The sequence below is a fragment of the Pseudomonas sp. LARHCG127 genome (assembly GCF_052871455.1).
Map to the genome: position 1 here is coordinate 1 of NZ_JBIXJT010000006.1, position 56,273 is coordinate 56,273.

At 62.3% G+C, this 56,273-nt stretch carries 53 protein-coding genes (1 of these 53 running past the window's edge); 22 read left to right on the top strand and 31 right to left on the bottom strand.

Annotated elements, in window-relative coordinates; genetic code table 11:
- Nucleotides 1-430: 430 nt before the first annotated feature.
- The 7 genes from ACIPQ1_RS11770 to msuE all read right to left on the bottom strand — a co-directional run bounded on the left by ACIPQ1_RS11770 (nt 431) and on the right by msuE (nt 7,681).
- Nucleotides 431-1,756: an ABC transporter substrate-binding protein gene (locus ACIPQ1_RS11770; RefSeq protein WP_411384890.1), complete on the bottom strand. Its 1,326-nt coding sequence runs from the start codon at nt 1,754-1,756 to the stop codon at nt 431-433.
- Nucleotides 1,757-1,828: 72 nt separating this feature from the next.
- Nucleotides 1,829-2,896, bottom strand: a complete 1,068-nt coding sequence (locus ACIPQ1_RS11775) for a branched-chain amino acid ABC transporter permease (protein ID WP_446534133.1) — start codon at nt 2,894-2,896, stop codon at nt 1,829-1,831.
- An 11-nt stretch (nt 2,897-2,907) separates the two neighbouring features.
- The gene (locus ACIPQ1_RS11780; RefSeq protein ID WP_446534134.1) at nt 2,908-3,789 is read right to left on the bottom strand and encodes a branched-chain amino acid ABC transporter permease; all 882 of its coding nucleotides are present in this window, start codon (nt 3,787-3,789) and stop codon (nt 2,908-2,910) included.
- 219 nt (nt 3,790-4,008) lie between these two features.
- On the bottom strand, nt 4,009-4,791 hold the full coding sequence (locus ACIPQ1_RS11785) for an ABC transporter ATP-binding protein (RefSeq protein WP_446534135.1): 783 nt from the start codon (nt 4,789-4,791) through the stop codon (nt 4,009-4,011).
- A gap of 14 nt (nt 4,792-4,805) precedes the next feature.
- Entirely contained in the window at nt 4,806-5,966 is a 1,161-nt protein-coding gene (locus ACIPQ1_RS11790; protein WP_446534136.1) for an AMP-binding protein, read from the bottom strand.
- A 14-nt stretch (nt 5,967-5,980) separates the two neighbouring features.
- Nucleotides 5,981-7,078 carry a dimethylsulfone monooxygenase SfnG gene (gene sfnG, locus ACIPQ1_RS11795; RefSeq protein ID WP_411384894.1) on the bottom strand — a complete coding sequence of 366 codons (1,098 nt, stop codon included), beginning with the start codon at nt 7,076-7,078 and terminating at the stop codon, nt 5,981-5,983.
- Nucleotides 7,079-7,117: 39 nt separating this feature from the next.
- Nucleotides 7,118-7,681, bottom strand: a complete 564-nt coding sequence (gene msuE / locus ACIPQ1_RS11800) for an FMN reductase (protein ID WP_446534137.1) — start codon at nt 7,679-7,681, stop codon at nt 7,118-7,120.
- Between the two features lie 373 nt (nt 7,682-8,054).
- Here msuE and ACIPQ1_RS11805 point away from each other — a divergent pair, with 373 nt between their 5' ends.
- From ACIPQ1_RS11805 to ACIPQ1_RS11815, 3 genes are all read left to right on the top strand, one after another.
- Nucleotides 8,055-9,299, top strand: coding sequence for an acyl-CoA dehydrogenase family protein (locus ACIPQ1_RS11805; RefSeq protein ID WP_446534138.1), 1,245 nt, complete (start codon nt 8,055-8,057; stop codon nt 9,297-9,299).
- A gap of 342 nt (nt 9,300-9,641) precedes the next feature.
- Nucleotides 9,642-10,367, top strand: coding sequence for a CPBP family intramembrane glutamic endopeptidase (locus tag ACIPQ1_RS11810; RefSeq protein WP_446534139.1), 726 nt, complete (start codon nt 9,642-9,644; stop codon nt 10,365-10,367).
- 65 nt (nt 10,368-10,432) lie between these two features.
- The gene (locus tag ACIPQ1_RS11815; protein WP_446534140.1) at nt 10,433-10,810 is read left to right on the top strand and encodes a hypothetical protein; all 378 of its coding nucleotides are present in this window, start codon (nt 10,433-10,435) and stop codon (nt 10,808-10,810) included.
- 175 nt (nt 10,811-10,985) lie between these two features.
- Here the strand turns inward: ACIPQ1_RS11815 and ACIPQ1_RS11820 are convergent, their stop codons facing one another.
- From ACIPQ1_RS11820 to ACIPQ1_RS11835, 4 genes are all read right to left on the bottom strand, one after another.
- The gene (locus tag ACIPQ1_RS11820) at nt 10,986-11,681 is read right to left on the bottom strand and encodes a tRNA (adenine(22)-N(1))-methyltransferase (protein WP_411384898.1); all 696 of its coding nucleotides are present in this window, start codon (nt 11,679-11,681) and stop codon (nt 10,986-10,988) included.
- Nucleotides 11,682-11,696: 15 nt separating this feature from the next.
- Nucleotides 11,697-12,623: a Gfo/Idh/MocA family protein gene (locus tag ACIPQ1_RS11825; RefSeq protein WP_446534141.1), complete on the bottom strand. Its 927-nt coding sequence runs from the start codon at nt 12,621-12,623 to the stop codon at nt 11,697-11,699.
- A gap of 117 nt (nt 12,624-12,740) precedes the next feature.
- Nucleotides 12,741-13,535, bottom strand: coding sequence for a DeoR/GlpR family DNA-binding transcription regulator (locus tag ACIPQ1_RS11830; RefSeq protein ID WP_446534142.1), 795 nt, complete (start codon nt 13,533-13,535; stop codon nt 12,741-12,743).
- A 100-nt stretch (nt 13,536-13,635) separates the two neighbouring features.
- Nucleotides 13,636-14,643 carry an aldo/keto reductase gene (locus ACIPQ1_RS11835; RefSeq protein WP_446534143.1) on the bottom strand — a complete coding sequence of 336 codons (1,008 nt, stop codon included), beginning with the start codon at nt 14,641-14,643 and terminating at the stop codon, nt 13,636-13,638.
- Between the two features lie 93 nt (nt 14,644-14,736).
- Here ACIPQ1_RS11835 and ACIPQ1_RS11840 point away from each other — a divergent pair, with 93 nt between their 5' ends.
- A complete protein-coding gene (locus ACIPQ1_RS11840) occupies nt 14,737-15,639 on the top strand; it encodes a LysR family transcriptional regulator (RefSeq protein ID WP_411384902.1) in 903 nt (300 codons plus the stop codon).
- Nucleotides 15,640-15,746: 107 nt separating this feature from the next.
- On the opposite strand, the gene ACIPQ1_RS11845 is transcribed toward ACIPQ1_RS11840, so the two are convergent.
- The gene (locus ACIPQ1_RS11845; RefSeq protein WP_077506487.1) at nt 15,747-16,088 is read right to left on the bottom strand and encodes a hypothetical protein; all 342 of its coding nucleotides are present in this window, start codon (nt 16,086-16,088) and stop codon (nt 15,747-15,749) included.
- A gap of 152 nt (nt 16,089-16,240) precedes the next feature.
- On the opposite strand from ACIPQ1_RS11845, the gene ACIPQ1_RS11850 reads away from it, so the two are divergent.
- Complete coding sequence (locus ACIPQ1_RS11850; RefSeq protein WP_411384903.1) at nt 16,241-16,477, top strand: hypothetical protein; 237 nt, start codon at nt 16,241-16,243, stop codon at nt 16,475-16,477.
- 43 nt (nt 16,478-16,520) lie between these two features.
- On the opposite strand, the gene ACIPQ1_RS11855 is transcribed toward ACIPQ1_RS11850, so the two are convergent.
- Nucleotides 16,521-17,456 carry a hypothetical protein gene (locus ACIPQ1_RS11855; RefSeq protein WP_446534144.1) on the bottom strand — a complete coding sequence of 312 codons (936 nt, stop codon included), beginning with the start codon at nt 17,454-17,456 and terminating at the stop codon, nt 16,521-16,523.
- A gap of 112 nt (nt 17,457-17,568) precedes the next feature.
- On the opposite strand from ACIPQ1_RS11855, the gene ACIPQ1_RS11860 reads away from it, so the two are divergent.
- Nucleotides 17,569-18,054, top strand: a complete 486-nt coding sequence (locus ACIPQ1_RS11860; RefSeq protein ID WP_446534145.1) for a thiol-disulfide oxidoreductase DCC family protein — start codon at nt 17,569-17,571, stop codon at nt 18,052-18,054.
- 204 nt (nt 18,055-18,258) lie between these two features.
- Here ACIPQ1_RS11860 and ACIPQ1_RS11865 read toward each other — a convergent pair whose 3' ends face one another.
- On the bottom strand, nt 18,259-19,446 hold the full coding sequence (locus ACIPQ1_RS11865; protein WP_446534146.1) for a XylR family transcriptional regulator: 1,188 nt from the start codon (nt 19,444-19,446) through the stop codon (nt 18,259-18,261).
- Between the two features lie 155 nt (nt 19,447-19,601).
- On the opposite strand from ACIPQ1_RS11865, the gene xylA reads away from it, so the two are divergent.
- The 4 genes from xylA (at nt 19,602) to ACIPQ1_RS11885 (ending at nt 24,940) form a co-directional block, all read left to right on the top strand.
- On the top strand, nt 19,602-20,918 hold the full coding sequence (xylA, locus tag ACIPQ1_RS11870) for a xylose isomerase (RefSeq protein ID WP_446534147.1): 1,317 nt from the start codon (nt 19,602-19,604) through the stop codon (nt 20,916-20,918).
- A gap of 145 nt (nt 20,919-21,063) precedes the next feature.
- A complete protein-coding gene (xylF, locus tag ACIPQ1_RS11875; protein WP_053119915.1) occupies nt 21,064-22,065 on the top strand; it encodes a D-xylose ABC transporter substrate-binding protein in 1,002 nt (333 codons plus the stop codon).
- A gap of 181 nt (nt 22,066-22,246) precedes the next feature.
- The gene (xylG, locus tag ACIPQ1_RS11880) at nt 22,247-23,803 is read left to right on the top strand and encodes a D-xylose ABC transporter ATP-binding protein (protein ID WP_446534148.1); all 1,557 of its coding nucleotides are present in this window, start codon (nt 22,247-22,249) and stop codon (nt 23,801-23,803) included.
- On the top strand, nt 23,804-24,940 hold the full coding sequence (locus ACIPQ1_RS11885; RefSeq protein ID WP_446534149.1) for a sugar ABC transporter permease: 1,137 nt from the start codon (nt 23,804-23,806) through the stop codon (nt 24,938-24,940). It begins immediately after the preceding gene.
- Between the two features lie 9 nt (nt 24,941-24,949).
- Here ACIPQ1_RS11885 and ACIPQ1_RS11890 read toward each other — a convergent pair whose 3' ends face one another.
- Nucleotides 24,950-25,558: a LysE family translocator gene (locus ACIPQ1_RS11890; RefSeq protein ID WP_446534150.1), complete on the bottom strand. Its 609-nt coding sequence runs from the start codon at nt 25,556-25,558 to the stop codon at nt 24,950-24,952.
- Between the two features lie 126 nt (nt 25,559-25,684).
- Between ACIPQ1_RS11890 and ACIPQ1_RS11895 the strand changes: the two genes are divergently transcribed.
- Both ACIPQ1_RS11895 and ACIPQ1_RS11900 read left to right on the top strand, forming a co-directional pair.
- Nucleotides 25,685-26,590 (top strand): LysR substrate-binding domain-containing protein, encoded by a 906-nt coding sequence (locus ACIPQ1_RS11895; protein WP_446534151.1) that lies wholly within the window; start codon nt 25,685-25,687, stop codon nt 26,588-26,590.
- A 554-nt stretch (nt 26,591-27,144) separates the two neighbouring features.
- The gene (locus ACIPQ1_RS11900) at nt 27,145-27,426 is read left to right on the top strand and encodes a fructose-bisphosphate aldolase (protein ID WP_446534152.1); all 282 of its coding nucleotides are present in this window, start codon (nt 27,145-27,147) and stop codon (nt 27,424-27,426) included.
- A gap of 272 nt (nt 27,427-27,698) precedes the next feature.
- Here the strand turns inward: ACIPQ1_RS11900 and uxuA are convergent, their stop codons facing one another.
- From uxuA to ACIPQ1_RS11930, 6 genes are all read right to left on the bottom strand, one after another.
- Nucleotides 27,699-28,886 (bottom strand): mannonate dehydratase, encoded by a 1,188-nt coding sequence (gene uxuA / locus ACIPQ1_RS11905; RefSeq protein ID WP_446534153.1) that lies wholly within the window; start codon nt 28,884-28,886, stop codon nt 27,699-27,701.
- 17 nt (nt 28,887-28,903) lie between these two features.
- Nucleotides 28,904-30,361 carry a mannitol dehydrogenase family protein gene (locus tag ACIPQ1_RS11910; RefSeq protein WP_446534154.1) on the bottom strand — a complete coding sequence of 486 codons (1,458 nt, stop codon included), beginning with the start codon at nt 30,359-30,361 and terminating at the stop codon, nt 28,904-28,906.
- A gap of 17 nt (nt 30,362-30,378) precedes the next feature.
- A complete protein-coding gene (locus ACIPQ1_RS11915) occupies nt 30,379-31,671 on the bottom strand; it encodes an MFS transporter (RefSeq protein ID WP_411384915.1) in 1,293 nt (430 codons plus the stop codon).
- Between the two features lie 78 nt (nt 31,672-31,749).
- Nucleotides 31,750-32,781 carry a Zn-dependent oxidoreductase gene (locus tag ACIPQ1_RS11920; protein WP_446534155.1) on the bottom strand — a complete coding sequence of 344 codons (1,032 nt, stop codon included), beginning with the start codon at nt 32,779-32,781 and terminating at the stop codon, nt 31,750-31,752.
- 56 nt (nt 32,782-32,837) lie between these two features.
- Nucleotides 32,838-34,049, bottom strand: a complete 1,212-nt coding sequence (gene manD, locus ACIPQ1_RS11925; RefSeq protein WP_186631641.1) for a D-mannonate dehydratase ManD — start codon at nt 34,047-34,049, stop codon at nt 32,838-32,840.
- 4 nt (nt 34,050-34,053) lie between these two features.
- Nucleotides 34,054-35,055, bottom strand: a complete 1,002-nt coding sequence (locus tag ACIPQ1_RS11930) for a sugar kinase (RefSeq protein WP_446534156.1) — start codon at nt 35,053-35,055, stop codon at nt 34,054-34,056.
- Between the two features lie 154 nt (nt 35,056-35,209).
- Here ACIPQ1_RS11930 and kdgR point away from each other — a divergent pair, with 154 nt between their 5' ends.
- A complete protein-coding gene (gene kdgR / locus ACIPQ1_RS11935; protein ID WP_250964369.1) occupies nt 35,210-35,992 on the top strand; it encodes a DNA-binding transcriptional regulator KdgR in 783 nt (260 codons plus the stop codon).
- A 387-nt stretch (nt 35,993-36,379) separates the two neighbouring features.
- Here kdgR and ACIPQ1_RS11940 read toward each other — a convergent pair whose 3' ends face one another.
- The gene (locus ACIPQ1_RS11940) at nt 36,380-37,927 is read right to left on the bottom strand and encodes a carbohydrate porin (protein WP_411384918.1); all 1,548 of its coding nucleotides are present in this window, start codon (nt 37,925-37,927) and stop codon (nt 36,380-36,382) included.
- A 170-nt stretch (nt 37,928-38,097) separates the two neighbouring features.
- On the opposite strand from ACIPQ1_RS11940, the gene ACIPQ1_RS11945 reads away from it, so the two are divergent.
- The 6 genes from ACIPQ1_RS11945 to ACIPQ1_RS11970 all read left to right on the top strand — a co-directional run bounded on the left by ACIPQ1_RS11945 (nt 38,098) and on the right by ACIPQ1_RS11970 (nt 44,931).
- Complete coding sequence (locus ACIPQ1_RS11945) at nt 38,098-39,372, top strand: ABC transporter substrate-binding protein (protein WP_250964371.1); 1,275 nt, start codon at nt 38,098-38,100, stop codon at nt 39,370-39,372.
- 21 nt (nt 39,373-39,393) lie between these two features.
- Entirely contained in the window at nt 39,394-40,356 is a 963-nt protein-coding gene (locus ACIPQ1_RS11950; protein ID WP_446534157.1) for a carbohydrate ABC transporter permease, read from the top strand.
- A complete protein-coding gene (locus tag ACIPQ1_RS11955; RefSeq protein WP_446534158.1) occupies nt 40,353-41,195 on the top strand; it encodes a carbohydrate ABC transporter permease in 843 nt (280 codons plus the stop codon). The genes ACIPQ1_RS11950 and ACIPQ1_RS11955 overlap by 4 nt, the downstream gene beginning before the upstream one ends.
- A 29-nt stretch (nt 41,196-41,224) precedes the next feature.
- The gene (locus tag ACIPQ1_RS11960; RefSeq protein WP_446534159.1) at nt 41,225-42,364 is read left to right on the top strand and encodes an ABC transporter ATP-binding protein; all 1,140 of its coding nucleotides are present in this window, start codon (nt 41,225-41,227) and stop codon (nt 42,362-42,364) included.
- Nucleotides 42,361-43,863 (top strand): glycoside hydrolase family 32 protein, encoded by a 1,503-nt coding sequence (locus ACIPQ1_RS11965; RefSeq protein ID WP_446534160.1) that lies wholly within the window; start codon nt 42,361-42,363, stop codon nt 43,861-43,863. Before ACIPQ1_RS11960 ends, ACIPQ1_RS11965 begins: the two co-directional genes overlap by 4 nt.
- Nucleotides 43,864-43,938: 75 nt before the next feature.
- On the top strand, nt 43,939-44,931 hold the full coding sequence (locus ACIPQ1_RS11970; protein ID WP_446534161.1) for a LacI family DNA-binding transcriptional regulator: 993 nt from the start codon (nt 43,939-43,941) through the stop codon (nt 44,929-44,931).
- 178 nt (nt 44,932-45,109) lie between these two features.
- Here the strand turns inward: ACIPQ1_RS11970 and ACIPQ1_RS11975 are convergent, their stop codons facing one another.
- Nucleotides 45,110-45,715 (bottom strand): TetR/AcrR family transcriptional regulator, encoded by a 606-nt coding sequence (locus ACIPQ1_RS11975; protein ID WP_250964376.1) that lies wholly within the window; start codon nt 45,713-45,715, stop codon nt 45,110-45,112.
- Between the two features lie 167 nt (nt 45,716-45,882).
- Between ACIPQ1_RS11975 and ACIPQ1_RS11980 the strand changes: the two genes are divergently transcribed.
- From ACIPQ1_RS11980 to ACIPQ1_RS11990, 3 genes are all read left to right on the top strand, one after another.
- On the top strand, nt 45,883-46,977 hold the full coding sequence (locus tag ACIPQ1_RS11980; protein ID WP_446534162.1) for an alkene reductase: 1,095 nt from the start codon (nt 45,883-45,885) through the stop codon (nt 46,975-46,977).
- A gap of 69 nt (nt 46,978-47,046) precedes the next feature.
- Nucleotides 47,047-47,835 carry an SDR family NAD(P)-dependent oxidoreductase gene (locus ACIPQ1_RS11985; protein ID WP_250964378.1) on the top strand — a complete coding sequence of 263 codons (789 nt, stop codon included), beginning with the start codon at nt 47,047-47,049 and terminating at the stop codon, nt 47,833-47,835.
- 88 nt (nt 47,836-47,923) lie between these two features.
- On the top strand, nt 47,924-48,940 hold the full coding sequence (locus tag ACIPQ1_RS11990; protein ID WP_446534163.1) for an NADP-dependent oxidoreductase: 1,017 nt from the start codon (nt 47,924-47,926) through the stop codon (nt 48,938-48,940).
- Nucleotides 48,941-48,960: 20 nt separating this feature from the next.
- Here ACIPQ1_RS11990 and ACIPQ1_RS11995 read toward each other — a convergent pair whose 3' ends face one another.
- The 8 genes from ACIPQ1_RS11995 to ACIPQ1_RS12030 all read right to left on the bottom strand — a co-directional run.
- A complete protein-coding gene (locus ACIPQ1_RS11995; protein ID WP_446534164.1) occupies nt 48,961-50,571 on the bottom strand; it encodes a gamma-glutamyltransferase family protein in 1,611 nt (536 codons plus the stop codon).
- A 43-nt stretch (nt 50,572-50,614) separates the two neighbouring features.
- The gene (locus ACIPQ1_RS12000) at nt 50,615-51,394 is read right to left on the bottom strand and encodes an amino acid ABC transporter ATP-binding protein (protein ID WP_446534165.1); all 780 of its coding nucleotides are present in this window, start codon (nt 51,392-51,394) and stop codon (nt 50,615-50,617) included.
- A 2-nt stretch (nt 51,395-51,396) separates the two neighbouring features.
- Nucleotides 51,397-52,173 (bottom strand): amino acid ABC transporter permease, encoded by a 777-nt coding sequence (locus ACIPQ1_RS12005; RefSeq protein WP_446534166.1) that lies wholly within the window; start codon nt 52,171-52,173, stop codon nt 51,397-51,399.
- 12 nt (nt 52,174-52,185) lie between these two features.
- Nucleotides 52,186-52,992, bottom strand: coding sequence for an ABC transporter substrate-binding protein (locus ACIPQ1_RS12010; RefSeq protein ID WP_207962209.1), 807 nt, complete (start codon nt 52,990-52,992; stop codon nt 52,186-52,188).
- A 79-nt stretch (nt 52,993-53,071) separates the two neighbouring features.
- Nucleotides 53,072-53,740, bottom strand: coding sequence for a GntR family transcriptional regulator (locus ACIPQ1_RS12015; protein WP_446534167.1), 669 nt, complete (start codon nt 53,738-53,740; stop codon nt 53,072-53,074).
- A 227-nt stretch (nt 53,741-53,967) separates the two neighbouring features.
- Nucleotides 53,968-54,909 carry a helix-turn-helix domain-containing protein gene (locus ACIPQ1_RS12020; RefSeq protein WP_250964385.1) on the bottom strand — a complete coding sequence of 314 codons (942 nt, stop codon included), beginning with the start codon at nt 54,907-54,909 and terminating at the stop codon, nt 53,968-53,970.
- 186 nt (nt 54,910-55,095) lie between these two features.
- A complete protein-coding gene (locus ACIPQ1_RS12025; protein WP_446534168.1) occupies nt 55,096-55,860 on the bottom strand; it encodes a 2-keto-4-pentenoate hydratase in 765 nt (254 codons plus the stop codon).
- Nucleotides 55,857-56,273, bottom strand: partial view of a bifunctional 3-(3-hydroxy-phenyl)propionate/3-hydroxycinnamic acid hydroxylase gene (locus ACIPQ1_RS12030; protein ID WP_446534169.1) — the end only. It continues 1,191 nt past the right edge of the window; the window shows 417 of its 1,608 coding nt (coding positions 1,192-1,608); its start codon lies beyond the right edge, outside the window; it ends in the stop codon at nt 55,857-55,859. The genes ACIPQ1_RS12025 and ACIPQ1_RS12030 overlap by 4 nt, the downstream gene beginning before the upstream one ends.

Here is a 56,273-nt window from a genome sequence, read left to right on the forward strand (position 1 = left end):
CCATTGAGGCGGATGACATCCATCTGATACACCGCGGTGACTGGCTTGAGGGCCGCTGCGCAGCCCAGCGGGAGCAAGCTCCCTCGCCACAAAAAAGCGATTCGGTGGCGTGTCAATTTTGTAGAGCTCCACTCGCCACACCGCAAAAGTCCACACCGCTCGAACGCCTGGCCGCACCTTGTGGCGAGGGAGCTTGCTCCCGCTGGGTGCGAAGCGCCCCCATTGAGGCGGATGACATCCATCTGATACACCGCGGTGACTGGCTTGAGGGCCGCTGCGCAGCCCAGCGGGAGCAAGCTCCCTCGCCACAAAAAGCGTTTCGGTGGCGTGTCAATTTTGTAGAGCTCCGCTCGCCACACCGCAAAAATCCACACCGCTCGAACGCCTGGCCGCATCTCGTGGCGAGGGAGCGACCGGTCGCTGCGATGCCTCAGGATTCCTTGCTGCAATCACGCGGGGTAATGCCTTTTTCCCGGGCGTACTGGTGCGAAGAGGCTTCGATGATCGGCCGCAACAAGGCGCGGTCGGCCTGCACCCAGTCACTGATCAGCTTCCACTGGCCACCGTCCCATTGCTGGAAACGCACCGCACCACCGCCCTCATGGTCCGCGCACGACAACTGCAACGGCTGCACCAGCCCCAACGCCCCCAGTTCCTTGAGTCGGGCGTCGTCGAGTTTGAGATGCTCGAAGCCCCAACGCACCTGCTCACCCGTCAGGGGTTGCTGGCCGAATTTCTGCTGGGCAATGCGCAGCGCTTCTACGTTGAGAATGCCGTTGACCACGCCGAGGTTGTAATACACGGTGCCGAAACGCTTGGGATCGGCCAGGTCGCCATGGCCGGCGTCCACCACCTGCTGCTTGATGCCCTGCAACACCGGGAAATCGGTGCCCGAAGGGTGCGTGGTGATGGCGATGAAGCCCTTGGCCGCGGCACCGGCCGGCGCGGCGTCATCTTCGGAGTTGCTCCAGATATTGCCGATGATGTGGTCGGCCGGGAACCCGACTTTCTGCGCGGTTTTCAGCGCCACCGGGTTCATCACCCCCCAACCGCGCAGGATCACCCAATCGGGTTTTTCCCGACGGATATTCAGCCACTGCGATTGTTGTTCGTTGCCCGGGTGCGGCACCTCCAGCAAGGTCAGCGCAAAGCCGTACTTGTCGGCCAGGGTTTGCAGGACCTCGTTGGTTTCCTTGCCATAGGGCGAACCGTGATACAGGGTGACGATCTTCAAGCCCTTGAGCTTGTCCAACCCGCCGGCGCGCTGGCCGATGTAGTTGATGATCGCCGAGACCTCGGAGTACGGATTCAATTGCAATGGGAAGACGTAGGGAAACACGCTGCCATCGGTGGAGTCCGTGCGACCGTGGTTGATGGTGATCAGTGGCAGCTTGTCGGCGGTCGAGCGCTCCAGCGTGGCGTAGGCAATGCCCACCGACAGCGGGTTGGTGGCCGCCGCTGGCGCACCGTTCAAGCCTTTCTTCAGCCGTTCGTAGCACTCGACGCCTTTTTCCACCACGTATTCGGTCTCGCACTCGCTCCAGGTCAGCTTGACGCCGTTCACGCCGCCATTGGCGTTGACGTACTTGAGATAGTCGATGAAACCACCGAAAAAACCGCTGCCGCCAGCCGCATAAGGGCCGACGCGATAGCTTTGCAGCGGGAAGTATTGTTCGTTGTCCGCTTGGACGGTAAAGGCCGTGGCGGTGAGGCTCAAGGCCAGTGCCAGGCTGCTGGCGAATGATCGTTTGAACATCGGGATTTCCTTGTTATGGAGCCATAAATAAGCCAACAAAATGGAACTGCAAACCCGCGTTGTGCGGTTCGCTCAGTAGCGCAACGGCCACAGCCGTGCGCGCTGGCGAAATCTCTGCCAAAGACGCGCGAGGCCCTCTGGCTCTTTGATCAGGAACAGGATGATCAGGGCGCCGAATATCATTTTCTGCAGGTTCTCCACCTGGCCGGCGTCCACCAGCCCAACGGGCAGCAGCGATACCAGGTTCGAGAGCAGCACCGGAAACAGCACGATGAAGGCCGCGCCGAGGAAGTTGCCCAGCAGGCTGCCGAGGCCGCCGATAATGATGATGAACAGGATCTGGAACGACCGATTGAGGTCGAATCCGTGGGGCTCTACCGTCCCCAGGTAAGCGAAAGCCCAGAGCGCGCCGGCCACCCCGAGGAAAAAGCCGCTGATGGCGAACGCCAGCAGCTTGGTTTTCGCCAACGCAATGCCGATGACCGCAGCGGCGGTGTCCATGTCGCGCACTGCCATCCAGTTGCGCCCCAACTCACTGCGTACCAGGTTCTTGCCCAGCCAGAACAGCGCCACCACCACGGTCAGGGTCAACAGATAGCGGCCAACGGGCGCATCGAGGTTCACCCCTAACACATCCAGGCGCGGCGCGCTGATGACGCCCGAGGCGCTGTTATTGGAAAACCAACTGAACCGGGTCAGCGCCCAGGTCACGAAGAACTGCGCCGCCAGGGTCGAGACCAGCAGGTAGAAGCCTTTGATACGCAGGCTCGGCAGGCCGAACAGCACCGCCACCAGTGCCGCCATCAACCCGCCCAGGGCAATGCTGGCCAGCAACGGCAAGCCAGCGACCCGTATTTCCAGGTTGTAGGTGGCAAAGGCTCCCACCGCCATGAACGCCGCTGAACCGAGGGACAGCTGCCCGGCATAACCGGTGAGCAGATTGAGCCCCAACCCGGCCAGGGACAGCACCAGGAACGGAATCAGGATCGCGCTGAGCCAATAGTCATTGCCCAACCAGGGCACCCCGACGAAGGCAAACAGCAGCAATGCGGCCAGCCCGTGACGGTCCTGGCGCAGGGCGAAGACCCGACGGTCCTGGGCATAACGTGTGCTGAACTGGCCTGCTTCCCGATAGAACATAGATGCGCCCCCTAAACCCGTTCGATGGCCCGTTCGCCAAACAACCCCGCCGGCCGCACCAACAGGAACAGCAGCGCCAGCACGTAGGGAAACCAGTTCTCGATGCCGCTGCCGATGAAGGGCCCGAGGTAAACCTCCGCCAGTTTCTCCGAGGCACCGATGATCAAGCCGCCGACAATCGCCCCGCTGATGGAGGTGAAGCCACCGATGATCAGCACCGGCAAGGCCTTGAGCACCACCAGCGAGAGCGAGAACTGCACGCCCAGGCGCGCGCCCCAGAGCAGGCCGGCGACCAGCCCGACAAACCCCGCCACCGACCACACCACCACCCAGACCCGCTGCAAACGAATGCCCACGGCCAGCGCCGCCAAGGGATCATCGGCCACCGCTCGCAGCGACAACCCGAGGCGAGTCTTGTTGAACAGCCAGGACAACAGCAGCACCAGGGACGCTGCCGTCAACGCGGCAAAAATGTCGAACTGCGACAACAACATCCCGCCCAGTTCCAGCGGTTCATCGCTGATGCCCAAGTCCAGGCCGTGCACCTGGGCGCCCCACAGCGCCTGGGCGAAGCCCTCGATGACGTAGGACAAGCCAAGGGTGGCCATGAAGAGTGTGATCGGCGACCGGTTGACCAAGGGCCGCAGCACCACCCGCTCCACCGCCACGGCGATCAGCACCATGGCCGCCAAGCTGATGAGAAACGCCAGCCAGAACGGCACACCCCGCTCCAGCAGGCTGACGAAGGTCAGCGCCGAGAACAGCACCATCGCGCCCTGGGCGAAATTGAACACCCCGGAGGCCTTGTAGATCAGCACGAAACCGATGGCCACCAAGGCATACATCACCCCCGCCAACAACCCGCCAATCAGCACTTCAAAGAAAAATTCCATCGCTGTTCCTAATGCTGTCCAGTCAATACAAACGAGGATCCTGTAGCCAAGGATTGCTCCCGCTGGGCTGCGCGGTAGGAGCTGTCGAGCCGAGCGAGGCTGCGATCTTTTCCCAGACACTTGAGTCTCAAGCGAAAGATCAAAAGATCAAAAGATCAAAAGATCGCAGGCTTCGCCAGCTCCTACAGAGCCCAGCGGGAAGGCATCAAATATCCGGTATCAGTGGCGAGTGCCCAGGTAGGCCGAAATGACCTCGGGGTTCTGCCGTACGTCTTCGGGCGAGCCGTCGCCGATCTTGCGACCGTAGTCGAGCACCACCACGTGGTCGCTGATGTCCATGACCACGCCGATGTCGTGCTCGATCAGCACCACCGTCGTACCCAGCTCACGGTTGATGTCGACGATAAAGCGGCTCATCTGTCGCTTCTCGTCGGCGTTCATCCCGGCCATGGGTTCATCCAGCAGCAACAGCCGAGGCTCCGCCGCCAGTGCGCGGGCCAGCTCCACTCGTTTCTGCAAGCCATAGGGCAGCGTGCCCACCAGGACGTCGCGCCAAGGCTGCAAATGCAGGAACGCGATGACCCGTTCGGCCGCTTCGCGCTGATGATCATCCTCGGCCCGGGCGCGACCGATGCGCAGTGCCTGCTCGATCCAGGTGCTGCGGCGCTTGAGGTTGCGCCCGGTGAGCACGTTGTCGAGCACGCTCATGCCCTTGAACAGCGCGATGTTCTGGAATGTCCGGGCGACGCCGCGGACCGCCACATCGTGGGGACGCATCCGGCGCCGCTCCTGCCGATCAAAACGAATGTGCCCGTCCTGGGCCTGGTACACGCCGCTGATGACATTCAGCAGCGAACTCTTGCCGGCGCCGTTGGGGCCGATCAAGGCGCAGATTTCACCGGTGGCGACGCGAAAGCTGATGTCCGTGATCGCTTTGACACCTTTGAATGACAGTGAAATATGTTCCAGCTCCAGCAAATGCGTAATGGCCGTCTGGGTCATTGGGGCGTCTCCTCTCAGGCCAGTCGGGACTGGAGGCCGGTCCAGTTATCGGTGGTTTTGTGTACAAGATGCGTCGGCGCTTCCCAATGGGCCGCATCGCCCCACTGGCGAACCCGGATACCCAATGCCTGGAAAAACGCCTGGGTGTTCGGCGGCAATGCATCGCCCACCAACAGCGGCGCGCGGGTCCGGGAAAAGCCCAGCACATCGCGCAGAGGCCGACGCACCAGCCAATCCCCCACATGCCGTTGCAACGGCCCCGGCTGCGCTGCCAGCGCCCAGTCCACCAGCCTGCGCGCCCCACTGCCCGGCGCGGGCAAACGTTCCAGCGCGTAGCGGTGCAAACGTTCGTAGGTTTCCCGCGTCCCGGCCACCAGCGTCGGCCCCAGCTCACGCCGATCGCGATCGCGGGTCGCCAGGTTCTCGGGAAAGTTCAGGCGAAAACCGGCGATCAACCAGGGCGCCAGCAGATAGCGAGCTTGCCCACCCGAGGCGAACGCCCGGGCGGCCAATGCCTCCTCCTGCCGCCCCAGCCCTTCGCGGGTCACCAACCGCTGCCCCTCCTGCAACAGCTCGGCGTGGCTGACGCGTTGCTCCTCAATCGCCTGGCCAGCCCCGCGATAAAAGACAAAGGCCGTTTGCAACAATCGCCCTTGCGGCACCCCGTTATCGATCGGTCGCTCGGCAAGTAACGCGGCGTAATCCGACGCCTGCGCAAATGGCGTCGAATCCGACAGGCCACGTTTGTCGAGATAGACCAAGATCCGCACGGCCACCTGCGCCGAACGCAGCCGCAGCATGTCCTCCACGCCTTCGACCAGGACGAAATCCGGTTGCAATGTAGTGAGCCGTTGCACCTGTTCGGCCGCTGCTTCCAGCGGGTCGAACAAGCTCGCCACGCCGCCCAGCCATTGCGCGGCCAATGCGGCAAGCAGCGCCTGGGGCCTGGGTCGGCTGATGATCGTCAGGGTCTCGCCCGCCGCAAAACCGCGAGCTTGCAGGGCACTCGCCAAACGGCGCACCTCGTCGACCACCTGCGCCCAGGTCCTTTCCTGCCAGACACCCAGGTGCTTATGGCGCAGCGCGACATCGGTGCCATGCTCTAGCGCCTGTCGCTGCAACCACTGGGGCAAGCTGGCCGGGACCGCGTCGGGTGTGTCGGTGAACGTGCCCATGCTGCCTCCCGCGCCTAGGCGACCGCCGCCGTTTTGGCCGTCACTTTGCGTTGCTCCAACTCACGCACCAACGGCAGGACCTTACGGCCGAAATACTCGACTTCTTCCTGGAAGTGCAAGAACCCGGCGAGCACCAGATCCACACCCACGGCCTTTAGCGCGACGATGCGTTCGGCGATCTGCTGAGGGGTACCGATCAAGTTGGTCTTGAAGCCATCGTTGTACTGCACCAGGTCTTCGAAACTGGACTTGGCCCAGTTGCCTTCGCCCTCCGGGCTGGACTTGCCGGCCTGTTTCGCCGCGTCGCCAAAGGCATTGACGGCCTCGGGATCGGCCTGGTCGATGATTTGGGCAAGGACCGCCCGCGCCTCTTCTTCCGTGTCACGGGCAATGACAAAGGCATTCACGCCGACCTTGACCTTGTGGTGGTTGGCCGCGGCTTTTGCCTGGAGATCATCGATCTGCGCCTTGACGCCTTCCACGGTATTGCCGTTGGTGAAGTACCAGTCCGATACCCGGGCGGCCATGTCCCGAGCCGCACGTGAGCTGCCGCCCTGGAAAATTTCTGGGTGCTGCTGCAGGGGTTTTGGCTTGAGGGTGTAGTCGTGGAAGCGGTAGAAGTCACCGCGCAGCGTGAAATTATCAGTGGTCCAGATGCCCTTGAGGGCGGTGATGAATTCTTCGGAACGGCGATAGCGCTCGTCGTGCTCCAGCCACGGCTCGCCAATGGCCGTGAACTCGCCCTTGAACCAGCCCGACACGACGTTGACCGCCACTCGGCCACCCGTCAGGTGATCGATGGTTGCGATCTGCTTGGCCAACACCGACGGCGTCCACGGCCCCGGCAACACCGCGGCGATGACTTTCAGGCGCGTGGTGGCGGCCAGCAAGGCATGGCTGAACGCCACGGACTCGTGCTGGTATTCGGCGCCGTAGCCGGCGGTAAAGCGTACCTGGGACAAGGCGTAGTCGAAGCCGGCCGCTTCAGCGATCTGGGCCAGCTTGCGGTTGTAGTCGATGCCCCAGTCGGTGCGTTGTTCGATTTTGCTGACCACCAGTCCGCCGCTGACGTTGGGCACCCAGTAGGCAAATTTGATCGTGTCCTGGCTCATTGCATGTACTCCACGGCTCGTTTTGAAAGGAAAAAGGGATCAGGCGGCACTGGCGTTGCGTCGGACGCTCGGGACCAGGCTCAGCAGCGCCGATTCGACGGCGCGCTCGATACGGTCCAGCACCTGTGGGCTGGAAATGCGGTATTGGCTGAAATCGGTTTCGCTGGCATAGACGCCCACCGGCAAGCTGAGGGCTTGGAAGAAACCGAACAGCGGCCGCAACTGGTGATCGATGATCAAGGCATGGCGATCCGAGCCCCCTGTCGCGGCGAGCAGCACCGGTACGTTCTTGAGGGCTTCGTGATGGACAAAATCGAACAGGTGCTTGAACAAGCCGGTGTACGAGGCTCGATAGACCGGGCTGGCGGCGATCAGCAGATCGGCCGACTCGATGGCGTGCAGGTCGTCCTGTACCGCGGCCGGCAATGCCTCGCGACGTAACACCCCGGCAAACTGCGGACCGACCTTGGCCAGTTCGATCAAGCGCATCTCGACCGGCAGTTGCTGTGCGAGCCTGTCCACTATCGCCTGGAGCAGGACCAGCGTGCGTGACGGGTGTTGCACGCTGCCTGACACCGCCACCACTTTGAATTGCTTGCTCATCACTTACCCCATGCCTGGAGACGCCACCTCAGCGTCTGCACAGGGTGTAGAGCAGCAACCGTGCCACGTTTATATATCTTTAATAATCAAGGTATTAGAAGTACCGCCTAATCACTTCACTGCCGCTCGACGGGCAAGCTGTTGTTCCACTGTTGCCTGGTGAACACCTGCGTTTCGATGCCTGTCGCGACAACTGTTGCCGGGCATACAGTTGCGCAACAGATTGTCCGCAGCCAGGACAGCCCTATCACCGACGAGCGTCGTACAGACCCGTATTCATGGGCGTCGCGGGTCGGGCATGGACCGTGCAATGACTGTTGGCACCGGCAGGTTTCCCCTGCCCGCCTACTCGCCATCAAGAAGGAACATCAACATGACCGCACAGCAACAACACCTGCCGCCAATCCTTTCCACCGGCACCGACTACGAGCCCTTGGCCGAACGTTTCCGGCCGATCTTTGCGCGCATCCAGGCCGGCGCCCTGGAGCGCGAGCAGACCCGCAGCCTGCCCTTTGAACAGGTGAAATGGCTGAAGGAAGCTGGCTTTGGCGCCATCCGTGTACCGCTCGAACATGGCGGTGCCGGGGCCTCGTTGCCGCAGCTGTTGCAACTGCTGATCGAACTGGCCGAAGCCGATTCCAACCTGCCCCAGGCCCTGCGCGGGCACTTTGCATTTGTCGAGGACCGCCTCAATGCCCATGCCAGCAGCCCGCAGGACATATGGTTCAAACGCTTCGTCGAGGGTGAGTTGGTGGGCAACGCCTGGACGGAAGTCGGCGCGGTAAAAATCGGCGAAGTCGTCACCCGGGTTTCCCGCCAGGGTGATCAATGGGTGGTCAATGGCGCCAAGTACTACAGCACCGGCAGTATTTTCGCCGACTGGATCGACGTGTATGCCCAGCGTGACGACAACGGTGCCGACGTGATTGCCGCCGTGCGCGTGCACCAGCCGGGCGTCAAGCAAAGCGATGACTGGGACGGCTTTGGCCAACGCACCACCGGCAGCGGGACATCGCGGTTCGAGAACGCATTGGTCGAGGCGGAAAACCTCATCGACTTCTCCACCCGTTTCAAATACCAGACCGCGTTTTATCAACTGGTCTTGCTCGCCGTGCTGACCGGCGCCGGCCGTGCCGCGGTCCATGACATCACCGAGCAAGTGCGCAAACGCACCCGGGTCTTCAGCACCGGCAATGCCAGCGAAGTGAGCCAGGACGTACAAGTGCAGCAAGTGGTCGGCCGGGCCTCGGCCCAGGTCTATGCCGCCGAAGCCACTGCCCTGCGAGCCGCAAGCGCCTCTCAACGCGCCTATGAAAGCCACTTCAGCCAGAACGCCGAGACCGAACGCACCGCCAACATTGCCGCCGAGTTGGAGTCCGCCCAGGCCCAGGTGGTGATCTCCGACCTGGTGCTACGCGCCACCAGCGACCTGTTCAATGCCCTCGGCGCTTCGGCCACCAGCACCAGCAAGGCCCTCGACCGCCACTGGCGCAACGCCCGTACCGCCGCTTCGCACAATCCGTTGATCTACAAGGAGCGGATTATTGGGGATTGGGAAATCAATGGGACGGAACCGCCGTATGTCTGGCAGATTGGTGGGGGGGCGAAGCAGGTCTGAGTGCTTGGGGTCGGTGTGTAAAACCGTCATGGGGTAACGGCGGCTTAGACCGCGCTCCTCCAGTGGGAGCGGGCTTGCTCGCGAAGGCGGTGTGTCAGTTTGCAGTGATGTTGGATGTGCTGGCCTCTCGCGAGCAGGCTCGCTCCCACAGTGGTTCTGTGTTGTACATGAGTTTCGTGTCTGCTGAAGATCCAGTGTGGGAGCGAGCCTGCTCGCGATGGCGGTGGTTCAGGTGTATCCACCAAGTCCAATTGCCGACTTTTTCACAAAGCCAATAGGAACTCATCCCAGCCGATCAAAACACTGGCATCATGCCTTTTTCCTTGCACTCATGGAGTGACTGTGACGAATCTAAGTGCCGCCCCTGAGTTTGCACCCGCTTCCACTCTATCGCCCTACCGCTTCTTTCCCCGGCTCGGGATGTTTGTGCTGGCCACCGTGGTCGTCTTCCTTGCGGCGATGCCCGAGGTCCTTTTTGTTCCCGCAGACATGCAGGCCTATCTGACGTTCACGACCACCTCCGGTATCACCGCGCTCCTTCTCTTCGCCCTTTTCGCCTTGCAATATCGCGCCGATTTACGTTCACAGTGGCGCGGTCGCTCCATCCGCAAACCCCTGCAATGGGGAGCGATGGGCACCATCGGGGCCTACCTGCTTTTCGGGGTCGCCGTCCTCGTACTCGGGTTGCCGCGTGAAGTGTTCATGGCCGAGCTTCTGGACGGGCTCAACAATTGGCAGGCCACGATCAAGATCGCCTCGCTGATCGTGCTGCCGCCCATCGCCGAAGAATTATTCTTCCGCCACTACATGCTCCGGCTGTTTCCCTACGAGAACAGCCGTGCCTGGACATGGGTCGCGATCATCGTGACGTCGGCCATCTTCGCCGGCATGCACATCCAATACGGAAACTGGCTGACGGTCGTGCTGATCTTCGCCTGTGGCGGCGTATTCGCCGTAGCCAGAGTGGCCAGCGGTGGCCTGCTGGTGCCGGTGCTCCTGCATTCGCTGGCCGAGATTGTCGCACTGACCACGGACAAGTCGTTCTCATTGATGGGGCTTTACGGTTGAGTCAGGCGAAGGCGCCATGCCGCGCTATGATTTTGCGAACACCAGCACTTCAAACAAGGGCAACGATGAACACTCACGCAACATGCCTCGGACTGCTTGCCCTGACGCTTCCCTTGCTGTGCGAGCCCGTCCAGGCCTCCACATGGCAGATCTGTGAGATGGAGCTGCACGTCGTCGAGGTGCTGAAACGACCCTATCCGCAGCTTCAGGCGCAGGTGGTGAAAGTCAGGCCGAAATCCGCCTCGGTGGAGTGTCCTCAGCCAGGCTCGTTGCTCACCTTCACCCCGGAAACCCCGGACTACCAAGCTACGCTCCCCCGCCGCCAATGGCCCGGGAAAGGGCAGTCGGTACGGGTGGACTACCGCTACCTGGACGGTGTCTGTAAAGGCGACGGCAACTCATATGCGTGTCGTATCAAACATTACCCGGTGGTGGGTCGATAAGCGGGCGGGCGGCGACCGGGGCTTTGTTCAATTCGGTGAAATGACAGATGGCCTCATCGCGAGCAGGCTCGCTCCCACAGGGAAGTGTGGATGGTCACAGCATCCCGATTCACCACAAAACCCCTTGTGGGAGCGAGCCTGCTCGCGATGACGTCGGCACATCCAACCCCAAGGCTCAGGCCAACAGCTCAGTGATCCACCGAACCTGCCGGGCGATGTCCTGCTGCTTCTCTTCAGGCACAGCCTGCCGTGCCTTGGCGAAACTGGCCAGGGTCTTGTGCTTCTGGCGCAGCAGGCGCTGCCACTTGGCCAGGAAGACCGGGGTTCGGGTTTGCAACTGCAGCGGGCCGAAATACAGCTCCTCGGCGGTGTACGCCACCGGCCCGGCGCGCTCGGCCACGATGATCTCGTAGTAGAAGCGGTTTTCCCGCAGCAATTCCTCGCAGAGGATGCGGTAGCCGTTTTCCATCAGCCATTGGCGCAGCGGTTGTTCGCCGCCGTTGGGTTGCAGGATCAGGCGCTCCCGACCGCTCAACCGCGCTTTGCCACTGTCCAGGATGTCGCGGATCGTCTCGCCACCCATGCCGCAGAGGCTGATCGCCGTAATTCCGTCCTCCGGCTCGATTGCCGCCAGGCCGTTGGCCAGGCGCACGCTGATCCGCTGCTCCAGGCCATTTTCGACCACCGTGCGTTCGGCGGCGCGCAATGGCGTTGTTGCCACCTCACCGGCCACCGCCGTCGCGATGACGCCACGGCGCAGCAAGGCCACCGGCAGGTAAGCGTGATCCGAGCCGATATCGGCCAGGTGCGCGCCCGCCGGCATGTGCGCCGCCACGCGCTCCAGGCGCATGGACAATGTGTGTTCGTTCAACTGCAATTCCCTGGGTTAATCGTAGAACGGCTCGACCGCCGTCCGACTGCCGACAAAGAAGCTGTCGGCGACCAAGCGCAGTGGCTGCAGGTCCATGTCGATGGCTTTGTCGTTGATCAGTTGTTGAAAATGCCGGTACACCGCCGCGTACTCGCCCTCCTCGGATACCGCCTGGGGCACGCCGTCGATGCTCAACAGGGCACCGCCGTTGTCCAGGCGCAACACGCCTTCGGCGCAGCGAATCTCGATGCTCCAGAGCTCGTCATGACCATGGTCGAAGTCGAACTCCGCACGGATATCGAGGTGACGCGCGTCGGCCATCTTGATGCTGGCGGCAATTGGCGACTGGCAGTTGTCCGGCACGCGCAACTCGGCCGATTCCACGAACAACGGCAGTGCCAGCAGATGGGTCGCGATCGACAAGGCATTGATGCCCGGATCGAACACGCCCAGGCCGCCGGGTTGCCAGATCCACGCCTGGCCCGGGTGCCACTTGCGCACGTCTTCCTTCCAATCGATCTGCACGCTCTGCAAGGTGCGGTTGGCCAGCCAGTCACGGGCGGCTTCGATGCCTGGTGCATAACGGGAATGCCAGGCGAACAGGCCGCTGACGCCTTGCTCGCGAACCTGCTCCACCAAGGCCATGGCTTCACCCAACGTGGCGCACGGCGGCTTTTCCACCAGGACGTGCTTGCCAGCCGCCAGCGCCTGTTGCACCAGGGCGAATCGACCTTGCGGCGGCGTGCAGAACGCAATCGCATCGATCTGCGGACCGTTTTCCAGCAGCTCGCCCAGGGAGCGGAAGTTCTCCACCCCGGCGCAAGGCTGTCCTTGCGTGGCGACCGCCACCAATTGGAACGCGGGGTTGGCGTGGATGGCTGGAACGTGTTGATCCTGGGCAATCTTGCCGTAGCCCACCAGGCCGAGACGAATCGGTTGCATCGATGACTCCTGATTTTTGTACTTGTGATCGGCCAGCAAACTAGACGCAAATCGCCTGGCGGACAATGGGGGTCGTGCAGTATCTATTCGATTGCCCCGCCCAGTTGGGCAAATACTTCAGGCCCGTCGCTGTGCACAGTCCGCCGTCACGACGTTGGTCACCCGGCCGAAGAAGGGTTCGAGTCGCTCACGCGGCGCGTCGTGCTCCACCACCAGGGCGGCGACTTCCTCGCAGGCGGCCACCTGGTAGTGGGCAACGCTGGACAGCTTTTCATTGGTCACTGCCGCGATCACCTGCCCACTGGCCGCGACCACTGCGCGCTTGAATTCCGCGTCATCCAGGCCGAACGCCGTAACGCCATTGTCGGGATCGATGGCGCAGGCGCCGAGGAAACACAGGTCAAAACTGAACTGGCGCAATTGCTGGACAGCCGTCAACCCGATCACACCACCGGCGACTGGGTTCAAGCGGCCGCCCAGCAGGATGACTTCGGCCCGGGGCAGTTTCATCAACTGGACCGCAATCAACGGCGAGTTGGTGGTGAGGGTCAATGGCAGGTACGGATCGATGGCGCAGGCAATCGCCAGGTTGGTCGACCCGGCGTCGATGAACACGTGCTGGCCCGCGCGCAACAGTGCAGCGGCGGCTTGGCCGAGGCTGCCCTTGCGCGCCGGGTCTTTGCGCACGCGCGCCTCCATCGACCCTTCGGCCGCGGGCACGAGGATCGCGCCACCATAAACGCGCTTGCACACCCCCGCCGCTGCCAACGCGCCAAGGTCACGCCGGATCGAGTGCTCGGAGACCTTGAATTCGCTGGCCAAGTCAGCCGCGATCACCCGGCCATACCGGGCGAGACGCTGGCTGATCAATTGCTGGCGTTCACCAGGGAACGCTTCGTGAGGAGTAGTCATGACATTACAACCTGCGTAAACGAGCACTAATGATCACAAACGAGCAAATAGTGCCGGTTATGCGGCGAGGCGTCAAACCCGAGCGCTCACGCGGTAAACGTCAAGCGCCCCCAGGGACATTGGTGCCCATGCCCAATGGCAGGAAGGGCTGAATCTCGTCGATTTCCTCGGCGCTGAGGCGCAGCTGTGAACCGGCAATCAACCCATCGACCTGGCCGGGCCGACGGGCACCGACGATGGCGCCGGTCACCACCGGTTTGCGCAGCACCCAGGCGATGGCGACTGCCGCCGCACTGACGCCGTGCCGTTCGCCGATACCAGCCAAGACCTCCACCAGCGCCAGGTTCGCGCTCAAGCGAGGCTCCTGGAAGTCCGCGCTTCGCGCCTTGCGCCAATCGTCGTCGGGCAATTGGGCGATGCGTTCGCGGGTCATGCTGCCGGAAAGTAGTCCCGATTGAAGGGTGGAATAGGCCAGGACACCCAATCCCGCCTGCTCGCAAAATGGCAGGACGTCGCCCTCGATGTCTCGCATCAAGGCCGAATAAGGCGGCTGGAGCGAGACGATCTCGGTCACCGCCTGGGCCCGCTTGAGTTGCGCGACATCGAAATTGGAGACGCCGATCGCACGAATCTTTCCCTGTTCGCGGGCGGTGGCCAACGCCGAAAGCGCCTCCTCGATCCCTTCACTGCTGCCGTCGGCAGGAAAGGCCGGCCAGTGGATCTGATAAAGGTCGATGGTTTCGACTTGCAGTCGACGCAAACTTGCCTCGACCTCGGCGAGCAGCGATTGAGGCGCCAGCGAGTGCGAGATCTCCTTGGTGGCCGGGTCCCAGACCAGACTGCCCTTGGTGAACACCAACGGACGCCGCGAAGCCGGTACCCGACGCAACAACTGCCCGACCAGTTGCTCGGCATGGCCCAAGCCATAAACCGCCGCCGTGTCGATCCAGTTCACCCCGCGCTCGACGGCATATTCAAGGGCGCCGAGGCTGTCCTCGTCATCCTGCGCGCCCCAACTGTATGCCCAGCCGGTGCCGGCGATGGCCCAGGTTCCCAGGCCAATGGGGGAAATCATGAAATCCGATGATCCAAGACGATTCTTTTGCATAGCGCGCTCTCCACAGATGATGTGGGCCAGTATCCGCGAGGGATCTCATGACGATAAGATGGGTAATCGTATTTGAACTACTGAACATTATTCATGAGTCAGCACCCCGATCTGTCCGAACTGGATGCCTTCGCCGCCGTTGCTCGCCATCGCAGCTTTCGCAAGGCCGCCGACGAGCGTGGCGTTTCGGCTTCTGCATTGAGTCACGCGATGCGTGCACTGGAAGCACGCCTGGGTGTCAGGCTGCTCAACCGCACCACGCGCAGCGTGACCCCGACCGAGGCCGGCCACCAGCTGTTGGCAACGCTGGCCCCTACCCTGCAGCAGGTTGCCGATGCCCTGGCGCAGTTGACCTCGCTGCAGGACGTGCCCGCCGGCAAGCTTCGCCTCAACGTGGCGCGTCCGGCGGCGCGCGCGGTCTTTGCCAAGGTGCTCGGGCCATTCGTGGCCCGGTACCCGCGCATTCAACTGGACCTGGTCACCGATGATGGCCTGGCCGATATCGTCAGCGGCGGGTTTGACGCTGGTGTGCGCTTTGGCGAAAGCCTGGCCGGCGACATGATCGCCGTTCCTGTCGGGCCCCCTCAATCGTTCGTGACTGTAGCCGCGCCAACCTATCTGGCCGCGAAGGGGATCGTCCAGGCGCCACGGGACTTGCTCGACCATGCCTGCATCGCCCGGCGTTTTCCCAGCGGCAAGCTCTACGCCTGGGAGTATCAGGCCGAGGGGCAACCGATCCGGTTGTCCGTCACCGGCCCACTCATCCTTGAAGACGATGCGCTGATGATCCAGGCGGCAAAAGATGGCGCCGGGATTGCCTACGTGTACGAGGAGCTGGCGCGCGATGACCTGCGCAACGGGCATCTCACGGAACTGCTTGCGCAATGGAAAGCGCCGCCAAGCCGGTTTTTTCTCTACTACCCCAGCCGACGCCATGTGCCGCCGGCCCTGAAAGCGCTCATCGAATTCATCCGGGCGCAAGATTGGCTAACCTGAAACCGCCAGGCAAAAAAAAGCCCCGCGACCGAGGACGGTGCGGGGCAAAGGGAATTGGTTGGTTGCGGCCAACCAAAGGAGCACGGTGAAAAACGTTTACGGGCCGGTCAGATGCATTCCTGGGCGGCGCGTTCAAAACTTGAAGGCAAGAGGTTGGAAGCCAGCAGGTGGCGCTCGTAGATGAACACCTTGCCGCCGCTGCCGGCCTTGTAGGCTTCCAGCACGTTGTCCGCCGACACTTTGCTCGGCACCACGATGCGGTAGCTGCGCTGGGTCTGCGAGACCATCGGGTTCAAGGCATTGCCCTGCAACTTCGGTACGACGCACTCGGCGTATTGGGCCGGCGTCTTGCTGGTCTGCAAGGTCAGCGTCGGGTCATTCGGTGCCGAGGCACAACCGGCCAGCAACAACGGGGAGAACGCCAGGGGAAGCAAAAATAAACGGCGCATGGGTTGGGGTCCTGAAAATAAAAATACGGGGCTGCGTGTTCGATGGCGCTGATTTTCCAATGATTGCCGGCAAAGCAGAACTTGCATTTGGTAATGGTCACTATTACTCCTAGCAATAGTTGCAAGCCGAGAAAGATTGATGAGGTCTATCCATGAGAACGTTTGATCTGATCCGCGACGCGGTATTGCCCGACTTTCGTGAGCGGGTGGCGGACTATCTGGTCCAGTACGAAAGCGTGCTGTTGAGCAATACAGAAGCCGACCCGGAGCTCAAGCGGGCCACGGCCCATCAACTGCGCGGTTATCTGCGCGGGTTGAACACGACGCGAGTATTGGGCATGGCGGATTGGGAGGAACTGGATCGGCGGGTGGTGGATACGTGGCTTTAGCGCCCGGCCAATGACAGGCTGGCCTTCGTGGAATGTGCTCGATTCATTGTGGCGAGGGAGCTTGCTCCCGCTGGGCTGCGCAGTAGCCCCCTGCCGGCTGCGGCCCAACACTGGCTTGCGCCCTGTCCACCAGCCGTTGCACCCATGCGGCATCCTGGTCATTGACCACCCCATAGCGGTTCGGCGGTAAAAAATTCCAGTGATGAGCGGCCTCGTCCAGGCGCTTGAGTTCATCGGCAGACAGCCAGTACGGCGTACTCATCAAAGGCATCAACGCACCGTCGAAACGCCGACCCAGCGGCAGGTTCGTACCGGGGGCGAAAGCGATCGCCAGTTCCTGACGGGGTTGCAGCAGCTTGTCCGGCGCCGGCATTTGCCCTACCCGTCCGTAACTGAAGTTGCCCGAAAACTCCTCCTTGAGCACCAGCCAATGCCCCGCCGCGGTCCGGGCCAGGATCCATTGCGACACACCGCTGTCCTGCATGTACTTCACTTTGCCGTCGGACCATTGCATGAGGGTGTTGCAATCCGGGTCATAGTCGTTGGACCACAGGCAGAGGCCGGAAACCAGGGTATGGTGTTCGAGCTCGACCAGCCCTTGATCGGGCATCGACGCCCAATAACGCTTGGTCGGGTCGCGCGTATCACGCCAGACGTTGTGCACGATCCACGCCGCCATGAACAGCAAGGTGACGAACACAAGCCAGCCAAAGGAGGCCCCGATGATCCGGTCAAGGTCAACGCCTGGGGCGGATAACCCCTGATAGACCAGCAGCCCCAGCAGAAACACGATACCCGGCAACACCGGGCCCAGGCACAACGGCGGCACCAGCACCACGACCCAGCTGAAGCGATGCATCGTCGCACGCTCGCGCGCCCAGGCCAGTTCCTGAGCCAGCATCGGTGCCCGCTTCCGTGGGCCGATGCCAGGATCGGGGGTCTGGAAGCGGGTGAACAGGTTGTAGATGTCATCGCTCATGGATCGGATCATGCCTTTGAAATCATCATGGTCGAGTGCCCCTTCGGGACGCCCTTTGACGCTGGAACAGGCGTATTATCCGGGTAACCAAGCGCCGTGTAGACCCCCGATCATGCCCATCTCCCAGACCCGCCCTTCACCCGCGCCCTTGCTCAAGCCAGGCGAGACAGTGGTCCTGTTCGACGGTGTTTGTAAACTTTGCAATGGCTGGGCGAAGTTCCTGATCCGCCATGACCACGCCCGACGCGTGCGGTTGGCCTCCGTCCAGTCGCCTGAAGGACAAGCCTTGCTGGCCTGGGCGGGCTTGCCCTTGCAGCAGTTCGACACCATGGCCGTGGTTCGCGACCAAGATTACTGGGTGCGCTCGGAGGCGATTCTTGAAGTGGTTGCCCTACTGCCCTGGGTTTGGCGTCCGGTGCAACTGCTGCGTTACGTCCCCCGCGTATTTCGGGATTGGGCCTACGATCGCATTGCCCTGAATCGGTATCGGCTGTTTGGCAAGTACGACGTGTGCCTTTTGCCGGATCCGGATCATGAGCGGCGTTTCTTGAAGGCGCCCGCGCCTGGGGCCCGGCCGGTGGAACGGGTTGATAGTTAGCCAGCAATAAGCAGGCTGTCCCTTTGTGGCGAGGGAGCTTGCTCCCGCTGGGCTGCGCAGCAGACCCATGTCGTCAACTCAATTAGTCTGACACACCAGGGTGCCTGGTTTCAGGGCCGCTTCGCGCCCCAGCGGGAGCAAGCTCCCTCGCCACAAGAGCGGTTCGGTGGTGGGTCAGTTCATCAAGAGCGGTTTGGCAGAGGGTCAGTGAGCGGCCGCATTTGCCCCCTGCTGATATTCCCGCGGCGTGCAGCCGAATTCGCGGCGAAACACGGTGTGCAGGTATTGCGCCGATTTGAAGCCGCAGTTTTGGGCAATGTCGGCAATCGGCGCGTCGGTGTTTTCCAGTCCGTTGGCGGCGGCGGCCAGTTTGAAGCGCAGGATTTCGTCGTGGACGCTGCAGGCCCGTTCCTTGCGAAAATGCGCCTCCAGCGATGAGCGCGATATCCCGACATAAGCCGCCACTTGGGCGGTCTTGATGCCCTGGCAGGCGTATTGGCGGATGAAGAGCAGGGCCTGCATGACATAAGGATTGCCCAACGGTTGATGCAGGCTCGACACCTGCACATTGATCGCATCAGGCGGGACCAGGATCTGCGTGCCCGTGGACGGCATGCCGTGCAGCATCTGGTGGAGCAGGCGCGCGGCGGTGCGGCCCATGGTTTCGGTGCCCTGGATCACCGAACTCAGCGGCACCCGTGTCAGGCTGCGGGTAAGCGGGTCGTTGTCGATGCCGATCAACGCCACTTGCTCCGGCACGGCGATGCCGGCGGTCAGGCAGGCTTGCAGCAGTTGTCGGGCGCGGGCGTCGCTGACGGCGATGATACCGATGGGTTTGGGCAGGCTTTGCAGCCAGGCGATCTGCTGTTCGACGGCGCTGTCCCAGAGCGGTGCGCTGGTGCCCATGCCGCGATAGACCTGGGCGTGCAGGCCATCGCGCTGCAGCAGCCGGCGAAAGGCTTTTTCCCTCTCCTGGGCCCAGCGATTGGCTTGTGCCTCGGGCAGGCTGAAACAGGCGAAGCGGGTCAGCCCGGCCTCGATCAGGTGCTCGTAGGCCAACCTCATCAACGCATCATTGTCAGTGGCGACGTAGGGAATGCCCTTCGGGTAGGCGCGCTCATCCTGATAGGAACCGCCCACCGCCACCACCGGCAGCTTGATCCCGGCCAGCGCCTCGCCGATCATCGGGTCGTCGAAGTCGGCAATGATGCCGTCGCCCTGCCAGCGCTCGATGCCTTTCAAGCGGCAGAGAAAATCCTCCTCGAGAAACAAGTCCCAGGACGCGCGCGTGCTGCTCAGGTAGTTGCCGATGCCGCTGATGATGCCGCGGTCGTAGATCTTGCTGCCATTGAACAGCAACGCAATGCGGTGAACGGGCGGGACGGTTTTCATTGGTTTAACCCTGTGCCGATCGACACAGACTAGGCGCGCACACGGCGAATCTCAATACTCAAAATCGAACTGCCCATTGGTGATTTTCATAATCAGCAGCCACGGGGCCGGCGTTAGTATCGGGACACCGCCAAGAATAAAAAGGAAACCTGCACATGCCCTACTTCCCCGGTGTCGACAAGATTCGCTACGAGGGCCCCGCCAGCGATTCGCCGCTGGCCTTCCGTCACTACGACGCCAACAAACTGGTGCTCGGCAAACCCATGCGCGAGCACCTGCGCATGGCGGTCTGCTACTGGCATACCTTCGTCTGGCCTGGGTCGGATGTGTTTGGTGCCGGCACGTTCAAGCGTCCGTGGCAGCACGCTGGGGATCCCATGGAAGTGGCCATCGGCAAGGCCGAAGCGGCTTTCGAATTCTTCTCCAAGCTGGGCATCGACTATTACTGCTTCCACGACACCGATGTCGCCCCGGAAGGCAATTCGCTCAAGGAGTACCGCAACCACTTCGCCCAGATGATCGACCACCTGGAACGCCATCAGGAACAAACCGGGATCAAGCTGCTGTGGGGCACCGCCAACTGCTTCAGTAACCCGCGTTTTGCCGCCGGCGCCGCCAGCAACCCGGATCCGCGAGTGTTCGCCTGCGCCGCCGCCCAAGTGTTCAGCGCCATGAATGCCACCCAGCGCCTCAAAGGCTCCAACTACGTGCTATGGGGCGGTCGTGAAGGCTACGAAACCCTGCTCAATACCGACTTGAAACGCGAGCGCGAACAGCTGGGCCGCTTCATGCGCATGGTGGTCGAGCACAAGCACAAGATCGGCTTCAAGGGCGACCTGCTGATCGAACCCAAGCCCCAGGAGCCGACCAAGCACCAGTACGATTACGACAGCGCCACGGTGTTCGGCTTCCTGCAGCAGTTCGACCTGGAAAACGAGATCAAGGTCAACATCGAAGCCAACCACGCCACCCTGGCCGGTCACAGTTTCCACCACGAGATCGCCACGGCCGTCTCCCTGGGGATTTTCGGGAGCATCGACGCCAACCGCGGCGACCCGCAAAACGGCTGGGACACCGACCAGTTCCCCAACAGCGTCGAGGAAATGACCCTGGCCACCTATGAAATCCTCAAGGCCGGTGGCTTCGGCAATGGCGGGTTCAATTTCGATTCCAAGGTCCGGCGCCAGAGCCTGGACGAAATCGATCTGTTCCACGGCCACGTCGGCGCCATGGACGTGCTCGCCCTCGCCCTGGAACGCGCGGCGGCCATGGTGCAGAACGACCAGTTGCAACAGTTCAAGGACCAGCGCTACGCCGGCTGGCGGCAACCGTTTGGCAAAGCGGTCCTGGCCGGTGACTTCAGCCTGGAATCGCTGGCCGAGCACGCCTTTACCAACGACCTGGATCCCCAGGCCGTCAGCGGCCGGCAGGAGATGCTCGAGAACGTGGTCAACCGGTTTATCTACCCCTGACCAGGGCAAAAGTCGGGGCACAGCGGCTGTTACATTCTCGCGACAAATCTGTGCCCACGACGCCCTGCAACGCTCTACAGTTCTACCCGGTATCACGCTCATCGTCAGGCAGTGTCTTTCAAACAACAATAAAAGGACGCACCACATGAAAAGATTCAAACGTACCCTGCTCGCCGGCGCCCTCGCCCTGCTCTCGCTTCCGGTCATGGCCGATGCGACCCATCCGAAAATCGGTTTCTCCATCGATGACCTGCGCCTGGAACGCTGGTCGCGGGATCGCGACTATTTCGTCGCGGCGGCGGAAAAACTCGACGCCAAGGTCTTCGTCCAGTCCGCCGATGCCAACGAGCAGAAGCAGATCTCGCAGATTGAAAACCTGATCTCCCGTGGCGTCGATGTGATCGTCATCGTGCCGTTCAACGCCACCGTGCTGACTAACGCCGTCGCCGAAGCCAAGAAGGCCGGGATCAAAGTCGTCTCCTACGACCGACTGATCCTCAATGCCGATATCGACGCCTACATTTCCTTCGATAACGAAAAGGTCGGCGAGATGCAGGCCAGCGGCGTGCTGAAAGCCGCGCCCAAGGGCAACTACTTCCTGCTCGGTGGCGCGCCCACGGACAACAACGCCAAGGTCCTGCGCGAAGGCCAGATGAAAGTGCTGCAACCGGCCATCGACAAGGGTGACATCAAGATTGTCGGCCAACAGTGGGTGAAGGAATGGAACCCCACCGAAGCCTTGAGCATCGTGGAAAACGCCCTGACCCGGAACAACAACAAGATCGATGGCATCGTTGCCTCCAACGACGCCACCGCCGGCGGCGCCATCCAGGCCCTGGCCGCGCAGAAAATGGCCGGCAAGGTGCCGATCTCGGGCCAGGACGCCGATCTCGCGGCAGTCAAGCGCGTGATCGATGGCACCCAGACCATGACCGTCTACAAGCCGCTGAAGCTGATCGCCTCCGAAGCCGCCAAGCTCTCGGTGCAACTGGCCCGCAACGAGAAACCGACCTTCAGCTCGCAGTACGACAATGGCAGCAAGAAAGTCGACACCATCCTGCTCACCCCGACGCCGTTGACCAAGGACAACATCGACCTGCTGGAAAAGGACGGGTTCTACACCAAGGCGCAGATCGCCGGGCAGTGACCTGACCAGGCAATCAAGCAAAGACCTGTGGGAGCGAGCTTGCTCGCGATTGACGGTAGCCCATCCAATATCGATGCCAGCTGAACCACCGCTATCGCGAGCAAGCTCGCTCCCACAGGTCACTTGGCTTGACTGCCTGGTCCACTGTCTATGTGTAAGCCCTTTTTCATGAGCCCTTGCCATGTCCGACTACCTGCTGCAAATGAACGGCATCGTCAAAACCTTTGGCGGTGTCAAAGCCCTGAACGGCATCGACATCAAGGTCCGGTCCGGGGAATGCGTTGGCCTGTGCGGTGAAAACGGCGCGGGCAAATCCACCCTGATGAAAGTGCTGTCGGCGGTCTATCCCTACGGCACTTGGGAAGGCGAGATCATTTGGGACGGCCAGCCGCTCAAGGCGCAGTCCATCAGCGAGACCGAAGCCGCCGGGATCGTCATCATTCATCAGGAACTGACCCTGGTCCCCGACCTGTCGGTAGCCGAAAACATCTTCATGGGCCACGAGCTGACACTGCCCGGCGGGCGCATGAACTACCCGGCGATGATCCACCGCGCCGAGGCCCTGATGCGCGAACTCAAGGTGCCGGACATGAACGTCTCGCTACCGGTTTCCCAGTACGGCGGTGGCTACCAGCAGTTGGTGGAAATCGCCAAGGCGCTGAACAAGCAGGCGCGACTGCTGATCCTCGACGAGCCCTCTTCAGCCTTGACTCGCTCGGAAATCGAGGTGCTGCTGGACATCATCCGCGACCTCAAGGCCAAGGGCGTGGCCTGTGTGTACATCTCCCACAAGCTCGATGAAGTGGCCGCCGTGTGCGACACCATCTCGGTGATACGCGACGGCAAACACATCGCCACCACCGCCATGGCGGACATGGACATTCCCAAGATCATCACCCAGATGGTCGGGCGGGAAATGAGCAACCTCTACCCCACTGAACCCCATGAGATCGGCGAGGTGATTTTCGAGGCGCGCCACGTCACCTGCTACGACGTCGATAACCCCAAGCGCAAACGGGTCGACGACATTTCATTCGTCCTCAAGCGCGGGGAGATTCTCGGCATCGCCGGGCTGGTCGGCGCCGGTCGCACGGAACTGGTCTCTGCGCTGTTCGGCGCCTACCCCGGCCGCTACGAAGGCGAAGTCTGGCTGGGCGGCCAACCCATCGACACGCGCACGCCGCTCAAGTCGATCCGCGCCGGCCTGTGCATGGTCCCTGAAGACCGCAAGCGCCAAGGCATCATTCCTGACCTGGGGGTGGGTCAGAACATCACCCTGGCGGTGCTGGACAACTACGCGAAACTGACCCGCATCGACGCCGAAGCCGAACTGGGCAGCATCGACAAGGAAATCGCGCGCATGCACCTCAAGACCGCGAGCCCGTTCCTGCCGATCACCAGCCTCTCCGGCGGTAACCAGCAAAAAGCCGTGCTGGCCAAGATGCTGCTGACCAAACCCCGGGTGCTGATTCTCGATGAGCCCACCCGTGGCGTGGACGTCGGCGCCAAATACGAGATCTACAAATTGATGGGCGCGCTGGCAGCCGAAGGCGTGTCGATCATCATGGTGTCCTCGGAGCTCGCCGAAGTCCTGGGGGTTTCCGACCGCGTCCTGGTGATCGGCGAAGGCCAGTTGCGCGGCGACTTCATCAACCACGAACTCACCCAGGAACAGGTGCTCGCCGCCGCGCTCAGCCACCCCGATGGCCATAACAATAATGATCGGAAGTCCGCGTAGATGAATCAGGTCAAACAGCTGTTTTCCCGCTACAAAATGCTCGCGCTGGTGATCGCCGTGGCGCTGATCTGGCTGTTCTTCAGCTGGCAGACCGACGGTGGGTTCCTGACCCCGCGCAACCTGTCCAACCTGCTGCGGCAGATGTCCATCACCGGGATCCTGGCCTGCGGCATGGTGCTGGTGATCATCAGCGGCGAGATCGATTTGTCGGTGGGCTCGTTGCTTGGGCTATTGGGTGGGCTGGCGGCGATCCTCGATGTGGTCTATCACATCCCGCTGCTGGCGAACCTGAGCCTGGTGGCTTTGTGCGGCTTGGTGATCGGCTTGGGCAACGGCTACATGACCGCCTACCTGCGCATCCCGTCGTTCATTGTCGGGCTGGGTGGCATGCTCGCGTTTCGCGGCATCCTGCTGGGCGTGACGGGCGGCACCACCATTGCCCCGGTGTCACCAGAGCTGGTCTATGTCGGCCAGGGTTATTTGCCGCACACGGTCGGGACCGGGCTCGGCATCCTGCTGTTCGCCCTGACCCTGTTCCTCACCTGGAAACAGCGGCGCAACCGCGCCCTCCATGGCCTGGCGGCCCACTCCTTGATGCGTGATGGGTTGCGCGTGGCATTGATCGGCGCGGTGCTGGCCGGGTTCGTCTACACCCTCAACAGCTACGACGGCATTCCGGTGCCGGTGCTGCTCCTGCTGATCCTGCTGGGGGTGTTCAGCTACGTCACCAGCCAGACCGTGTTCGGCCGCCGCGTCTACTCGGTGGGCAGCAACATGGAAGCCACGCGCCTGTCCGGCATCAACGTGCAAGCGGTGAAGCTGTGGATCTTCGGCATCATGGGCGTGATGTGCGCCCTCGCCGGCGTGGTCAACACCGCCCGCCTGGCCGCCGGCTCACCCTCGGCCGGCAACATGGGCGAACTCGACGCCATCGCCGCCTGCTTCATCGGCGGCACCTCCATGCGCGGCGGTTCCGGCACGGTCTACGGCGCTCTCCTCGGTGCGCTGGTGATCACCAGCCTGGACAATGGCATGTCCATGCTCGACGTCGACAGTTATTGGCAGATGATCGTCAAAGGCAGCATTCTGGTGCTGGCGGTGTGGGTGGATGTGAGTACGCGCACTGGGCGGCGGTGATGGGCTCCGTCATTTGCTGGCAGACGCCATCAACACACCAAAGCCCAGGAACGTGATGCCCGACAATTTGCCGACAACCCTGGCGCCCTGGCTTGTGGAGAGCCAGCCTCTTGCGGCTTGGGCTGTCAGGGCATAACCGGAATGCACCAGTAGGACAAGCACACTGTAAGACGACACCAGCAAGAAGAACTGGCTGTAATAGTCACCCGCCGGCTTGATGAACTGGGGAAAGACCGCCAGGAAGAAGAAACCCGCCTTGGGGTTGAGCAACTGGATCGACAGCGCCTCGACGAATCGCCGCCATGGACGCAGCGACGTGGCGTTGAGTTCGGGAATAAAGCGCTGGGTACGCCACATCTTGATCCCCAGGTACAACAAGTACAGCGCCCCAACGTATTTCAAGAGTGTGAAGGCCGCCGCCGAGGCCGCCAGGATCAACCCCAGGCTACTGGCGCAAATACCCGCCACGATAAAAGCGCCGGACGCGATCCCGACAATGCCCGGCAGCGCACCGCGCCAGCCATGACGCAAGGCATTGGACAGCGTCAGCACCACGCCGGGGCCGGGGCTGAGCACCGTCAGGGTCGCCAGGATCAGAAAAACTCCGTAGTCGGCCATGCATCACTCCACATTGAAGGCGAATTGCTGTGGCCTTCAGGGTGGCGTGGCAGCGGGACGCTGACAAACGCTTTAATTGCGCCGCCTATGTGACTAAATTAGACACATGATCGCCAACCTCCCCCGTTGAACGCCGTCCGCGCCTTCGCCGCTGCCGCTCGCCACCAGAGCTTCAGTCGCGCCGCCGAAGAGCTGCACGTCAGCCACAGCGCCGTCAGCCGTCACGTCAAGTTGCTCGAAGAGCGCCTGGGCGTTTTGCTGTTCGAACGTCGAACCCGGCAATCCTTGCTCACCCCGGCGGGTCGAATTTTCTACGAACAGGTCAGCGAGGCCCTGACGCAAATCGCCAACGCCGCAACCGCGCTGACGCGCAATGCGGCCCAGCGCAAAGTGACCATCAACGTGCGCCCTTCCTTCGCGGTGCGCTGGCTCATCCCTCGGCTGCCGGACTTCATGGCGCGCCACCCGGATATCAAGCCCGAGGTCGTCACCAGCACCCGGTCTCCAGATCCCTCAAGGGAATCGTTCGACGTGGTCATTCGGCGCGGAGATGCTGGCTGGTCGGCCGAGGTGCAGCCCACCCTGTTACTGGAAGACGACCTGCTGCTGGTTGCCGCCCCGTCGTTGCTGCAAAACGTACCGTTGGAAAGCGTCCACGACCTGGCCCGGCACACCTTGTTATCGGGCAGGACACGCAGCAACGATTGGCAGGATTGGGTGGAGCACGTCGGGATCGATCCATTGAACAACCCGCCGACCCTGCAATTCGATCACATGCACCTGGTGCTGCAGGCGGCCGTCGATGGCCTGGGCGTGGCGTTGTGCCCGGCTTCGCTGCTGGGTCGGGATTTGTCCAACGGGCGCTTGGCCTGCCCACTGCCGGCGTTGCGCATGTCGCTGGCTCGTTATTACTACGGTGTTTCCGGGAGTGCGGTGGCTGAGACGCAGGTTTTTGTTGATTGGTTGCTAACCCATTGTGGGAGCGAGCTTGCTCGCGATAGCGCCCTGTCAGCCGACATCGATGTTGACTGATCGAATGCCATCGCGAGCAAGCTCGCTCCCACAGGGGAATTGCGTTAGCCGGGAGACGCCTTATGCGCTTTGGAGCGCGCCCAACGGCGGTCCGAAAATCTCGTAGGAAATTACTTCCCGTGGCGAGGGAGCTTGCTCCCGCTGGGGCGCGAAGCGGCCCCGAACCAGGTGCCTCTTTTCGCCAGGTACACCGCAGGCACCGGTTTTGCGACTGCTGCGCAGTCGAGCGGGAGCAAGCTCCCTCGCCACAGGGGGAGCGGGCGTCCTACAGGTCGGTTGTGGGTGCCGGGATCGGCTTCTATAGTTGGGGCGTCGCTGGCTTTGGCCGGTGGCTGGGTTTCGCAGCCCGATAGATACGCTGGCAACCAGGCATCATAAAAGTAACAATGGGCGCGTTTGGCGTTCAACGTCACTTATGGTGGCTGTGTGTGGGAGATCTTCGGGTCTGCCGAGTTCCTCGTATCCTCGGTCTGCGAACCCACATGCAGCTACCACCCGTTCGTTTCGCAGCGAATTGCAGTAGCTATCTTTCTTGATATGAGGAATGAATAACTATGCGCCAGAATACTTTGGATCAACGCTTCACCCCCCTGACCCAAACCGCCACCACCCACCCCGTCCTGCTGATCGACACCCAAGCCCCACTCCCCGAACTCCATGCCTGTGCCAGCGAGCGCCTGCACGCCACGCTCGACTACCTGACCTTGGTGGCTTGCAGCAGCCTGCGTGATTCAGCGGCCAGCGACCTCAACACCATCACCAATGTCGCGCGGATCCTGGTGCAGGATGTCGCGGATGTGTTCGGCGTGATCGAGCGGCGCGGGCTCGAAGGCTGAGCCATTGTGGGAGCGAGCTTGCTCGCGATGGCGGTGGGTCAGTCCACATCGATACAACTGATCCGACGCTATCGCGAGCAAGCTCGCTCCCACAGGGTATTGCGGTAGCCCGAGCATTTCTCAGGAGTTTACCTCCCGTGGCGAGGGAGCTTGCTCCCGCTGGGTTGCGTAGCGACCCCAAACCGCCTGAATGCGATCGACCTGATGCACCGAGGTGCCGGGTTTTAGGGCTGCTGCGCAGCCCAGCGGGAGCAAGCTCCCTCGCCACAGGATTAGTGTGCTGCTCGGTCCAGCTGCCGGCGCACGGCCAGTTCAACCCCGCGGATTTCCGCCAGGCCTTTAAGGCGGCCGATCAGGGAGTAGCCGGGGTTGCTTTTGCGGTGCTGGTCGTCGAGCAGTTGATGCCCATGGTCCGGGCGCAACGGCAAGCGCGGGCCGCCTTCGCGTTCACGTCGGCGCTCTTCGGCCACCAAGGCACTGATGACCCCGACCATGTCGACGTCGCCGTCCAGGTGATGAGCCTCATGGAAGCTGCGTGGGTCGCTTTCCCGGCGGGTTGAGCGCAGGTGGGTGAAGTAAATGCGCGGCGCAAAGTGCTTGGCCATCGCCACCAAGTCGTTGTCTTCACGCACGCCATAGGAGCCGGTGCAGAACGTCAGGCCATTGGCCGGGCTGGGCGCGGCGTCCAGCAGCCATTGGGCGTCTTCGGCGGTGGACAGGATCCGGGGCAAGCCGAGCAATGCCCGGGGCGGGTCGTCCGGGTGGATCGCCATGCGCACGCCCACCTCCTCGGCAACCGGGATCACCGCGCGCAGGAAACACCCCAGGTGTTCGCGCAACGTGGCCTCGTCGATGTCGGCGTAGGTGCGCAGCAAGTCACGGAAGTTATCCAGGCTGTAGTGTTCCTCGGCGCCAGGCAAGCCTGCAATCAGGGTGTTGACCAGGGTTTCGCGCCGGGCTGGCGTCAGCTGTTCGAAATAGGCCTTGGCCTGCTGGATATCCTCGGCGCTGTATTCGGCCTGCGCCCCCGGGCGCTGGAGGATGTACAGGTCGAAGGCGGCAAACGCGGTCTGATCGAAACGCAAGGCCCAGCCGCCATCCGCCAGCTCAAAGGACAAGTCGGTACGGGTCCAGTCCAGCACCGGCATGAAGTTGTAGCAGACGATATCGATGCCGCAGCTCGCCAGGTTGCGCACGCTTTGCTGGTAGTTGGCGATGTACTCGTCGCGTCGCCCGCAGCCGCGCTTGATGTCTTCGTGCACCGGAATGCTTTCCACCACCGACCAGCTCAAGCCGGCCGTTTCGATCATCTGCTTGCGCGCCGCGATGGCGTCCACCGGCCACACTTGGCCATTGGGGATTTCGTGCAGCGCGGTGACGATTCCGGTCGCACCGGTCTGGCGAATGTCCGCCAGGGAGATCGGGTCCTTGGGGCCAAACCAACGCCATGTCTGTTCCATGTTTCTTCTCCTTTTTATCAGTTGGATGCGGCAAGGGTGTGCAACAGGCTATCCACGCCATCGCGCGTCAAGGCGTCGTAGGCGCGGTGCACGGCGTCGCGAAATGCCGGGCGAGCCGAGAGCGGCGGCGGGAAGACTTCCTGCAGATCGAGAACGGCACTCACCCGCGAGGCGCCCTCGAAGCGTCCCGCAAGATCGGCAAAGGTTGCGCTCAGCGGGTCGTCAACCACGTGGGCCGGACGACCGGGCAACGGCTGCGTGCAGTAGTGGATCCATGCCGCGATGCCCAGGGCGGTGCAGTCGATGCCGCGGCCCTGGTCCAGCAACTGCTGTGCGCCGAGTAGCCAGCGTTGCGGCAGTTTCTGCGAGCCGTCCATGGCGATCTGGCGCAAGCGATGTTGCAGGCTGTCGTTAGCAAAGCGCGCCCGCAGATCTTCGGCATATTTCATGAGGTCAATACCGGCAGGCATGTCCAAAGTGGGCACCGCTTCCTCCATCATGTAGCGCTCGATGAGGCGCGCCAGCCGCCCATCGTTGACGGCCTCGAAGACCAATTCATGACCCGCCAATAAACCCACGTAGGCCAGCAATGAATGGCTGCCATTGAGCATGCGCAGCTTCATCGTTTCAAACGGACGCACATCCTCCACCATCTGCACGCCTTCCACTTCCCAGTCCGGGCGGCCGAGGGGAAAGTGGTCCTCGACCACCCATTGACTGAAGCTTTCGCTGACCACTGCCGCACGGTCGTGACAGTCGAGTTGCTGTTCCAGCCGGCGGAAGGATTCGTCGTCCATGGCCGGTACGATGCGGTCGACCATGCAACTGGGAAAGGCCACCTGTTGCTCGATCCACTGCGCCAGCGCCTCATCCTGCAACGCCGCCAATGCGCTCACCGCCTGGCGGGTGCGCTGGCCGTTGTCGGGCATGTTGTCACAGCACAACACCGTGAAGGCCGGGACGCCTGCGGCGCGACGGCGACGCAGGGCTTCCAGGACAATGCCGGGGGCCGAGCGCGGCGTGTGTGGATGGGCGATGTCATGGGCAATCGTCGGGTCTTCGCGGCGCAACTGCCCGGATGACGGGCTCAGGCAGTAGCCTTTTTCGGTGACGGTGAGCGTGACAATCCGCGTTTGCGGCGCGGCCATGCGTTGCAGCAACTGCTCCAGTTCCTGGCCGCCCTCGCCCACGAACAAGGCCTGGCGCAACACCCCGATCTCGCGCAGCGTCACCTGCTCGCGGTCGCGGTACTCGGCCACGTGGTAGCGACCGTCCTGTGTGCGCAACTGCTCGACCAAAATGCGATTGGAGCGCAGGTTGGCGCTGCACACGCCCCAATCGCTTTCGCCATGGCGATTGAGGTGGCGTTGCAGGTAGACCGCCTGGTGCGCGCGATGAAACGCCCCCAGGCCCAAGTGCACGATACCGATCTGCGTTGCAGTGCCGGTGCTAGGTACACGGTTCACAACAGGCATCGACTCACTCCTTCTGTTCAGGAACGGCCCAAGGCCGAAGCGGCTTGCGGGCTTTGCGCCGCCGCGTGGCCGGTATCCGCCACCGACAGCGGTTTAACGTAGCGCGCCACACACACGGCACCGATCACGGTCAACAGCCCCGCCAGCAGGAAGGCACTGGTGAACGAACCGGTGAACTGCACCAGGAAGCCCGTCAGGGTCGGGCCGACAATGCCCGAAGTGTTCGCCAGGAAGTGCATGAAACCACTGACGCCACCCACTCGCGCCGCCGGGACGGTGTCCTGGATGATCGCCCAGTAGATGGCGCCGGTGAGGTACAGGAAGAACACGGCCAAGGCGACCAGAATCACCGCCGGATACAAGGTACTGACCATCCCGGCACAGGCGATGCAAACGGCGCAGGCCAGCAGGCATGTCACCAGCACCACTTTGCGGGAGAACATCATTTTTCCGGTTTTCTTGAACACGAAGTCGGAGATGAAGCCGCCCAGGGCCAGGCCGAGGAAACCCAGCACCCAGGGAATGACCGTGGCGATGCTCATGTCCTTGACGTTCAGGCCGTGGGCCATGGTCAGGTAGCTGGGGAACCAGGTCAGGAAAAAGAACAAGGTGTAGTTATAGGAAAAGAACGCCAGGGAGGTGAACAGCACCGTGGGCTGCTTGAGGTAGAACCGCAGCGGGAACACCGGTTGTGCCGCCAGCTCGCTTTGGCCCTCGGCCTGGAGAATATCGTCGGCGCCCTCTCCTTCTGGCCGCTCCTTGACGAACTTGTACCACACGGCCGCCCAGATCAGGCCGACGAGCATGATGATAATGAACGACACCTTCCAGCCGTAGGTGACGGCAATGAAACCCACCACCGGGCCGGAAATCGCGCCACCCAGCGGCGTACCGGACATCGATGCGCCGATGGCCCGCGCCCTGCGCTTGGGGGTGTACCAGTTGTTCACCATCTTGCTGGTGGTGACGCTCAACGGTCCTTCGCCCATGCCGAACAAAATCCGGATAAGCACCAGTGAAGCGAAGCCCACCGTCAGCACCGTAAGGCCGCTGAACAGCGACCACAAGACCATGGCCAACAGCAACGTGGTCTTGGCGCCGTAACGGTCGGCGGCCCAGCCACCGATGAAGTTGAAGGCGGCATAGCCGACGAAGAAGCTGCTGAAGATCATGCCCATCTCACCCGTGCTCAGACCGTAGTCCTTCTGGATGAAAGGCGCCGCCACAGACAATGCCGACCGGTCGAGGTAATTGATGACCCCGGCCAGGAACAGCATGATGATGATTAAGCTACGTCCTTGACCAAACATGGTGGAACCTCCCGCTTGTTGTGTTTATTCGGTGAGGGTGCCCATGACAGGCACGGTGAAACCGGTGGTAGCGACGGCTCAGTGATGGGCGTTCGTCAGCTCCACCAGCACTTTTCGGGTTTGCTCGGGGTGCTGTTCGATCAGGTCGATGGCGCCGGGCATTTCGTCGAAGGTGACGCGATGGCTGATCAGGTCCTGGACCTGCAACTTGCCACTGGCGATCAGTTCGATCACCTGCGGGAATTTGCGATTGTTGAGCCGTGAGCCCACCAGGGTCAGTTCCTTCTTGATCATTTCCAACTGCACCAGATCACTGGGCGTGGCATTGAAGCCCAGCAATCCGATACGCCCGGCCGGCGAGGCCAGGCGCACCATCTGCGGCATCAGTGCCGGTATGCAGGCGGCATCGACAATCAACGGCACGCCTTCGCCTTGAGTGTGCTCAAGCATCAGCGCTTCGACATCGACTTGCTGGCCGTTGAGGGTCCGGCTGGCGCCCAGCGCTCGCGCCGTCTCCAGGCGGCTGTCGATGACATCGGTGACGGTGATGTCGGTCAATCCCAACGCCTTGGCCATCTGCACCAGGGTCAGGCCGATCACCCCGGCACCGTAGATCAACACGCTGTCGCCCGGTTGCGGCTGCATCCGATCAAGCACGTTCAGGGCAATGGAATAAGGTTCGACCAAGGCGCCGTGGCTGAGGGACATCGAATCGGGCAGGCGATGGGCGTTCTCGGCCGGTACGCAGACCTGTTCGCTGAAGCCACCGTCGCGGTGCACGCCGATCACTTGCAGCCGCGTGCAGACGTTGGGCCGGCCAATGCGGCAGGGGTAACAGGTGCCGCAACTGATCACCGGATCGATGCACACCCGGTCGCCCACCTGCAGGTGCTCGACGCCTTCACCGACTTGCCGGATCACCCCGGAGAACTCATGACCGGTGACCCGGGGGAAACGCACGAATGCGTTCTGCCCATGAATGATGTGCATGTCCGAGCCACAGATGCCGGCATACGCCACATCGACCTGGACCTCGCCTTGGGCGACCTCGGGTCGGTCGACCTGGGCCAGCCCGAACTCGAAGGGTGCTCTTACCTGGAACGCTTTCATCGGGTCACTCCTGGCGGGACGTTTTCGCCCCGTTTCCTCAAAGGGTTGGAACTGCTTTACCAATGCCAGAGCGTGCCGTCTTCGAGACGGTTGACCGGCAGGCTGGCGCGTTTGTAGGGGTATTGGCGGGCAAGGTCTTCATCGATGTCGACGCCATGCCCCGGTGTTTCGCCCGGAGTGAAGTGGCCGTCCTCGAAGCGATAGGCATGGGGGAACACTTCATCGATACGTTCTTCGTGAGGCATGTGTTCCTGGATGCCGAAGTTGGGCACCCAGGTATCGAAATGCAGGGCCGCGCCCATGCACACCGGCGACAGGTCGGTGGCGCCGTGAAAGCCCGTGCGCACCTGGAACAGCGCGGCGAAATCGGCAATACGCCGCACATGGGTAATGCCGCCGGCATGCACCAGGGTCGTGCGGATGTAGTCGATCAACTGCTCCTGGATCAACTCGCGGCAGTCATGGATGGAATTGAACACCTCGCCCACGGCCAGCGGCGTGGTGGTGTGCTGGCGAATCAGCCGGAAGCTCTGCTGGTTCTCCGCTGGCGTGCAGTCTTCCAGCCAGAACAGGTTGTACGGTTCCACGGCTTTGCCCAGGCGCCCGGCCTCGATGGGGGTCAGGCGGTGGTGCACGTCGTGAAGAATGTGCAGGTCATCACCAAAGCGCTCGCGCACGGCGGCGAACAGCTTGGGCACGTAGTTGAGGTATTTGGCGGTGTCCCACACGTGCTCGGCGGGCAGGTCGCTGTCGGCCGGTTCATAACGCTCGCCGCTGCGCTTGGCGACGCCATAGGTGGTGGCAATGCCGGGCACGCCGCATTGCACACGCACGGCTTTATAGCCCAGCTCGACGTGACGGGCGACTTCGTCCAGGCAGCCTTCGATGTCCTTGCCGGTGGCATGCCCATAGACCATCACCCGCTCGCGGCTCTTGCCGCCGAGCAGTTGGTACAAGGGCATATTCGCGGCCTTGGCCTTGATGTCCCACAGCGCCACGTCGACGGCGGCGATAGCGGTCATGGTCACCGGCCCCCGACGCCAGTAAGCTCCGCGATACAGGTATTGCCAGATGTCCTCGATGCGGTGGGCATCGCGGCCGATCAACGCGGGCAGGACGTGCTCTTCCAGGTAAGCGACCACCGCCAGTTCGCGGCCATTCAAGGTGGCATCGCCAATGCCGTAAATGCCTTCATCGGTGACGATCTTCAAGGTGACCAGGTTGCGGCCCGGACAGGTGACGATGACGCGCGCTTCAACGATTTTCATAAAGTCAGACCTGTGCAACAGAAGGAAGTGAGGACGCGCCCATGTTCGGCATCGCCGCCTGGGGAATCAGCGCACCCCGGTATTGGACGACCTGGGCCGCCAGGCGATGACCCCAGCGAGCGGCCTGCTCCGGATCGCCGCCGCACAGGCGGCAGGCCAGGTAGGCGGCGCTGAACGAATCACCGGCCGCGGTGGTGTCGACGACATGGGAAACGGTTTGCGCGGGCACGTCGAAACGCCCCGTCGGGCATTGGATCAAGCAACTGGCGGCGCCACGCTTGAGGGCGACTTCGCGCACGCCCACCTCTGCATAGGCACTGAACAAGGCCTCCGGGTCGCGATAGCCGAACAGCGCCGCGTCATCTTCCCAGGTGACCAGGGCCAGGTCGGTCAGGTGCAACAGGTCGCGGTAGGCCTGCCGGGCGGTTTCAGGATCGGGCCAAAGGTGGGGACGGTAGTTGTTGTCGAAGACGATGCGCGTGCCTGCCCGGCGCGCACGGTGCAAGGCCTCGATCAAGCGTTGGCGCCCTGCTGGCGTGAGGATCGCCAGGCTGATGCCGCTCAGGTAGGCGTAGTCGTAGTCGGCCAGTGCCTCGAGCATGGCGTCGGCCTCGGGGCCTTCGAACATGCGCCGCGCCGCCGCTTCCCCGCGCCAGTAGTGGAAACGCCGCTCGCCGTGTGGATCGGTCTGGATGAAATACAGCCCGGGCAGCGCGTCTTCGATCACGCGGACATGGGCGTCACCGATCCCTTCGGCCAGCCAGGACCGGCCCATGGCGATGCTGAACGCATCGTTGCCCACGGCCGTCATGTAGTCCACGGCCACAGCGCCACGGGGATTCAATCGGACCAGGTAGACCGCGGTGTTGAGCGTATCGCCACCGAACGTCTGCGTGATCGCGGCGCCCGGCTCACCGCGCATCTCGATCATGCACTCGCCCACCAGCACCACCTTCAGCGGGCGAGTGAAGCGGGTCTCGGAGCCATGGTTATGCGTCAAATCCATCATTACGCGCCTTTTCTTTATTTTTAAAACGGCGTTTCATTTTTATCTCAAGGCCCGAGTCTAGTCAGATTTCCGCCCTCGTCAAGGAAAAATGAAACAGCGTTTTGTTCTGCTAGCGTATATCCTTGGGTTTTACTTTTACGTTGGAGCCTTCATGGACAACAGCGTCATTCCAAACAACGATCTGGTGTCGGCGGTGGGCCGGACCATGGCGGTGCTCGAGGCACTGGCCGAGCATCCGGAAGAGAGCGGCGTGTCGGAAATCGCCACCAAGCTGGACATGTCCAAGGCCACGGTCTATCGCTTCCTGCAGTCGCTCAAGGCCCGTGGGTATGTGGTGCAGGACGCCGAGGATCGCTATCGCCTCAGCGTCCGGCTGTTCGAACTGGGCGCCCAGGCCCTGCCCCACCTGGACATCGTCCGGGAAGCGGAGCCCGGGATGCGCAGGATCAACGAGCTGACGGGCGAGACCGTGCACCTGGGGATTCTCGACGAAGGCAGCATCGTCTACGTGCACAAGATCGACTCCAAGTACAACCTGCGCATGTACTCGCGGATCGGCCGGCGGGCGCCGTTGTACTGCACCGGCATCGGCAAGGTGCTGATGGCCTGGCTCGAAGAAGACGAACTGCTCGCCCACCTGGCGCTGGAAAGCTTCGAGCGCCGCACCGCCAACACCCTGACCAGCGTCGAGGCGTATCTGCTGGAACTGGAGACCGTTCGCCAGCAAGGCTATGCCGAGGACCATGAAGAATTCGAAGACAACATGCGTTGCCTGGCCGCGCCAATCCGCGACCGTTTCGGCCACGTGATCGGCGGGATGAGCGTTTCATTCCCGTGCTTTCGCTTCCGGGAAGAGTTGAAGCAGGACTACGTCAAGCAACTGATGCAAGCCACCCAACAGATTTCACGTCAGTTGGGTTGGCATGCGGGGTAACAGCAAAACCCCATGTGGGAGCGAGCCTGCTCGCGATGACGACGGCCCATCCAATATCTGCCCAGGCTGACCCACCGCTATCGCGAGCAAGCTCGCTCCCACAATGGATCTTCAGCAGGCTCAAAATTCATGTGTACCGCAAAACCTGTGGGAGCGAGCTTGCTCGCGAAGGCGTCAGCACATCCAACATCACTGCAAGCTGACCCTCCGCTATCGCGAGCAGGCTCGCTCCCACAATGGATCTTCAGCAGGCTCAAAATTCATGTGTACCGCAAAACCTGTGGGAGCGGGCTTGCTCGCGAAGGCGTCAGCACATCCAACATCAGTGCAAGCTGGCCCTCCGCTTTCGCGAGCAGGCTCGCTCCCACAGGTCCCAACTGACTGGCCTCAGAACCAGGTTTCCATCTGGATGCCGTACTGCCAGGTGCCGCCGGCGTTGAAGTCGGTCTTGCCGAAGGCGTCCGTGGTGCTGTACCTGTCCAGGTCCGACGACCAGTTCATGACGCTGGCGAACAGGCGCAGCTCAGGGCGGGTGAGCAGATCGCCCAAGTCGGGCTTGAAAGTCGGGGCAACGGTGAATTTCCAGAAGTTGCCGTCGACCGCATTACGTTGCAGGTAGCCCTTGGGGTCGAGCTGCATGGTTTGCCAACTCATCTCGTAGGCCATGTCGAAATTGCTGTTGATCTCGTTGGCCAACCGCACGTTGAGGGTCATCCAGCGGTAGTCGTCGCCCTTGACGTAACGGTCCTTGCTTTGCTCGGCCAGCAGGCTCGGGCCGATGCGCCAGTTGGGCGCCAGCGGCGTCTCGCCGTACAGCGCCAGACGCAGGGCACGGGCGTCGTCGATCAGTTCGCCGTCGGCGCCGACATTCTTGACCTCCGCCCCCAACCCCTGGCCATAGAGCAGCGCCGTCTTGAAGAAGCCTTCGCGGCCGAAGAAGTTTTTCTGGTGATTGGCGACCATGCTGTGCAAGCCGGAATCGGCCGGCGTCAGCCCTGCTTCGTTGACGCGGGTGCCGACGTCGTTTTTCTTCGAGCCGATGGCGTTGAACATCCACTGCCACTGCCCGCCGTCGAAAAACTGATTGGAGGTCAGGATGTAGCTTTCCACATCGGCATTGACGCCGCCCTCGCTGAAATCCCCGTAGTTACGACCGATCAACGAGTAGTTCGAGCGCCAGTCCTTGGTCATCTGTATGTCATAGATGCCGCCGCCAGTGCCGGCCAGATAGACCACGTCCGAGTCCAGCCAGTGAATGTCGAAGTTGTCCCTGTCGAAACGCTTGCCGGCCCACAAGGTGGAGTTTTCGAACATCGAACTGCCCTTGAATGCCGCCAGGTGATCGAGTTCGGTGAACACCTGGCGCACGTTCAGGTTGCTTTCCTCGGCGGTCCAGTCGTTGGAACTCTCCACGCCATCGGCGATGGACACCGTGAATTTGGAGCGGGTGCCGTTCTGCGCATACAGCTCTTTCGACAAGTCGATGCGCATGTAGGTGTCGTCCTCGTTACCGAGTCGCCCGACGGCGCCGCCGACAGAACCGGCCGGGGTGGTGTACGGACCGCCACGACCGCCGCCCAAGCCATCGTTGATCAGCAAGCCGGAACGGGCGTAGCCCTTGAAGCTGAAGCCGTCGGTGAGGTGTGCGCCACTGCCCGGCTTTTCCGTGCCTTGCTGACTGGCCTCGAGTTTTGCCAGGCGGGCATCGACCGTTGGCGTCGCAACGGCGGCGACAACCGGTGGCGTGGCGAGTTTGATTTGCTGCAATTCCCTGGCGAGTGCCTGGGTTTGCTGTTCGGCGGCGGCGGCACGTTTTTCGGCTGCGCTGGCACGGGCCTCGAACGCGGCCATGCGCTCTTCCAGCGTCGCGGCCTGAGAAGTGGTCGCCGAGACGCCGAGCACGCTTGCGAATAGCCAGCTTGATGCTTTCTGCATGTGGATTTTCCCTGTTTTGTTTTTATTGTTCTGTTGCCGCGAACGGCCTTTTTCGCCCAGGTCATGAATTGTCTAACCGAAGGAAAAAAAGGATGCCTCAGCGCAAATACACTGCTACATTTGGCGATGTTAACGTTAACTTTTCTAAAAACAAAAATAAAGAGGGCTTTATGAAACAGCTCAAATCGCTCCTTCCAGCGGCGTTGCTCGGCCTTTGCGTCGGCTTTCCAACCCTGTCGATGGCCGCCAACCTGACGATTTCCTGCGGGGCCGTGGGCGCGGAATTGCAACTGTGCAAGGAGGCTGTCGAGGCCTGGTCGAAGCAGACCGGCAACAGCGTCGAGGTAGTGTCCACGCCTAACTCGGCGACCGAGCGGCTGTCGTTCTACCAGCAGATCCTCAGCGCACAATCCAGCGATATCGACATCATCCAGATCGACATGGTGTGGCCGGGCATGCTGGCCAAACACTTGATGGACCTGCGCGAAGTGCTGCCTGCCGACGCCACCCAAGGGTATTTCCAGGCCCAGGTGGACAACGCCACGGTGAACGGGCGCCTGGTCACCATGCCGTGGTTCACCGATTCGGGGCTGCTGTATTACCGCAAGGACTTGCTCGAGAAATACAACAAGCCCGTGCCCCAGACCTGGGAAGAAATGACCACGACCGCCAGGGCTGTCCAGCAAGCCGAGCGCGATGCCGGGAACGCCAACGCCTGGGGTTATGTGTTCCAGGGACGCGCCTATGAAGGCCTGACGTGCAATGCCTTGGAGTGGATCAGCAGTCAACCGCAAGGCGGACTGGTCAACGCCCAAGGCGACATCGTGGTCAACAGCCAGGCCTCAAGAGCGGCGTTGACCTTGGCCAAAAGCTGGGTCGGCGACATCGCCCCCCGTGGCGTGCTCAATTACACCGAGGAAGAAGGACGCGGTGTGTTCCAGTCGGGCAATGCACTGTTCATGCGTAACTGGCCGTATGTCTGGGCCCTGGTGCAAAGCCAGGACAGCGCCGTGAAGGACAAGGTCGGCGTCGCGCCCCTGCCCCGCGGCGGCGCGACGGGAACCCACGCCTCCACCCTCGGTGGCTGGGGCCTGGCGGTGTCGCGCTACAGCGCCAACCCCAAGCTCGCCGCCGAACTGGTGAGCTACCTGAGCAGCGCCCAACAGCAGAAACACCGCGCCCTGGTAGGCGCCTATAACCCGGTGATCGAATCGCTCTACCAGGATCCCGAGTTGCTCGCGGCCATGCCTTACTACAGCCAACTGCACAGCATTCTCAACGATGGGGTCATGCGCCCCGCCTCGATCACCGCCGACCGCTATCCACGGGTCTCCAACGCGTTCTTCGATCAAGTGCATGGCGTGCTGGCGGGCGAGCGGCCGGTGGATCAGGCCCTGGCCGAGCTGGAAAGCGAACTCACACGAATCAAACGCCGGAACTGGTAAGCCACAAGGAAGGAAATCACCATGTCTGCCTCCACCACACTCGCCCCTGACGACGAGTACCTGCTCACCCGGGAAACGCCGGTACAACGCCGTCGCGTTCGCGCCGCCTGGCTGTTCCTGGCCCCGATGCTGCTTTGCCTGGCCCTGGTGGCCGCCTGGCCGCTGTTGCGCACGTTCTGGTTCAGCCTGACCGACGCCAGCCTGGCCGACGCCGGCGACGCGACCTTTGTCGGCTTGAGCAACTATCTGTTTTATAGCGGTTCCGCCTGGTCAGGCATCCTGGTCGATCCACAGTGGTGGAATGCGGTGCGCAACACCTTGCATTTCACCGTGGTCTCGGTGGGATTGGAAATGGTCCTGGGGTTGCTGGTGGCGCTGCTGCTGAACGTCCAGTTCAACGGACGCGCGTTGGTGCGGGCTTTGATCCTGATTCCCTGGGCGATTCCGACCATCGTCTCGGCGAAAATCTGGTCATGGATGCTCAACGACCAGTTCGGCATCATCAATCACCTGATGCTCGGCCTCGGCCTGATCGACGCGCCCCTGGCCTGGACCGCCGACGCGGACCTGTCGATGTGGGCGGTGATCATCGTCGACGTCTGGAAGACCGTGCCGTTCGTTACCCTGCTGATGTTGGCGGCTTTGCAAATGCTGCCCAACGATTGCTACGAAGCCGCCCGGGTCGATGGCATTCACCCGGTGAAAGTGTTCTGGCGGGTCACCCTGCCGCTGTTGATGCCGGCGTTGTTGGTGGCAGCGATCTTTCGCATCCTCGATTCCCTGCGGGTCTTCGACGTTATCTATGTGTTGACCTCGAACTCGTCGAGCACCATGAGCATGTCGGTGTATGCCCGCCAGCACCTGGTGGAATTCCAGGACGTCGGTTACGGCAGCGCCGCCTCGACCTTGCTGTTCCTGGTCGTCGCGGTGATCGCCATGGCTTATCTATACCTCGGACGCCGTCAGCTGGAGGTGCGCTCATGAGCCTGCGGTTGCTGAAAAAAGCCCTGTTGCGCCTCGGGTTCTGGTGCTTGATCGGAATCTTGCTGGTGTATGCGGTCTTCCCGTTCTACTACGCCATCGTCACGTCCCTGAAGCCGTCCAGTGCCCTGTTCCAGGTGAGCTACTGGATCAACAATCCCGACTTTTCCAACTATGCCGCCGTGCTCAACCAGGCCTCGTTCCTGCGGGCCATCGGCAACTCGCTGGTGGTGGCGCTGTGCGTGGTCACCCTGGCGCTGTTCCTCAGCCTGACCGCCGCTTATGCCTTGGGTCGGGTGAAGTTTCGCGGGCGCGGTCCGGTGTTGATGATGGTCCTCGGGGTTTCGATGTTTCCCCAAGTCGCGGTGCTGTCGGGACTGTTCGAGGTGATCCGTTTCCTGGGCCTGTACAACACTTCTTGGGCGTTGATCCTGAGCTACACGATTTTCACCCTGCCCTTCACCGTCTGGGTGTTGACCACCTTCATGGGGCAACTGCCCCATGAGCTGGAAGAGGCCGCGATCATGGACGGTGCCTCACCCTGGATCACCCTGACCCGCGTGCTGTTGCCGCTGCTCTGGCCGGCACTGGTCACCACTGGCCTCTTGGCCTTCATCGCCGCGTGGAACGAGTTCCTGTTTGCCCTGACCTTCACCCTGACCGACTCGCAACGCACGGTCCCGGTGGCCATCGCGCTGATTTCCGGCGGCAGCCCCCATGAGTTGCCCTGGGGCCTGTTGATGGCGGCGTCGGTGCTGGTCACGGTGCCCTTGGTGATTCTGGTGCTGATCTTCCAGCGCCGCATCGTTTCCGGCCTCACCGCCGGTGCGTTAAAGGGTTGAGCCCAACACAGATAAGAAGGAACAGCATCGTGATCAAGTTGAAGCTGGACAACGTGAACAAACAATTGGGCGGCGCGCGCATTCTTCGTGACGTCAGCCTGGAAATCTCGGCCGGTGAGTTCGTGGTCTTCGTCGGCCCTTCGGGCTGCGGAAAGTCGACCCTGCTGCGCCTGATCGCCGGGCTGGATTCGATCTGTGGCGGCGACCTGCTGATCGACGGTCGCCGGGTCAACGACCTGGAGCCGCGCGAGCGTGGCGTCGGCATGGTGTTCCAGTCCTATGCGCTGTACCCGCACATGAGCGTCTACGACAACATCAGCTTTGGCCTAAAGTTGGCCAAGACGGAAAAGACCAGCCTGCGCGAGCGGGTGTTGAAAACCGCGCAAATCCTGCAGTTGGACAAGCTGCTGCAACGCAAGCCAAGGGAACTGTCGGGCGGCCAGCGCCAGCGCGTGGCCATGGGCCGGGCCATGGCGCGGGAGCCGGACATTCTGTTGTTCGACGAGCCGCTTTCCAATCTCGACGCCTCCCTGCGCGTGCAGATGCGCAACGAAATCGCCCGGCTGCATGGGCGACTGGGTTCGACGATGATCTACGTGACCCACGACCAGGTCGAAGCGATGACCCTGGCCGACAAGATTGTCGTGCTCAATGGCGGTCGCATCGAGCAGGTCGGCTCGCCACGGGAGCTCTACGAGCGTCCGGCCAGCCGTTTTGTCGCGGGATTCCTCGGTTCACCCCGGATGAATTTCATTGCCGCGTTCCTGCATACGCCGGGCGAAACCAGCCAGGTGGAAAGCCTGGTGCTGGGCATGACGTCCCTGCCCGTCGACAGCTCGGGCCTGGCGGCGAATACCCAACTGAGCCTGGGGATTCGCCCGGAACATCTCTCCCTCAAGGCGGCACAGGGAACGACCGGCCTCGTGGTGAGCGCGGTCGAATACCTGGGGAGTGAAACCTATGTGCACCTCGACACTGGCCAGGACGAGCCCATGGTCTGTCGTTGCGAGGTCAACGCCGGATGGCGGGTGGGTGACCGGGTCGAGCTGCAACTGGATATCGACAACCTGCATGTATTCGACGCCCACGGCACGGCGTTGAAGCGCCGCACCATCGACAGCCTGCCTGCTGGCGTCGCTCCACGCCCGGCATCTGCGGGCGCCCTATGACCTTGTCCTTGAAGAACATGAACAACCCAATGCCAGCCTCTCTCGAAAGGGCCCAGCAGGCCCTGATCGATAACCTGCCTCACCTGATCCATGACTATCGACCCGACTATCACCTGGCCCCGCCAACGGGTTGGATGAACGACCCTAACGGGGTGGTGTTCTTTCGTGGCGAGTACCACGTGTTCTACCAACACCACCCCTTCGACGCCAAATGGGGCCCGATGTACTGGGGCCATGCCAAGAGTGCCGACCTGGTCCATTGGCAGCACCTGCCCATCGCCCTGGCACCCGGCGACGACTTCGACCGCGACGGCTGTTTTTCCGGTAGCGCGGTGGTATGTGGCGACACCCTGGCGCTAATCTACACCGGGCACACCTGGTTGGGAGACGTCGGTGACGAACGCTTCATCCGCCAGGTCCAGTGCCTGGCCACCAGTGTCGACGGCGTCCGGTTCGTCAAGCATGGCGCCGTCATCGAGCACGCCCCGCAAGCGGCAATCATGCATTTTCGCGACCCCAAGGTCTGGCAGGAAGACGGCTATTGGTACCTGATTGCTGGCGCACGCCTGGGCGACACGCCGCTGCTGCCGCTGTACCGCTCCGCCGATCTGCACACCTGGGAATTTCTCGCCTACGTGTCCAGCGGCAATGAGGACGATGGCTACATGTGGGAATGCCCGGATCTGTTTCGCCTGGACGGACGGGATGTGCTGCTGTATTCCCCGCAAGGCATGAAGCCCGAAGGTTATGAACGGCTCAACAAGTACCAGACCGGTTATCGCATTGGCCAGCTCGACAGCGACTGGCACTTCAGCGGCGGGCCGTTCATCGAGCTGGATAACGGTCACGACTTCTACGCCGCGCAAACGCTGGTGGCCGCCGACGGTCGGCGCCTGGTGTGGGCCTGGCTGGATATGTGGGAAAGCCCGATGCCGAGCCAGGCCCATCACTGGTGCGGCATGCTCGGTTTGCCCCGCGAGCTGGAATTGCAGGGCGATCGCCTTGGCGTGTTTCCGGCGCGAGAGCTGACGGCGCTGCGCCAGGCGCCGTTGCCGAGCGTCGCGCCATGGGCTGAGTCCGGCAGCCGCTGGGTGCCGCAGGTGACAGGCGACCGGTTGGAAATCCATGTGCACCTGGATCTGCTCGGTTGCAGCGAAGGCCAACTGGGCATCGCCTTGCGCTGCAGTGCCGATGAGCGGGAACAGACGCTGCTTTACTACGACGCGACCCTGCAACGCTTGGTGCTCGATCGCAGCCGCTCGGGTGCGCAAGTGAGCGGCCAGCGCAGCGTGCCGATAGCGCCGACACACACACAACTGCACCTGCGGGTGTTTCTCGATCGCTCGTCCATCGAGGTGTTCGAGGACAATGGCCGTTTCAGCCTCAGCAGTCGCCTCTATCCCCGGCCCGACAGCCTCGGGGTGAAATTGTTGGCCAATGGCACTGGCGGGCGCGTCGCCATTGCCAACGCCTGGCCGCTGGGCTCGGGTTGGCTATGAGTCACGTCATCCGAGTCGCGAGAAGCGCGGGCGCTGTGGCATGATTCGGCGTCAACCTGACTGGCCGCACTTCGCATGACTTCCGTGAAAGACGTTGCACAGCTGGCCGGCGTATCCCTGATGACGGTTTCGCGAGCGCTCAACACGCCGGAAAAACTGAGCCCCGAAACCCTCGAGCGGGTCCGTCGCGCCATCGATGAACTGCAATTCGTACCGAGCCTGTCGGCGCGCCGGATGCGCGGCGACAACCTGCAAGCACGCACCATCGGGGTGTTCGCACTGGACACCGCGACCACGCCGTTCGCCGTCGAGTTGCTGCTGTCCATCGAGCAGACCGCGCAGCAGGCGGGCTGGAATGTGTTCATCCTCAACCTGCTGAGCAACCCGCCCACCGACCAGAACATCGACCTGATGCTGTCGCACCGTCCCGATGGCTTGATCTTCAGCGCCATGGGCTTGCGCCAGGTGAGCATTCCCGAGCGACTCAAGCGCAAACCGCTGGTGCTCGCCAATTGCCTGGCCGATGACCACCAGTTGGTCAGCTATGTGCCGGATGATGAAGCCGGGCAATATCGCGCCGTGCATCATGCGTTGAGCCAAGGCTACCGGCGCCCGCTGTGCATCAATTTGCCCAGGAAAAGTGTGGCCTGGCGCCTGCGTCAGCAAGGCCTGCAACGCGCCTGCCAGGCCTTCGGGCTGGCGCCGGATGCACTCCTGCAATACGATCTTTCCGATCACGATGCCTACGGTGAAACCGCCGCGATTCTCGACCGGCATATCGTCGACGGCCGTCCGCAATTCGACATCCTGGTCTGCGGCAACGACCGCATCGCCTTTTGTGCCTATCAATGGCTGTTGGGCCGCGGTTTGAAAATTCCCGGCGATGTCGCGGTGCTCGGCTATGACAACATGATCGGCATCGCCGAACTGTTCATGCCGCCATTGACCACGGTGCAACTGCCTTACTACGAGATCGGTCGCCAGGCGGCCCGGCACCTGATCGAGACCCTTGAGGTATCGGGCCCTCAAACGGTGGATTGCCCGCTGGTGGTCAGGGCATCGCTATAAGGCCGTCGGCAACCTGTGGCCAGAGATGCACCTTTTTGCTTAAGTGAACAGCATCATGATCACTCCAATCCCTGTGGGAGCTGAGCTTGCTCGCGATAGCGGTGGGTCAGGCTGCATTGAAGTTGTATGTGCCGCCGTCATCGCGAGCAAGCTCGGCTCCCACATTGATCTCGGGTGCTTATGATTCGGTGTCCACGGCAGGCTGCTGCGCGGGTGCTGGCGGCAACGACGCGATGATCCGGGCGCGGCACACCTCGAGGATTTCATCGGCCAGGGCGGAATCGTCCGGGCAGGACCGCGACAACATGATCGCGCCGACGGCATGGGCCAACATGTCGAGCATCTTCGCCCTCACCTCTAGCTGCGGCGCCTCTTGCCCGGTGTCGTACTGGCTTTCGAGCGCCGCCAGCGTGTTTTCGATGCCGTTGGCAAAGGTCGCCTTCAGCTCGGGCGGTTGACGGGCAGCATCCCCGCACAGCGCCGCCATGGTGCAACCGCCGCCGGGGGCGTCACGGTGCTCCCTGGACACATAGACATTGACGAACTCAGGCACGCCGATACCCACATTGTTGGTCAGCGATTGCGCCAGGCCGTTCGCGGCCGCTTCGGCCATCAGGTCGGCCTTGGAACCGAAATGTTTGTAGAAACCGCCATGGGTGAACCCGGCGGCCGCCATCAGATCCGCCACACCCACGCCGTCAAAGCCTCGCTCACGAAACAGGACAGAGGCCGTCTCGACGATGTGCTCCCGATTGGCCTGGGCCTGGGCCTTGGTTACGCGCATTTTTCACTCCCTCGTGCTGCTCGAAATCATGCTCACATCATACATAGATGTCGAGCATAATCAAATTCGTTGACAATTTAGATTTCGGTCATCATCCTAATGAAAAGCCCCGCTCGCGTCGGCAAGCTGCCCACAACGCTTCTCCAAACATACGGAAACAAGACACCATGACCGACCAGAACCTGTTCACGCCCTACACGTTGGGTAATCTCACACTGTCCAATCGAGTGGTCCTGGCACCGCTGACACGTAACCGCGCGGGGCAAGGTTTTGTACCGAGCGAGTTCGCGGCCACTTACTACAGCCAACGTGCGTCCGCCGGCCTGCTGATCTCCGAGGCGTCACAGATTTCCCGGCAAGGCCAGGGCTATCAGGACACGCCTGGGATCTACACGCCGGCGCAGATCGACGGCTGGCGCAAAGTCACCGATGCCGTGCATACCAAAGGTGGGCGGATATTCCTGCAACTGTGGCATGTCGGCCGGGTTTCCCACGTCGACCTGCAAGAAAACGGCGCCGCCCCAGTCGCCCCCTCCGCCTTGCGTCCGGCGACCAAGGTGTTCGTCAACAACCGTTTCGAGGACGTTTCCGAACCGCGAGCGTTGGACATCGATGAGTTACCGGGGATCGTCAACGATTTTCGCCAGGCGGCGGCGAACGCCATCGCGGCGGGATTTGATGGCGTAGAGATCCACGGCGCGAACGGTTATCTGCTGGACCAGTTCCTCAAGGACGGCGCCAACGTGCGCACCGATGCCTATGGCGGCTCGATTGAAAATCGTGCTCGCCTGCTGCTGGAAGTGACCGCAGCCGTCGTGGAAGAAATCGGGGCCGAACGCACCGGCCTGCGCCTCTCGCCCGTCTCGCCGGCCAATGGCGTGTCCAGCAGCGCGCCCCAGGCCCAGTTCGACTACCTGGTCGATCAGCTCAACGCCTTGGACATCGTTTATCTGCACGTGGTTGAAGGCGCGACAGGTGGGCCGCGCGACGTTGCCCCCTTCGACTTCGGCTCATTGCGCCAGCGCTTCAGGAACACCTACATCGCCAACAACGGCTACGACCTGGACCTGGCCACCGCGCGTCTCGTCGGAGACCAGGCTGACCTGATCGCTTTCGGCCGGCCGTTCATCGGCAACCCGGACTTGGTCGAGCGGCTCAAGACCGGCTCGCCATTGTCGGCCTTCAATCCCGCCACGCTCTACGGCGGCGGTGCGGCGGGCTACATCGACTACCCGACGCTCGCTGAATCCAGCGCGCGGTAATCCTGACCAGAACCCATCGGCGCACCTGGAAAACAGCGCGCTAACTTCCCCTGAAAAAGAGAATTACCCATGGACACTCGCACAACCGTTCTCATCACTGGCGCCTCCACCGGCATCGGCGCTGTCTATGCCCAGCGCTTTGCCCAACGCGGACATGACCTGATCCTGGTGGCCCGCGACAGCGCGCGCTTGGAAGCGCTGGCCGCCAAGCTGCGCAGCGAGCACAACGTTGCCGTCGACATTCTCCAGGCCGACCTCACCCAGATCAGCGACCTGACCACCGTCGAAGCTCGCCTACGGGACGACGCCAGCATCGGCATCCTAGTCAATAACGCCGGTGCCGCCCAGTCCGGCAGCTTCATCGAACAGTCGACCGACAGCGTCGCGCACCTCGTGTCGCTCAACACCACCGCGCTGGTCCGGCTGGCCAGCGCCATCGCCCCACGCCTGGTCCAGGCGGGTGACGGTGCGATCATCAACATCGGCTCTGTCGTGGGCCTGGCACCGGAGTTCGGCATGTCCGTCTACGGCGCGACCAAGGCGTTCGTGTTGTTTCTCTCCCAGGGCCTCAGCCTGGAACTCTCCCCGAAAGGCGTCTACGTTCAAGCTGTCCTGCCTGCGGCCACTCGCACCGAGATCTGGGAACGCGCGGGCATCGACATCAACACCTTGAACGAAATCATGGAAGTCGCTGACCTGGTCGATGCCGCGCTGGTCGGCTTCGATCGTCGCGAACCGGTCACCATCCCGCCCTTGCAGGAAGAGGCGCGCTGGGATGCCTTGCAGGCGGCGCGCCAAGGCCTGCTCGGGCAAATCAAGCAGTCCCAGGTCGCCGAGCGCTATCAAGACCTGGCGTGATCGACGTCAAGCGGGCGCCGGCGCGAAGGAACGCGCCGGATGCCTCGATGGCTGGCCAGCCTGCTGACCCTTATGAGAACCAAGCACCATGAAGGCATTTCTAATCGACCGCTACGGCAAGCACAGTGGCCGTATCGGCGAGGTACCGGCCCCTGAAGTGGCTGACCACGACGTTCTGGTCCGCGTCCACGCCGCCAGCGTCAACCTCCTGGATTCGAAGATCCGCAAAGGCGAATTCAAACTGATCTTGCCCTATCCGTTTCCGTTGGCCTTGGGGCATGACGTGGCCGGAGTCGTGGTGCGCGTGGGATCCCGTGTCCATCAGTTCAAGCCGGGCGATGAAGTCTATGCCCGCGCCCCGGATGGGCACATCGGCACCTTTGCCGAGCAAATTGCAGTGAACGAAAATGCCCTGGCCCTGAAACCGGCAAACCTCAACATGGAAGACGCCGCCGCCCTGCCCTTGGTCGCCCTGACGGCCTGGCAGGTATTGGTGGAAACCGCGGGATTGAAGAAAGGGCAAAAGGTCTTTATCCAAGCCGGTTCAGGGGGCGTCGGCACCCTCGCCATCCAGCTTGCCAAACACCTCGGTGCCTTCGTTGCGACCACCACCAGCACCACCAATGTGCCTTGGGTCAAAGCGCTGGGAGCTGACGTTGTCATCGATTACAAGCAGCAGGATTTCTTCAGCGTCCTGCAGGACTATGACGTCGTATTGAACAGCCTGGGCGCCGATGAACTGGAGAAGTCGCTGAAGATCCTCAAGCCCGGCGGCCAGCTCATTTCCATCTCCGGACCACCCTCCCCGCAGTTCGCCCAGGCCCAGGGATTTTCCTGGCCGCTGCGGCTGATCATGGGCCTGTTGAGCAGTGGCATCCGCCGCAAGGCCCGCCGAAAAGGTGTGAATTACGCCTTCGTGTTCATGCGCGCCAGTGGCGCTCAACTGCGCGAGATCAGCACGCTCGTCGAGTCAGGTAGCCTCAAGCCGGTGATTGACCGAGCCTTCCCTTTCGAGGCGACGGCCGATGCCTTGAGCTACGTCGAACAAGGACGCGCCAAGGGCAAGGTCGTCATCAATGTCCACTCAGGAATGGCCGATGAGTGAAACCCGTTTGCCCACGTTCATCACCACACCGCAATATGCGAATCCGCCCGGGGTTCGGTCCCACCGCACAGCACACCGCTGACTGGGTCGCGCAGGATGATCTGGCCGCGACCATAGTCGGTCAGGTCACTGGCGATCTGAACCTCATGCCCCCTGCGCGCCAGGGCATTGGCCAGGTCCCGTGAAGCCCCGTGCTCGATCCCGACCTTCATGTCGCCCAGCCATTGCCAGCGCGGAGCGTCGAGGGCCGCTTGCGGGTTCAGGCCGAAATCCACCAGGTTCATGACCATCTGCACATGTCCCTGGGGCTGCATGTAGCCGCCCATCACGCCGAAGGGGCCAAGGGCCTCGCCATCGCGGGTAAGGAATCCGGGAATGATGGTGTGGAAGGTCTTCTTGCCTGGGGCCAGGCAGTTGGCGTGGCTCGGGTCGAGGCTGAATTCCTGCCCACGGTTCTGCAAGGCGATGCCGCTGTCGGGCAGCACCACGCCGGAGCCGAACCCGTGGTAGTTGCTCTGGATGAACGAGACCATGTTGCCCTCGCCATCCGCGGTCGCCAGGTACACCGTGCCGCTGGCGTGGGGGTCGCCGGGCGCGGGCGGTTGGGCCTGCTCGCCAATCTGCCCTCTGCGATGGGCGCTGTAGTCATCGCTGAGCAGGTCAGTCACCGCCACGCGCATGTGCAGGGGGTCGGTGATGTAGTGCAGGCCGTCGCTGTAGGCCAATTTCATCGCTTCCAATTGACGATGCCAGGTCTGTTGGCTGTCGCGCTGATCAAAGTCGAAGCCTTCCAGAATCTTCAGGGCCATCAAGGCCACCAGGCCCTGCCCGCTCGGCGGGATTTCCCAGACATCCACGCCTCGGTAATTGACGTGTATAGGGTCGACCCACTGGGCGCGATAATCCTTGAGGTCCGAGGCGCGCAGGTAGCCGCCGCCGGCCCGGGAGTGAGCGTCCAGGCGCTCAGCCAAGGCACCGCGATAAAGGCTTTCGCAGGCGGTGTCGGCCAGCTCCTGGAGCGTGCGCGCCTGGGCCGGGTTGCGAAAGATCTCCCCGGCCCGTGGCGCCCGGCCGTCGAACAGGAACGTCTCGAACCAGGCGTCCAGCACGGCGTCCCGATGGGGTGCGAACTCGTTCACAGCGATCTGCCATTGATGGGCAACCACCGGCGACAGCGCAAAGCCGTCCCGGGCCAGGCTGATGGCCGGTTGCAGCAGCTCGGCGAAGGGCAGCTTGCCAAAGCGTCGGGACAGCTCGGCCCAGGCCGATGGGCAGCCCGGGACCGTCACGGGTGTCCAGCCATAGACCGGCATTTTTTCATGGCCAGCGGCCTTGACCGCCTCGATGCTCAAGGCCGCCGGCGCATGGCCGTTGCCGTTGAGGCCATGCAGTTGGCCCTTGCACCAGACCAGCGCGAAGGCGTCACCACCGATCCCGCAGCCCGTGGGCTCCACCACCGTCAGCGCCGCCGCCGTGGCGATGGCGGCGTCGATGGCGTTGCCGCCTTTTTGCATGATCTCGATGCCCGCCTGGGCCGCCAGGGGTTGGGACGCGGCGACCATGCCCCGACGGGCGAAAACGCTCTGGCGCTGCGACGGATAAGGGTACTCGTGGGCTGAAAATTTAAGCATGGCAAAAAACTCTTCAATACAGGAATTCGGTGGCCGGGGAATATCACAACACGCGGCTGAGAAACGCCCGGGTGCGCGGATGAGTCGGATGACAGAAAATCTGCTCCGGCGGCCCTTGCTCGATCAGCTCGCCCTGGTCGAGCACCACCACACGGTCCGCCACTTCCCGGGCAAAGCCCATTTCATGGGTCACCACGACCATGGTCATGCCCTCCTCGGCCAACTCCTTCATCACCTGCAGCACCTCGCCGACGGTTTCCGGGTCGAGGGCGCTGGTGGGTTCATCGAACAGCATGGCCTGGGGTTTCATGGCCAGGGCCCGGGCAATCGCCACCCGCTGTTGCTGGCCGCCGGAGAGCATCGATGGGTAGTGATCGGCCTTGTCCGCCAGGCCGACCCGCTCCAGCAACCCGCGAGCCTGTTCCAGCGCGGCGGCGCGAGTCACTCCAAGCACCTGGATCGGCGCCTCGATGATGTTTTCCAAGGCGGTCATGTGGGGAAACAGGTTGAAGCGCTGGAACACCATGCCGATGTCCCGCCGCTGCCGGGCGATGTTGCGCTCCGACTCGCGCACCAGGCTGCCATCGGCCCGTTCGCGATAGCCCATGGGCTGGCCATTGACGCGGATGCGTCCGCCCTGGATGTCTTCCAGCAGGTTGATGCAACGGATGAACGTGGTCTTGCCCGAGCCCGACGCACCGATCAGCACCACCACTTCGCCGCGCCGCACTTGCAACGAGATGCCCTTGAGAATCTGCAACTCGCCGAAGGACTTGTGAACGTCCAGCGCCTCGATGATCAACTCTTCGCTTTTATGCGCCATGGTCAACGTGCCCTCAGCAGGTTCAAAGTGCTGCGACCGAACATCCGCGTCGACGCCGGCGGTGGCGACGAAGGTCGGTCCGATTGACCGAAACGGGCCTCCAGCCAGCGCTGGAAAAAGCCCCACAACGTGGTCAGCAACAGGAAGTAGATCGCCACCACCAGGTACAACTCGAACACCCGGAACGTCGCCGAGGTGACCATTTGGGTACTGAGCAACAATTCCTGGACGCCGATCACGCTGACCAGCGTGGTGTTCTTGAGCATCACGTTGAACTCGTTGCCCAACGGCGGAACGATGACCCGGAACGCCTGGGGCAGGACAATGCGCCGCATCAGTTTGGCGAAGGTCATGCCCAGGGAACGTCCGGCCTCGTATTGACCCTTGTCCACCGCACCGATGCCGGCGCGGATGATCTCGGCCATGTAGGCGCCCTCGTTGAGCCCCAGGGCGATGATCGCCGCCTGGATATTGCCGGGAATCACCAGCCCAAACAGGTCGATGTCTTCGAAGCGGAAAATCCCGCCGGCAGCCAGCGCGGTGTAGAGAAAGACGATCTGCACCAGCAACGGCGTGCCGCGCATCAGCCACACGTAAAAGCGCACCGGCACATGCAGCAACGGGTTCTTCGACAACCGCAACAGCGCCGCCGCCAGCCCCAGCACGCAGCCCAGCAACATCGCCAGCACACTGATCAGGCAGGTCAGCCAGAGCCCGGTGAGGTACACCCCACTGGGCTGGAGCAGGTACTGCCAGAACACATCCCAATTGAAATTCATCGACGGTTCACCTTAATCAAGGGTGTCACTGGAGACATGCCATTTGCCGAGCAGTTGGCTGTAGCTGCCATCGCTGCGCATATCGCCGATCACCTGCTGCACGGCGGCGGTCAGTTGCGGATCGTCCTTGCGAATACCCAGGCCGGTGAGAATCCGGCTGAAGGCCGGCACGCCTTCCTCAAACAGGTCGGGGGCCATGGTGGCGTAGTAACCGGCGGTTTCCACGGTGGTGCCGTAGGCGTCGACCTGGCTGATGCGCAGGGCCTGGAAGGCATCGGTGTCGGAGTTGTAGACCACCAGTTTCATCGGCGGCTTGCCGGCCTTGGCCAGGGTTGCGTTCTCGGCGTCGAGCAAGGTCTTGATGGTGGAACCGTTGAGCACCGCGACCTTGTGTCCGGAGAGATCCGGCAGCGTCTTGAGGCCCTTGGGATTGCCCTTGGGCACCACCACCGCCTGGCTGGAATACATGTAGTTGACGATGTCGATCACCTCGCGGCGCTCGGGCTTGTCGAACAGCTGGTCGACGATCATGTCGCACTGTTGGGCCAACAGCGCCGGGAGCAATCCGGAAAACGGAATCACCCGCCACTCCACTTTTTTGTCACCCAGGCGCTTGGCGATTTCCAGCCCCAGGTCCACGGTCAATCCCTTGGGTTTCTGCGCCTCATCGAAGGACACCAGCGGCGGCGAATCCATGCCCGAGCAGTAGACGAGTTTATCGGCCTTGAGCAAACGCTCCGGGACAACGGGCGCGGCAACCGCCCATTGCGCACAGAAACCCAAGGATAAAGCGGCAACCAACAGGCGAGGCTTATGCATGACCAGACACTCCAGTTCATTAATGACGGGCAGTACTCAAAGTCAAAACACGGGGCAGGCTCTAAGTGACCCGCTCTCGTTATTTTTTCGATTGCAGGAACTCGATCAATTCAGGGACGGTGCCTTCGATGTGCGCCCGCACCACCGCCTCGGCCTTCTCGGCATCGCCCGCACGCAGGGCATCGAGGATCAGCATGTGCTCCTGGCGCGCGCTCAAGGGCTTTTCCACGTGCTGCAGCCAGAGGCGCATGGGCGCTTCGATCAGGGAATACAGCGCGCTGATCTGCTTGAGCAATCGCGGGCGACCGCTGAGGCTGCACAGGTATTCATGGAACGCGCGATGGCGGCCGACCCACTCGGCGCTTTCCTCGCGGTAATCGTCCATCTCGTCCAGCAAGCGCTCCAGGGCGGCCAACTGACGCTCACCAATCTTCGCCGTCGCGACACGCACCGCCAGGCCTTCGAGGGCGCTGCGCATTTCGAAGACTTCATGCAATTCATTGATGTCGAGGCCGCTGACCACCGCCCCGCGATTGGGCCGCAGCGTCACCAGGCCCTGGGCATCCAGACGGCGAAAGGCTTCGCGCACCGGCATGCGGCTCATGCCGATCTCGTTGGCGATGTCCTCGGCAATCAGCCGGTCGCCCTTGCGTAACCGACCGCCACAAATGGCATCGAGCAGGAAGTTGTAGGCCTCCTCCTCGGCCGTCATGGGCGGGCGTTCAGCGTACGTCGGAGCAAATTGCATGGCAGCACCTTCTGCATTTTTGTATCCAATTATCCATGGATTCATAAAAGCAGAATGCATGCCAACCACACGCGTTATCGTGCAAGGGTTTGATTTGAAGGAAGTTGCCGAGGAGAACGACTGCCCGTCGCTGGCCCAGGGTCGCACGGGTGTGCTACCAAACAGCTCAGCGGCTGCCTTTTATCGGTGCAGGAAGGCGCTTCGGTAACACCACAGGAGGCCACTCATCACGCCGGTGCCCTGGGCGTGTCCGAGGGTGACTCGCCAAACAGCGCCCGGTAATGGACGGCAAAATGGCTCAGGTGGAAAAACCCCATCGCCACCGCAATTTCACTGACGTTCAGCGCGGCCGCACGGGTCGTGATCAATCGGCGGCGCACCGCATTGAGCCGCAGGTTGCGCAGGTACTCCACCGGACGCATGCCGGTGACGGCCTGGAAACTGTTCTGCAGGGTCCTGCGGCTGACCCGCAATTGCTCGCACAAATCGAGGATGCTCAAGGGCACATCGGCGCTGGCCACCACCAGTTCCTGGCAACGCTTGACCAGGTAGGCACTGACGGCAAAATTGCCGCGCCGGCCGCGCACCTCGTCCGAGGCGTGGCTGAACAGGTCGAGGAAGGCGTTGAGCAACACGTCTTCGAGGATTTTCTCCGCGGCGGGATTGACCGCATCGGTCTGTTCCAAAAGGTGACGAAACAGTGGGTGGATCCGCTGTTGCACCCGGCGCAGCACCACCTCATCCACACTGACCTGGGACACGCTTTTCAAGCGCTTGAGCTGTTCGCCCGACAGTTCGTAGGCCGCGAGCTTGGCAAACCGCACCGTGTCGACGTTGGCCGCGAAGAAATGCGTGCCTTCCGGGGCGTGCAGGACAAAATCTTCGCCATCGCGCAACAGCACGACGCTGTGGGCGCCCACCTGGTGCCCCTGCACCACCGGCGCCCCCCCCAGGGACATGGCAATGCACAAGCGTCCTTTTGGCGCGCAACCGCGCTGCACGACGCGTTTATCCAGCACCTCCTGGAAAATCTGGAAACGCTCGGCGCACACCTGCCGCAGCTCGCTGGACAGGCAACCGCGCCCGAGCTGGTCATAGACTTGTTGCCAGCCCAGGATCGAACCGGCGTGTTGCTGAGGATCATTGAAGGTACGGACTTCGGCGAACATGATCATTGTTCCTCGGTGGCGCTGTGCTTACCTGATGCTGATATCCAAAGAAGTCGATAAACCTGTGGCGAGGGAGCTTGCTCCCGCTTGACCGGGCTGGCGCTCCAGGGCGAAGCGCTCACAAAACAGGTCTGCTGCGCAGCCCAGCGGGAGCAAGCTCCCACGCCACGGACTGGTGAACCGTTCTTATTGCCGGAAAACCAAAGCCAGTTCCATGCCAAGCATGTGCAACCGGTACTCGGCAGCCTTGATGTCCAGAGGCGCCAATAAAGCCCCGGACAGCACCACCTGCCCCGCTTCAACGCACTGCCCGTCGGCCAACAAGCGCCGGACCAGCCAGCACAGGTTGGCCTGGGGCGTGTCCTCCCGCGCCTGGGCATTGCCCTCGCCACCGGACACCCCGTCACATTCCAGGCGATAGTTCACGTGGGGCAGTTGCCCCGGATGAAACCTGACCCGCGACCCCAGGCAATACAGCGCCGCGGCAGCATTGTCGGCCAGAAACGCGCCGACGCCGAAACGCCAGCCCTGCCAACGACAGTCGGCGATCTCGAACGCCGGCGCGACCTCGGAAATGGCGGCGAGAATGTCCTCGTCGCTATAGAAACCGGGCACCAGCGTGCGCCCCAGGACAAACGCCAGCTCGATTTCCAACTTCGGCTGGATCAGCCGTGCGAGGGACACCGTCTGTCCAGGTTCCACGACCATGGCATCGGTCAGCGCCCCCAATACCGGCTCATCGATACCGAAACGATCCTGGGCGGCGCGGCCGGCGAAGGCCACTTTCCATCCGCTCAGCCGCTCACCGCCGGCCTGGCGCCGACGCAGTGCCTCGCGCTGCAAGGTGTAGCCCGTCGGCAAATCGACGGCCTCGGGTTCCAACGAAGGCAAGGCGTGTATGGCCTGCCCGGCATCGTGAAGCCGGACCAGCAGATCCTCTTCGCGCCTCATGACAGTTGCTCCGCCAGTTTGTGCAACACGCCTTCGAGTCGCTCGGGGGTGGTGATCGCCGCAACGAACCGATCCGGCCGCACCACCACGACGCAATCTCGCACCTTGGCAAACCATTCCCCCAGGCGGTTATCGACGTCTTCGACGCAAATGGCACCGCTGGCAGACAAGGGTTGATTGCGCCCCACGCCACTGCGCGAGCGATTGATTTGGATGAAACGCGTGTCCCAACGCGCCCAATAAGCAGCAGTCTGCTCGCTGAGTTGTTCGCTCGGATTGACCCGATACCCCAGCACCGCATACGAATGCCCCAGTACCTCGTCCAGGCGCCGACGCTGACCCTGGGCATCTTCGATGGACGGTTGGATGAACAACTGTCCAACCAGATCATCCTCATGCAACTCGGCACGCTC

Bases quoted from the DNA above. Each gene is read 5' to 3' on its own strand.
- ACIPQ1_RS11900 (WP_446534152.1), top strand. From the start codon at position 27,145: ATGCGCCAGAATACTTTGGATCAACGCTTCACCCCCCTGACCCAAACC.
- manD (WP_186631641.1), bottom strand. From the start codon at position 34,049: ATGAAAATCGTTGAAGCGCGCGTCATCGTCACCTGTCCGGGCCGCAAC.
- ACIPQ1_RS11855 (WP_446534144.1), bottom strand. From the start codon at position 17,456: ATGAGCGATGACATCTACAACCTGTTCACCCGCTTCCAGACCCCCGAT.
- ACIPQ1_RS11845 (WP_077506487.1), bottom strand. From the start codon at position 16,088: ATGCGCCGTTTATTTTTGCTTCCCCTGGCGTTCTCCCCGTTGTTGCTG.
- ACIPQ1_RS11835 (WP_446534143.1), bottom strand. From the start codon at position 14,643: ATGCAAAAGAATCGTCTTGGATCATCGGATTTCATGATTTCCCCCATT.
- xylG (WP_446534148.1), top strand. From the start codon at position 22,247: ATGTCCGACTACCTGCTGCAAATGAACGGCATCGTCAAAACCTTTGGC.
- ACIPQ1_RS12010 (WP_207962209.1), bottom strand. From the start codon at position 52,992: ATGCATAAGCCTCGCCTGTTGGTTGCCGCTTTATCCTTGGGTTTCTGT.
- xylF (WP_053119915.1), top strand. From the start codon at position 21,064: ATGAAAAGATTCAAACGTACCCTGCTCGCCGGCGCCCTCGCCCTGCTC.
- kdgR (WP_250964369.1), top strand. From the start codon at position 35,210: ATGGACAACAGCGTCATTCCAAACAACGATCTGGTGTCGGCGGTGGGC.
- ACIPQ1_RS11965 (WP_446534160.1), top strand. From the start codon at position 42,361: ATGACCTTGTCCTTGAAGAACATGAACAACCCAATGCCAGCCTCTCTC.
- ACIPQ1_RS11890 (WP_446534150.1), bottom strand. From the start codon at position 25,558: ATGGCCGACTACGGAGTTTTTCTGATCCTGGCGACCCTGACGGTGCTC.
- ACIPQ1_RS11775 (WP_446534133.1), bottom strand. From the start codon at position 2,896: ATGTTCTATCGGGAAGCAGGCCAGTTCAGCACACGTTATGCCCAGGAC.
- ACIPQ1_RS11980 (WP_446534162.1), top strand. From the start codon at position 45,883: ATGACCGACCAGAACCTGTTCACGCCCTACACGTTGGGTAATCTCACA.
- sfnG (WP_411384894.1), bottom strand. From the start codon at position 7,078: ATGAGCCAGGACACGATCAAATTTGCCTACTGGGTGCCCAACGTCAGC.
- ACIPQ1_RS11850 (WP_411384903.1), top strand. From the start codon at position 16,241: ATGAGAACGTTTGATCTGATCCGCGACGCGGTATTGCCCGACTTTCGT.
- ACIPQ1_RS11920 (WP_446534155.1), bottom strand. From the start codon at position 32,781: ATGAAAGCGTTCCAGGTAAGAGCACCCTTCGAGTTCGGGCTGGCCCAG.
- ACIPQ1_RS12000 (WP_446534165.1), bottom strand. From the start codon at position 51,394: ATGGCGCATAAAAGCGAAGAGTTGATCATCGAGGCGCTGGACGTTCAC.
- ACIPQ1_RS11910 (WP_446534154.1), bottom strand. From the start codon at position 30,361: ATGCCTGTTGTGAACCGTGTACCTAGCACCGGCACTGCAACGCAGATC.
- ACIPQ1_RS11915 (WP_411384915.1), bottom strand. From the start codon at position 31,671: ATGTTTGGTCAAGGACGTAGCTTAATCATCATCATGCTGTTCCTGGCC.
- ACIPQ1_RS11790 (WP_446534136.1), bottom strand. From the start codon at position 5,966: ATGGGCACGTTCACCGACACACCCGACGCGGTCCCGGCCAGCTTGCCC.
- ACIPQ1_RS11950 (WP_446534157.1), top strand. From the start codon at position 39,394: ATGTCTGCCTCCACCACACTCGCCCCTGACGACGAGTACCTGCTCACC.
- ACIPQ1_RS11955 (WP_446534158.1), top strand. From the start codon at position 40,353: ATGAGCCTGCGGTTGCTGAAAAAAGCCCTGTTGCGCCTCGGGTTCTGG.
- ACIPQ1_RS12015 (WP_446534167.1), bottom strand. From the start codon at position 53,740: ATGCAATTTGCTCCGACGTACGCTGAACGCCCGCCCATGACGGCCGAG.
- ACIPQ1_RS11975 (WP_250964376.1), bottom strand. From the start codon at position 45,715: ATGCGCGTAACCAAGGCCCAGGCCCAGGCCAATCGGGAGCACATCGTC.
- ACIPQ1_RS11830 (WP_446534142.1), bottom strand. From the start codon at position 13,535: ATGACTACTCCTCACGAAGCGTTCCCTGGTGAACGCCAGCAATTGATC.
- ACIPQ1_RS11860 (WP_446534145.1), top strand. From the start codon at position 17,569: ATGCCCATCTCCCAGACCCGCCCTTCACCCGCGCCCTTGCTCAAGCCA.
- msuE (WP_446534137.1), bottom strand. From the start codon at position 7,681: ATGAGCAAGCAATTCAAAGTGGTGGCGGTGTCAGGCAGCGTGCAACAC.
- ACIPQ1_RS11780 (WP_446534134.1), bottom strand. From the start codon at position 3,789: ATGGAATTTTTCTTTGAAGTGCTGATTGGCGGGTTGTTGGCGGGGGTG.
- ACIPQ1_RS11805 (WP_446534138.1), top strand. From the start codon at position 8,055: ATGACCGCACAGCAACAACACCTGCCGCCAATCCTTTCCACCGGCACC.
- xylA (WP_446534147.1), top strand. From the start codon at position 19,602: ATGCCCTACTTCCCCGGTGTCGACAAGATTCGCTACGAGGGCCCCGCC.
- ACIPQ1_RS11985 (WP_250964378.1), top strand. From the start codon at position 47,047: ATGGACACTCGCACAACCGTTCTCATCACTGGCGCCTCCACCGGCATC.
- ACIPQ1_RS11785 (WP_446534135.1), bottom strand. From the start codon at position 4,791: ATGACCCAGACGGCCATTACGCATTTGCTGGAGCTGGAACATATTTCA.
- uxuA (WP_446534153.1), bottom strand. From the start codon at position 28,886: ATGGAACAGACATGGCGTTGGTTTGGCCCCAAGGACCCGATCTCCCTG.
- ACIPQ1_RS11990 (WP_446534163.1), top strand. From the start codon at position 47,924: ATGAAGGCATTTCTAATCGACCGCTACGGCAAGCACAGTGGCCGTATC.
- ACIPQ1_RS11815 (WP_446534140.1), top strand. From the start codon at position 10,433: ATGAACACTCACGCAACATGCCTCGGACTGCTTGCCCTGACGCTTCCC.
- ACIPQ1_RS11970 (WP_446534161.1), top strand. From the start codon at position 43,939: ATGACTTCCGTGAAAGACGTTGCACAGCTGGCCGGCGTATCCCTGATG.
- ACIPQ1_RS11865 (WP_446534146.1), bottom strand. From the start codon at position 19,446: ATGAAAACCGTCCCGCCCGTTCACCGCATTGCGTTGCTGTTCAATGGC.
- ACIPQ1_RS11930 (WP_446534156.1), bottom strand. From the start codon at position 35,055: ATGGATTTGACGCATAACCATGGCTCCGAGACCCGCTTCACTCGCCCG.
- ACIPQ1_RS11825 (WP_446534141.1), bottom strand. From the start codon at position 12,623: ATGCAACCGATTCGTCTCGGCCTGGTGGGCTACGGCAAGATTGCCCAG.
- ACIPQ1_RS11885 (WP_446534149.1), top strand. From the start codon at position 23,804: ATGAATCAGGTCAAACAGCTGTTTTCCCGCTACAAAATGCTCGCGCTG.
- ACIPQ1_RS11840 (WP_411384902.1), top strand. From the start codon at position 14,737: ATGAGTCAGCACCCCGATCTGTCCGAACTGGATGCCTTCGCCGCCGTT.
- ACIPQ1_RS12005 (WP_446534166.1), bottom strand. From the start codon at position 52,173: ATGAATTTCAATTGGGATGTGTTCTGGCAGTACCTGCTCCAGCCCAGT.
- ACIPQ1_RS12020 (WP_250964385.1), bottom strand. From the start codon at position 54,909: ATGTTCGCCGAAGTCCGTACCTTCAATGATCCTCAGCAACACGCCGGT.
- ACIPQ1_RS11995 (WP_446534164.1), bottom strand. From the start codon at position 50,571: ATGCTTAAATTTTCAGCCCACGAGTACCCTTATCCGTCGCAGCGCCAG.
- ACIPQ1_RS11945 (WP_250964371.1), top strand. From the start codon at position 38,098: ATGAAACAGCTCAAATCGCTCCTTCCAGCGGCGTTGCTCGGCCTTTGC.
- ACIPQ1_RS11940 (WP_411384918.1), bottom strand. From the start codon at position 37,927: ATGCAGAAAGCATCAAGCTGGCTATTCGCAAGCGTGCTCGGCGTCTCG.
- ACIPQ1_RS12025 (WP_446534168.1), bottom strand. From the start codon at position 55,860: ATGAGGCGCGAAGAGGATCTGCTGGTCCGGCTTCACGATGCCGGGCAG.
- ACIPQ1_RS11770 (WP_411384890.1), bottom strand. From the start codon at position 1,756: ATGTTCAAACGATCATTCGCCAGCAGCCTGGCACTGGCCTTGAGCCTC.